This window comes from Salipiger thiooxidans (genome assembly GCF_900102075.1).
GTDB lineage: Bacteria > Pseudomonadota > Alphaproteobacteria > Rhodobacterales > Rhodobacteraceae > Salipiger > Salipiger thiooxidans.
Map to the genome: position 1 here is coordinate 222,300 of NZ_FNAV01000005.1, position 54,349 is coordinate 276,648.

58 protein-coding genes (2 of these 58 only partly in view) are annotated in these 54,349 nt (G+C 68.0%); 31 read left to right on the forward strand and 27 right to left on the reverse strand.

The features are described from left to right. The 3 genes in view from BLQ77_RS09310 to ffh are tightly spaced (each overlapping or abutting the next) and all read right to left on the reverse strand, a layout consistent with a single transcriptional unit that may run on beyond the window. Positions 1-236 carry the beginning of a GNAT family N-acetyltransferase gene (locus tag BLQ77_RS09310; RefSeq protein ID WP_008886948.1) on the reverse strand. Its footprint begins 295 nt before the window's first position, so only the first 236 of its 531 coding nucleotides appear in the window; it begins with the start codon at positions 234-236; its stop codon lies beyond the left edge, outside the window. Then, entirely contained in the window at positions 233-766 is a 534-nt protein-coding gene (locus BLQ77_RS09315) for a GNAT family N-acetyltransferase (protein WP_089958212.1), read from the reverse strand. Before BLQ77_RS09315 ends, BLQ77_RS09310 begins: the two co-directional genes overlap by 4 nt. After that, positions 767-2,290, reverse strand: a complete 1,524-nt coding sequence (gene ffh, locus BLQ77_RS09320) for a signal recognition particle protein (RefSeq protein ID WP_089958214.1) — start codon at positions 2,288-2,290, stop codon at positions 767-769. It lies immediately after the preceding gene. A 467-nt stretch (positions 2,291-2,757) separates the two neighbouring features. Between ffh and BLQ77_RS09325 the strand changes: the two genes are divergently transcribed. The 3 genes from BLQ77_RS09325 to BLQ77_RS09335 all read left to right on the forward strand — a co-directional run bounded on the left by BLQ77_RS09325 (position 2,758) and on the right by BLQ77_RS09335 (position 5,023). Beyond that, positions 2,758-3,000, forward strand: coding sequence for a hypothetical protein (locus tag BLQ77_RS09325; protein ID WP_008887261.1), 243 nt, complete (start codon positions 2,758-2,760; stop codon positions 2,998-3,000). 266 nt (positions 3,001-3,266) lie between these two features. Further along, the gene (locus tag BLQ77_RS09330; protein ID WP_008886790.1) at positions 3,267-4,148 is read left to right on the forward strand and encodes a LysR family transcriptional regulator; all 882 of its coding nucleotides are present in this window, start codon (positions 3,267-3,269) and stop codon (positions 4,146-4,148) included. After that, positions 4,145-5,023, forward strand: a complete 879-nt coding sequence (locus tag BLQ77_RS09335) for a DMT family transporter (protein ID WP_008886676.1) — start codon at positions 4,145-4,147, stop codon at positions 5,021-5,023. Before BLQ77_RS09330 ends, BLQ77_RS09335 begins: the two co-directional genes overlap by 4 nt. 2 nt (positions 5,024-5,025) lie before the next feature. On the opposite strand, the gene BLQ77_RS09340 is transcribed toward BLQ77_RS09335, so the two are convergent. Next, positions 5,026-5,379, reverse strand: coding sequence for an ArsR/SmtB family transcription factor (locus tag BLQ77_RS09340; protein ID WP_089958216.1), 354 nt, complete (start codon positions 5,377-5,379; stop codon positions 5,026-5,028). A 251-nt stretch (positions 5,380-5,630) separates the two neighbouring features. Between BLQ77_RS09340 and BLQ77_RS09345 the strand changes: the two genes are divergently transcribed. The 6 genes from BLQ77_RS09345 (at position 5,631) to BLQ77_RS09370 (ending at position 9,291) form a co-directional block, all read left to right on the forward strand. Further along, entirely contained in the window at positions 5,631-5,978 is a 348-nt protein-coding gene (locus BLQ77_RS09345; RefSeq protein ID WP_008886517.1) for an AtpZ/AtpI family protein, read from the forward strand. Beyond that, positions 5,968-6,750 carry a F0F1 ATP synthase subunit A gene (locus tag BLQ77_RS09350; protein ID WP_089958218.1) on the forward strand — a complete coding sequence of 261 codons (783 nt, stop codon included), beginning with the start codon at positions 5,968-5,970 and terminating at the stop codon, positions 6,748-6,750. Before BLQ77_RS09345 ends, BLQ77_RS09350 begins: the two co-directional genes overlap by 11 nt. 79 nt (positions 6,751-6,829) lie before the next feature. Beyond that, a complete protein-coding gene (locus BLQ77_RS09355) occupies positions 6,830-7,054 on the forward strand; it encodes a F0F1 ATP synthase subunit C (protein WP_007796655.1) in 225 nt (74 codons plus the stop codon). Between the two features lie 86 nt (positions 7,055-7,140). Then, positions 7,141-7,692 carry a F0F1 ATP synthase subunit B' gene (locus BLQ77_RS09360; protein WP_008886753.1) on the forward strand — a complete coding sequence of 184 codons (552 nt, stop codon included), beginning with the start codon at positions 7,141-7,143 and terminating at the stop codon, positions 7,690-7,692. Between the two features lie 4 nt (positions 7,693-7,696). After that, positions 7,697-8,260, forward strand: a complete 564-nt coding sequence (locus BLQ77_RS09365) for a F0F1 ATP synthase subunit B (protein ID WP_008886486.1) — start codon at positions 7,697-7,699, stop codon at positions 8,258-8,260. A gap of 221 nt (positions 8,261-8,481) precedes the next feature. After that, the gene (locus BLQ77_RS09370) at positions 8,482-9,291 is read left to right on the forward strand and encodes a division plane positioning ATPase MipZ (RefSeq protein ID WP_089958221.1); all 810 of its coding nucleotides are present in this window, start codon (positions 8,482-8,484) and stop codon (positions 9,289-9,291) included. A 12-nt stretch (positions 9,292-9,303) separates the two neighbouring features. Here BLQ77_RS09370 and BLQ77_RS09375 read toward each other — a convergent pair whose 3' ends face one another. After that, the gene (locus BLQ77_RS09375; protein WP_089958224.1) at positions 9,304-9,861 is read right to left on the reverse strand and encodes an HdeD family acid-resistance protein; all 558 of its coding nucleotides are present in this window, start codon (positions 9,859-9,861) and stop codon (positions 9,304-9,306) included. A 175-nt stretch (positions 9,862-10,036) separates the two neighbouring features. On the opposite strand from BLQ77_RS09375, the gene BLQ77_RS09380 reads away from it, so the two are divergent. After that, the gene (locus BLQ77_RS09380) at positions 10,037-10,435 is read left to right on the forward strand and encodes a hypothetical protein (protein WP_089958226.1); all 399 of its coding nucleotides are present in this window, start codon (positions 10,037-10,039) and stop codon (positions 10,433-10,435) included. A 3-nt stretch (positions 10,436-10,438) separates the two neighbouring features. Here BLQ77_RS09380 and BLQ77_RS09385 read toward each other — a convergent pair whose 3' ends face one another. Further along, entirely contained in the window at positions 10,439-10,909 is a 471-nt protein-coding gene (locus BLQ77_RS09385; RefSeq protein WP_089958229.1) for a GNAT family N-acetyltransferase, read from the reverse strand. Positions 10,910-11,098: 189 nt separating this feature from the next. On the opposite strand from BLQ77_RS09385, the gene smc reads away from it, so the two are divergent. Then, positions 11,099-14,554, forward strand: coding sequence for a chromosome segregation protein SMC (gene smc, locus BLQ77_RS09390; RefSeq protein ID WP_089958231.1), 3,456 nt, complete (start codon positions 11,099-11,101; stop codon positions 14,552-14,554). Positions 14,555-14,909: 355 nt separating this feature from the next. Here the strand turns inward: smc and BLQ77_RS09395 are convergent, their stop codons facing one another. From BLQ77_RS09395 to BLQ77_RS09425, 7 genes are all read right to left on the reverse strand, one after another. Beyond that, on the reverse strand, positions 14,910-16,199 hold the full coding sequence (locus tag BLQ77_RS09395; protein WP_089958234.1) for an amidohydrolase family protein: 1,290 nt from the start codon (positions 16,197-16,199) through the stop codon (positions 14,910-14,912). Between the two features lies 1 nt (position 16,200). Further along, positions 16,201-17,148, reverse strand: coding sequence for an ABC transporter permease (locus BLQ77_RS09400; protein WP_089958236.1), 948 nt, complete (start codon positions 17,146-17,148; stop codon positions 16,201-16,203). Next, positions 17,145-18,191 carry an ABC transporter permease gene (locus BLQ77_RS09405; protein WP_089958239.1) on the reverse strand — a complete coding sequence of 349 codons (1,047 nt, stop codon included), beginning with the start codon at positions 18,189-18,191 and terminating at the stop codon, positions 17,145-17,147. The genes BLQ77_RS09400 and BLQ77_RS09405 overlap by 4 nt, the downstream gene beginning before the upstream one ends. Positions 18,192-18,307: 116 nt before the next feature. Continuing rightward, on the reverse strand, positions 18,308-19,849 hold the full coding sequence (locus BLQ77_RS09410; protein ID WP_089958241.1) for an ABC transporter ATP-binding protein: 1,542 nt from the start codon (positions 19,847-19,849) through the stop codon (positions 18,308-18,310). Further along, positions 19,849-20,880, reverse strand: a complete 1,032-nt coding sequence (locus tag BLQ77_RS09415; RefSeq protein WP_089958244.1) for a BMP family protein — start codon at positions 20,878-20,880, stop codon at positions 19,849-19,851. The genes BLQ77_RS09410 and BLQ77_RS09415 overlap by 1 nt, the downstream gene beginning before the upstream one ends. A gap of 180 nt (positions 20,881-21,060) precedes the next feature. Next, on the reverse strand, positions 21,061-22,056 hold the full coding sequence (gene deoC, locus BLQ77_RS09420) for a deoxyribose-phosphate aldolase (protein ID WP_089958247.1): 996 nt from the start codon (positions 22,054-22,056) through the stop codon (positions 21,061-21,063). A 64-nt stretch (positions 22,057-22,120) separates the two neighbouring features. Then, positions 22,121-22,813, reverse strand: coding sequence for a hypothetical protein (locus BLQ77_RS09425; protein ID WP_008886924.1), 693 nt, complete (start codon positions 22,811-22,813; stop codon positions 22,121-22,123). Between the two features lie 175 nt (positions 22,814-22,988). Here BLQ77_RS09425 and BLQ77_RS09430 point away from each other — a divergent pair, with 175 nt between their 5' ends. Next, complete coding sequence (locus tag BLQ77_RS09430) at positions 22,989-23,333, forward strand: antibiotic biosynthesis monooxygenase family protein (protein ID WP_089958249.1); 345 nt, start codon at positions 22,989-22,991, stop codon at positions 23,331-23,333. A 176-nt stretch (positions 23,334-23,509) separates the two neighbouring features. On the opposite strand, the gene BLQ77_RS09435 is transcribed toward BLQ77_RS09430, so the two are convergent. From BLQ77_RS09435 to xrtD, 4 genes are all read right to left on the reverse strand, one after another. Further along, positions 23,510-24,694, reverse strand: a complete 1,185-nt coding sequence (locus BLQ77_RS09435) for an amino acid aminotransferase (RefSeq protein ID WP_089958253.1) — start codon at positions 24,692-24,694, stop codon at positions 23,510-23,512. Beyond that, positions 24,694-25,548, reverse strand: a complete 855-nt coding sequence (gene sseA, locus BLQ77_RS09440) for a 3-mercaptopyruvate sulfurtransferase (protein WP_089958256.1) — start codon at positions 25,546-25,548, stop codon at positions 24,694-24,696. Before sseA ends, BLQ77_RS09435 begins: the two co-directional genes overlap by 1 nt. Positions 25,549-25,714: 166 nt before the next feature. After that, the gene (locus tag BLQ77_RS09445) at positions 25,715-28,210 is read right to left on the reverse strand and encodes a tetratricopeptide repeat protein (RefSeq protein WP_089958258.1); all 2,496 of its coding nucleotides are present in this window, start codon (positions 28,208-28,210) and stop codon (positions 25,715-25,717) included. A gap of 232 nt (positions 28,211-28,442) precedes the next feature. Then, a complete protein-coding gene (gene xrtD / locus BLQ77_RS09450; protein WP_040384714.1) occupies positions 28,443-30,050 on the reverse strand; it encodes a VPLPA-CTERM-specific exosortase XrtD in 1,608 nt (535 codons plus the stop codon). A gap of 431 nt (positions 30,051-30,481) precedes the next feature. Here xrtD and BLQ77_RS09455 point away from each other — a divergent pair, with 431 nt between their 5' ends. After that, complete coding sequence (locus BLQ77_RS09455; protein ID WP_242661670.1) at positions 30,482-31,123, forward strand: VPLPA-CTERM sorting domain-containing protein; 642 nt, start codon at positions 30,482-30,484, stop codon at positions 31,121-31,123. 348 nt (positions 31,124-31,471) lie between these two features. On the opposite strand, the gene smpB is transcribed toward BLQ77_RS09455, so the two are convergent. The 4 genes from smpB to uraH form a co-directional block, all read right to left on the reverse strand. After that, complete coding sequence (gene smpB / locus BLQ77_RS09460; protein ID WP_008887117.1) at positions 31,472-31,942, reverse strand: SsrA-binding protein SmpB; 471 nt, start codon at positions 31,940-31,942, stop codon at positions 31,472-31,474. Between the two features lie 68 nt (positions 31,943-32,010). Continuing rightward, positions 32,011-33,360, reverse strand: a complete 1,350-nt coding sequence (locus tag BLQ77_RS09465) for an ATP-binding protein (protein WP_089958261.1) — start codon at positions 33,358-33,360, stop codon at positions 32,011-32,013. Beyond that, positions 33,357-34,025, reverse strand: a complete 669-nt coding sequence (locus BLQ77_RS09470; protein ID WP_008887157.1) for a response regulator — start codon at positions 34,023-34,025, stop codon at positions 33,357-33,359. The genes BLQ77_RS09465 and BLQ77_RS09470 overlap by 4 nt, the downstream gene beginning before the upstream one ends. Positions 34,026-34,123: 98 nt before the next feature. Next, complete coding sequence (gene uraH, locus BLQ77_RS09475) at positions 34,124-34,483, reverse strand: hydroxyisourate hydrolase (RefSeq protein ID WP_089958264.1); 360 nt, start codon at positions 34,481-34,483, stop codon at positions 34,124-34,126. 142 nt (positions 34,484-34,625) lie between these two features. Here uraH and puuE point away from each other — a divergent pair, with 142 nt between their 5' ends. The 3 genes from puuE to BLQ77_RS09490 are packed head-to-tail and all read left to right on the forward strand — an operon-like array spanning position 34,626 to position 37,359. Continuing rightward, positions 34,626-36,038 carry an allantoinase PuuE gene (puuE, locus tag BLQ77_RS09480; RefSeq protein ID WP_089958266.1) on the forward strand — a complete coding sequence of 471 codons (1,413 nt, stop codon included), beginning with the start codon at positions 34,626-34,628 and terminating at the stop codon, positions 36,036-36,038. Continuing rightward, the gene (locus BLQ77_RS09485; RefSeq protein WP_089958269.1) at positions 36,035-36,871 is read left to right on the forward strand and encodes a bifunctional allantoicase/(S)-ureidoglycine aminohydrolase; all 837 of its coding nucleotides are present in this window, start codon (positions 36,035-36,037) and stop codon (positions 36,869-36,871) included. The genes puuE and BLQ77_RS09485 overlap by 4 nt, the downstream gene beginning before the upstream one ends. Beyond that, positions 36,868-37,359 carry an ureidoglycolate lyase gene (locus BLQ77_RS09490; RefSeq protein ID WP_089958271.1) on the forward strand — a complete coding sequence of 164 codons (492 nt, stop codon included), beginning with the start codon at positions 36,868-36,870 and terminating at the stop codon, positions 37,357-37,359. The genes BLQ77_RS09485 and BLQ77_RS09490 overlap by 4 nt, the downstream gene beginning before the upstream one ends. Positions 37,360-37,473: 114 nt before the next feature. Here BLQ77_RS09490 and BLQ77_RS09495 read toward each other — a convergent pair whose 3' ends face one another. Then, positions 37,474-38,031: a hypothetical protein gene (locus BLQ77_RS09495; protein ID WP_089958274.1), complete on the reverse strand. Its 558-nt coding sequence runs from the start codon at positions 38,029-38,031 to the stop codon at positions 37,474-37,476. Here BLQ77_RS09495 and BLQ77_RS29780 point away from each other — a divergent pair. The 4 genes from BLQ77_RS29780 (at position 38,015) to queG (ending at position 41,133) form a co-directional block, all read left to right on the forward strand. Continuing rightward, positions 38,015-38,500: a hypothetical protein gene (locus BLQ77_RS29780; protein WP_311135897.1), complete on the forward strand. Its 486-nt coding sequence runs from the start codon at positions 38,015-38,017 to the stop codon at positions 38,498-38,500. The two genes, BLQ77_RS09495 and BLQ77_RS29780, sit on opposite strands and share 17 nt — an antisense overlap. Beyond that, on the forward strand, positions 38,472-39,176 hold the full coding sequence (locus BLQ77_RS09505) for a winged helix-turn-helix domain-containing protein (protein WP_089958276.1): 705 nt from the start codon (positions 38,472-38,474) through the stop codon (positions 39,174-39,176). Before BLQ77_RS29780 ends, BLQ77_RS09505 begins: the two co-directional genes overlap by 29 nt. Before the next feature lie 157 nt (positions 39,177-39,333). Continuing rightward, a complete protein-coding gene (gene fzlA, locus BLQ77_RS09510; protein WP_008886454.1) occupies positions 39,334-39,999 on the forward strand; it encodes an FtsZ-binding protein FzlA in 666 nt (221 codons plus the stop codon). Positions 40,000-40,083: 84 nt separating this feature from the next. Further along, complete coding sequence (queG, locus tag BLQ77_RS09515) at positions 40,084-41,133, forward strand: tRNA epoxyqueuosine(34) reductase QueG (RefSeq protein WP_089958279.1); 1,050 nt, start codon at positions 40,084-40,086, stop codon at positions 41,131-41,133. Between the two features lie 84 nt (positions 41,134-41,217). Here the strand turns inward: queG and BLQ77_RS09520 are convergent, their stop codons facing one another. Then, on the reverse strand, positions 41,218-41,688 hold the full coding sequence (locus tag BLQ77_RS09520) for a hypothetical protein (protein WP_089958282.1): 471 nt from the start codon (positions 41,686-41,688) through the stop codon (positions 41,218-41,220). Positions 41,689-41,996: 308 nt separating this feature from the next. On the opposite strand from BLQ77_RS09520, the gene msrB reads away from it, so the two are divergent. Both msrB and msrA read left to right on the forward strand, forming a co-directional pair. After that, the gene (msrB, locus tag BLQ77_RS09525; RefSeq protein ID WP_089958284.1) at positions 41,997-42,446 is read left to right on the forward strand and encodes a peptide-methionine (R)-S-oxide reductase MsrB; all 450 of its coding nucleotides are present in this window, start codon (positions 41,997-41,999) and stop codon (positions 42,444-42,446) included. Further along, entirely contained in the window at positions 42,443-42,949 is a 507-nt protein-coding gene (gene msrA, locus BLQ77_RS09530) for a peptide-methionine (S)-S-oxide reductase MsrA (protein ID WP_089958287.1), read from the forward strand. The genes msrB and msrA overlap by 4 nt, the downstream gene beginning before the upstream one ends. A 54-nt stretch (positions 42,950-43,003) precedes the next feature. Here msrA and BLQ77_RS09535 read toward each other — a convergent pair whose 3' ends face one another. Continuing rightward, positions 43,004-43,711: a Crp/Fnr family transcriptional regulator gene (locus tag BLQ77_RS09535; RefSeq protein ID WP_008886504.1), complete on the reverse strand. Its 708-nt coding sequence runs from the start codon at positions 43,709-43,711 to the stop codon at positions 43,004-43,006. Positions 43,712-44,297: 586 nt separating this feature from the next. Here BLQ77_RS09535 and BLQ77_RS09540 point away from each other — a divergent pair. The 8 genes from BLQ77_RS09540 to BLQ77_RS09575 all read left to right on the forward strand — a co-directional run bounded on the left by BLQ77_RS09540 (position 44,298) and on the right by BLQ77_RS09575 (position 51,215). After that, positions 44,298-44,933, forward strand: coding sequence for an MliC family protein (locus tag BLQ77_RS09540; RefSeq protein ID WP_089958289.1), 636 nt, complete (start codon positions 44,298-44,300; stop codon positions 44,931-44,933). 21 nt (positions 44,934-44,954) lie between these two features. Next, entirely contained in the window at positions 44,955-45,461 is a 507-nt protein-coding gene (locus BLQ77_RS09545) for a DUF805 domain-containing protein (RefSeq protein WP_089958292.1), read from the forward strand. After that, positions 45,458-45,925 (forward strand): GFA family protein, encoded by a 468-nt coding sequence (locus BLQ77_RS09550; protein WP_089958295.1) that lies wholly within the window; start codon positions 45,458-45,460, stop codon positions 45,923-45,925. Before BLQ77_RS09545 ends, BLQ77_RS09550 begins: the two co-directional genes overlap by 4 nt. A 67-nt stretch (positions 45,926-45,992) precedes the next feature. Then, a complete protein-coding gene (locus tag BLQ77_RS09555; RefSeq protein ID WP_089958297.1) occupies positions 45,993-48,002 on the forward strand; it encodes an NADPH-dependent 2,4-dienoyl-CoA reductase in 2,010 nt (669 codons plus the stop codon). 415 nt (positions 48,003-48,417) lie between these two features. Continuing rightward, entirely contained in the window at positions 48,418-49,323 is a 906-nt protein-coding gene (locus BLQ77_RS09560) for a LysR family transcriptional regulator (RefSeq protein ID WP_040384710.1), read from the forward strand. 206 nt (positions 49,324-49,529) lie between these two features. Then, a complete protein-coding gene (locus tag BLQ77_RS09565; RefSeq protein WP_008886658.1) occupies positions 49,530-50,297 on the forward strand; it encodes an ion transporter in 768 nt (255 codons plus the stop codon). Between the two features lie 37 nt (positions 50,298-50,334). Continuing rightward, positions 50,335-50,811, forward strand: a complete 477-nt coding sequence (locus tag BLQ77_RS09570) for a cupin domain-containing protein (protein ID WP_089958300.1) — start codon at positions 50,335-50,337, stop codon at positions 50,809-50,811. Between the two features lie 50 nt (positions 50,812-50,861). Further along, positions 50,862-51,215, forward strand: coding sequence for a YigZ family protein (locus tag BLQ77_RS09575; RefSeq protein WP_089958302.1), 354 nt, complete (start codon positions 50,862-50,864; stop codon positions 51,213-51,215). A gap of 19 nt (positions 51,216-51,234) precedes the next feature. On the opposite strand, the gene BLQ77_RS09580 is transcribed toward BLQ77_RS09575, so the two are convergent. Continuing rightward, the gene (locus BLQ77_RS09580) at positions 51,235-51,930 is read right to left on the reverse strand and encodes a TetR/AcrR family transcriptional regulator (protein WP_089958305.1); all 696 of its coding nucleotides are present in this window, start codon (positions 51,928-51,930) and stop codon (positions 51,235-51,237) included. A gap of 159 nt (positions 51,931-52,089) precedes the next feature. Here BLQ77_RS09580 and BLQ77_RS09585 point away from each other — a divergent pair, with 159 nt between their 5' ends. After that, positions 52,090-52,980 carry a LysR family transcriptional regulator gene (locus BLQ77_RS09585; RefSeq protein ID WP_089958306.1) on the forward strand — a complete coding sequence of 297 codons (891 nt, stop codon included), beginning with the start codon at positions 52,090-52,092 and terminating at the stop codon, positions 52,978-52,980. Positions 52,981-53,090: 110 nt separating this feature from the next. Here BLQ77_RS09585 and BLQ77_RS09590 read toward each other — a convergent pair whose 3' ends face one another. Continuing rightward, positions 53,091-54,044 carry an OmpA family protein gene (locus BLQ77_RS09590; RefSeq protein ID WP_242661671.1) on the reverse strand — a complete coding sequence of 318 codons (954 nt, stop codon included), beginning with the start codon at positions 54,042-54,044 and terminating at the stop codon, positions 53,091-53,093. Beyond that, positions 54,016-54,349, reverse strand: the 3' portion of a protein-coding gene (locus BLQ77_RS09595; RefSeq protein WP_089958309.1) for a peroxidase-related enzyme. Its footprint extends 236 nt past the window's final position; the window shows 334 of its 570 coding nt (coding positions 237-570); the start codon falls outside the window, past its right edge — the gene reads right to left on this strand; its stop codon occupies positions 54,016-54,018. Before BLQ77_RS09595 ends, BLQ77_RS09590 begins: the two co-directional genes overlap by 29 nt.

The window sequence follows — 54,349 nt, forward strand, 5'->3', positions numbered from 1 at the left end:
GCGGGCTTGCCGGTGTCCTTCATCTCGATGGTGAAGTAGCCGTAGCCGCGCAGGTGCCAGTGGCCGACGTTCAGCGCGAACCAGCGCCACGCGTCGCCGCGGTGGTCGTAGCCCCCGAACCCGTCGGCGCGCTCGCGGTCGAGCAGGAAGGCGATCATCGCCTCGGCATCCCCGGCGTCGGGTCCGCGGAGGATCAGGCGCTCGGTCTCGAGCTGGGGGGCGTTGGGCACGATCATGCGTAGGCCTCCGGGCTGCCGTCCGCGTCGGGGCGGTGGCGGAAGACCACGGTATCCGCAGGGGTCTCGCCCTCGGGCAGCGCCGCCTCGGGGTCGTGGATCGCGCCGAGCCGCTTCGCCAGCGCGACGGAGCGGTCGTTCCCGGGGGTGATGTAGGACACGAGCGAGCTGAAGCCGTTCTCCCACGCCCAGAGCAGCACCGCCTGCGCGGCCTCGGAGGCGTAGCCCGCGCCCTCGGCATCCTCGAGCAGGGTCCAGCCGAGCTCGGCCTCGGGGAAATGCGGTGGCTGGGTGATCCCGATCTGGCCGAGGAAGGTGCCATCGCGGGTCTCGATGCCCCAGACTCCGTGGCCCATCAGGTCCCACATCGCCACCTCGGACGCCATCCAGCGCCATGCCTCCAGACGCGGCAGCGGCCCGCCCATGTGGCGCGCGCGGTCGGTCCCGAGGAGATCGCAGAGCGCCTCGAGATCGGCCATCACGTGGCCACGCAGGGTCAGCCGCGGGGTATGGAGGACGGGGGCGGGCATTTACTTCTTCTTGCCGAAACCGCTGAGGCCCGGGGGCAGCGCGCCGCCGCCCATGCCGGGCATTCCGCCCATCCCACCCATGCCGCCGGGCAACTTGCGGCCCATCGCCTTGGCGGCGGCCTCGAGCTGCTTGGGGTCCATCTGGCTGGGGTCCATGCCCTCGGGCATTCCGCCCTTGCCGAACATGCCCTTCATGGCCTGTTTCAGCATGCCGCCTTTGCCCATCTTGCCCATCTTCTTCATCATGTCGGACATCTGGCGCTGCATCTTGAGCAGCTTGTTCAGGTCCGAAACGTCCATGCCCGCACCGGCCGCGATACGCTTCTTGCGCGAGGCCTGAAGGATCTGCGGGTTGGCGCGCTCCTTCTTGGTCATGGAGTTGATGAGGGCGATCTGCTGCTTCAGCATCCGGTCGTCGATGCCGGCGCCGTCCATCTGCTTGGCCATCTTGGCGGCCCCGGGCAGCATCGACATCATGCCTTCCATGCCGCCCATCTTGAGCATCTGCTCGAGCTGCATCTTCAGGTCGTTCATGTTGAACTGACCCTTGGTGAAGCGCTTCATCATGCGCTCGGCCTGCTCGGCCTCGAGCGTGGCCTGCGCCTTTTCCACCAGCGCGACGATGTCGCCCATGCCGAGGATACGGCCCGCGACACGGTCCGGCTCGAAGGTCTCGAGCGCGTCCATCTTCTCGCCGAGGCCGACGAACTTGATCGGCTTGCCGGTGACGGCACGCATCGACAGCGCGGCACCGCCGCGGCCGTCGCCGTCCATCCGGGTCAGCACGACACCGGTGATGCCGATGCGGCTGTCGAAGTTCTCGGCCGTGTGCACGGCGTCCTGGCCGGTGAGGCCGTCGACCACCAGCAGTGTCTCGCGCGGGTTGGCGACGTCGCGCACCGCCTCGACCTGCGCCATCAGCTCTTCGTCGATCGACAGGCGGCCGGCGGTGTCGAGCATGTAGACGTCGTAGCCGCCGAGCGCCGCCTGGGTCTTGGCGCGCTTGGCGATGGCCACCGGGTCCTCGCCCTTGACGATGGGCAGGGTGTCGACGCCGATCTGCTTGCCGAGGATCTCGAGCTGCTCCATGGCCGCCGGACGGTTCACGTCGAGCGAGGCCATCAGGACCTTCTTGTGGTCGCGCTCCTTGAGACGGCGGGCGAGCTTGGCGGTGGTGGTTGTCTTGCCGCCGCCCTGCAGGCCGACCATCAGGATGGGCGCGGGCGGGCTGTCGATGCGCAGCGCGCCGGGCTCGCCTTCGCCAGCGAGGACCGCGATCAGCTCGTCATGGACGATCTTCACGACCTGCTGTCCCGGGGTCACCGACTTGGTGACGGCGGCGCCGGTGGCCTTCTTCTCGACCGCCTTGATGAACTGCCGAGCGACCGGCAGCGAGACGTCGGCCTCGAGCAGCGCCACGCGCACCTCGCGGAGGGCGGTGCGGACGTCATCCTCGGAGAGGGCGCCCTGTTTCGTCAGCCGGTCGAAGACGCCGCCAAGGCGCTCGGATAGATTCTCGAACATGGGGCCTCGGGCCTCCCGTCTGTTGTCCTTGTGCCTCCCCGAGATAGGGTCGGCGGCGCGATGATGCCATCGGGGCGAAAAGGCCCAATGCGAAACAGCCCCCGTGGGCGCAACGCGCTGACGGAGGGCGATCCCGGGCATACCCCAAGGGACCGGAGGCATGATGTGCGTCCGGAATTGGCTGCGCAGATACGCCTCGCGGGCCAACGAGTCAAGGCTCGGGGGCTTTTGACGGCATGCGGGAACGAAGTTTTGCTTCCGCGCGTTCCGCTTTCCAGTCGGTGCTTCGTGATGCGAGCGCGGGCGGATTTTCGTTGTGGCGACAGGGATTGAAGTGGCAGTTGCGCAAAAATGGCACAACATGCTACTTTCTGAGCGTAATGCTGCCAGTGCGAGAATTCGTGCTGGCCGATTCGGCGCTCAGCCGGTAAGACGACCCTAGAAACGCCCATTTTTGAAGGTGACGCATGAAACTGAAAACGCTTATGACCTCGGCCGCCATCGTCAGCATGCTGGCCACCTCCGCCGCTTTCGCAGCTGGCCCGACCGAAGTGATCGTCGAGGATGACCCCTACGCGCTGGCCGCTGCTCCGTCGATGAGCCCGGCAGCCATCGCAGCTCTCGCCGGTGGTGCAGCCCTGCTCGCCATCGCAGCTTCGGGCGGCGACTCCTCGAGCTCGAGCACCACGACCTCGACCGCAGCCGAATAATCGGCACAGCGATCAGGCGCCCTCGCGGTGCCGGTCCCAGAGTTTCCGAGATGCGCCCGGCTGGTCTGGGCGCATTTCTTTTTGTCCGGCGTCTTCTTGCCCGGCCGTCATGTCCCGGGGTCATGATGGCCTCAACCGGCCCTGCCGTGCCCCTCCAGCGAGATTGCCGCGCAGCGATATGACGGAAATGTGCCTCTTCCCTTGCATTTGCGAACCTTCCCGCGTCATACCGGGGGCAATGTGAAGTCATGCACGGGTAAGCTCAGATGACGAACTGGGACGAGATCCGCACCGCCTTTCAGGTCGCCCGGCTGGGAACCGTCAGCGGCGCGGCGGAAGTGCTGGGGGTCCACCACGCGACGGTGATCCGCCATATCGACGCGCTCGAGGCCCGGCTCGGGGTGAAGTTGTTCCAGCGCCATGCGCGCGGGTACACCCCCACCGAGGCAGGGCAGGACCTCGCCCGGGTGGCGCAGACCACCGACGACCAGTTCTCGCAGCTTGCCGGTCGCATCAAGGGGCAGGGCGAGGGCGTCTCGGGCGAGCTCATGGTCACCTCTCTGATCAACTTCTCGCCGCTGATGGTGGGGGCGCTGGCCTCGTTCCAGCAGGCCTACCCCGAGATCGTGGTGCGCTACCTGACCGGCGCGCGGCTGTTCCGGCTGGAGTACGGCGAGGCTCATGTGGCCCTGCGCGCGGGCTCGGTCCCGCAGGAGCCCGACAACGTGGTGCAGTCCTTCGCCCGGCAGGCGGTCGCGCTCTATGGCTCCAGGAGCTACATCGAGGCGCGTGGCATGCCCGCGGACGAAGAGGCCCTGCGCGACCATGATTTCGTCGGCCACGACGACCCGGACTCGCGCGCGCCCTACGCCATCTGGATGAAGCGCAACATCCCCTTCGAGCGCGTGGTCTTCCGCACCGAGGACGGTCGCGTCCAGCAGGAGGCGGTGCGCGCGGGCGCGGGTCTTGGCTTCATCGCCGTGCAATTGGCCGCCAAGGATCCCGAGCTGGTGCAGATCCTCGCCCCGCGCGAGGACTGGTCCTCGCCGCTGTGGCTGGTGACCCACGTCGACCTGCACCGCACGCCCAAGGTCCAGGCCTTCCTGCGCCACCTCAAGGCCTACGCCGCCGAGCGGGACAGCGCGTGAGCCCCCAGGCCCGGGGCCACCTCGCGATGCTCGCCTTCTCGGCGCTGGTCGCGGGATCTTTCGCGCTGGGGTCGATGGCCGCCCCGCATATCGCCCCCACCGCGCTCAACGCCGTGCGCTTCGTGCTCGCAGGTGTCATCCTCGCCGTGGTGGCGGGGGCCAGCGGCAAGGTCACGCGGGCGTCGCTGGCGGCGCCGTGGCGCTACCTCGTGCTCAGCGGACTGCTGGTCGCCTATTTCGTCCTGATGTTCGAGGGGCTCAAGACCGGCGCCCCGGTGAGCATGTCGGCGGTGTTCACCCTGACCCCGCTCATGGCCGCGGGCTTCGGCTGGCTGCTGGTGCGGCAGCACATGACGCCGCGCATGGCGCTGGCGCTCGCCATCGGCGGGGCAGGGGCGCTCTGGGTGATCTTCCGTGCCGACCTGCAGGCGCTGATGCGGCTCGAGATCGGGCAGGGCGAGATGATCTACTTCTGGGGCTGCGTCGCCCACGCGATCTACGCGCCCATGGTCCGCAAGCTGAACCGGGGCGAGCCGGCGCTGGTCTTCACGCTCTGGACCAACCTCGCCGGCGCGGTGCTGCTGCTGATCTGGGGCTGGAAGCCGCTCTTGGCGACGGACTGGGCGGCGTTGCCGACGGTGGTCTGGGTGACCATCGTCTATACTGCGGTGGCGGCGACGGCGGCGACCTTCGTGCTGCTGCAATTCGCGGCGCTGCGGCTGCCCTCGGCCAAGGTCATGGCCTACACCTACCTCACGCCGTCCTGGGTGATCCTGTGGCAGATCGTGCTGGGCAAGGGCGTGCCGCCGGCGCTGATCCTTGGCGGCGTGGTGCTGACCGTCGTCGCGCTGGTGCTGCTGCTGAAGGAAGAGTGACCTCAGCCCTCGGCGCCGGTCCCCGTGCCCGGTTCGCCGCCCAGCTCTTCGGCGAGGAAGCGTTCGAAGGCGTCGAGGTTGACCGGCTCGACCAGTCCGAAGCCCACCATCCAGACCGAGGCCTCGCGCAGCGCGTCGGGTTCCAGCTTGCACCACTTCACCCGCCCGCGCTGTTCCTGGCTGATGAGCCCGGCGCGGGTCAGCACGCCGAGGTGCTTCGAGATCGCCGCCAGCGACATCTCGAAGGGCTCGGCCACGTCGGTCACCGCCATGTCGTCCTCGAGCAGCATCGCGAGGATGCGGCGGCGGGTCGGGTCGGCGAGCGCGGCGAAGACGGTGGAGAGCGTGTCTGACATGCCGCCATAAGCGGTGCCGCACCGCCGCCCGTCAAGGTGCCGCCGTCACAAGCTCAACCGCGGAGTTGAATATGCAAATCCGACCCTGTTGGCGCTAACCCGGCGGCGGGGGTCGTGGCGAGCACCAGGCGCCCATGGAAAAACATAACAATTTCAGTGGTATATTCTGGTGAAATCAACCGTTCACCACTTCTTGACTCGGGGCCCCCCGCCGCATAGCAACATCCCGGAACTCCTCAGGGAAGAAGACGGTGAGCGATCCCGATCCGAAGCGGCAACTCGACGCGCTGGAGGCGAAGATCGCGGCGGCCAAGGCTGCCCGGGCAAGCGACCGGACCCACCAGGAGGAGCACTATTCGCAGGCGCAGCTCGCGTGGCGGATGGTGACCGAGATGGTCGCCGGTCTGGGGATCGGCTTCGGCATCGGCTACGGGCTCGACGTGCTGCTGGGCACCGGACCGTGGCTCATGGTGCTGTTCACAGTGCTGGGGATCGTGGCGGGCATCCGGGTGATGATGCGCTCCGCCGCCGAGATCCAGGAGAAACAACTGGCCACCAAGGCCGGAGAGGACGAGAAGAGGGATCGCGATGGCGACTGAAGCGACGCACGGTGCAGAGACGGCGGAACACGGCGCCGAGGCCGGTGGCCTTGTCTTCCACCCGATGGACCAGTTCATCGTCAAGCCGCTGTTCGGCCATGGCGAAGTCGGCATGTTCACCATCACCAACGTCACGCTGTGGATGGCCATCGCCATCCTCGTGATCGTCGGCCTGATGGTCTTCGGCACCCGCCGCCGCGCGGTCATCCCCTCGCGCAGCCAGTCCGTCGCCGAACTCGCCTACGGCTTCATTCACAAGATGGTCGAGGACGTCACCGGCAAGGAAGGCCTCGTGTACTTCCCCTACATCATGACGCTTTTCATGTTCATCGTGGTGGCCAACTTCCTCGGCCTGATCCCGATGAGCTTCACCACGACCTCGCACTTCGCGGTCACCGTGGTGCTGGCGCTCTGCGTGTTCCTCGGCGTGACCATCCTCGGCTTCGTCAAGAACGGCCCGTCCTTCCTGTCGATGTTCTGGGTCAGCTCGGCGCCGCTGGCGCTGCGCCCGGTGCTCGCCATCATCGAGATCATCTCGTACTTCGTCCGTCCGGTCAGCCACTCCATTCGTCTTGCCGGCAACGTCATGGCAGGCCACGCGGTGATCAAGGTCTTCGCAGGTTTCGCCGGTCTCGCAGTCATCTCGCCGCTGTCGGTGGTCGCCATCACCGCGATCTACGGGCTCGAGGTCATGGTGGCCTTCGTGCAGGCCTACGTCTTCACGATCCTCACCTGCGTCTACCTCAAGGACGCGCTGCATCCGCATCACTGATGTCCGGTCCGGGCCCAGGCCCGGCCGTTCCCCGCAGAACACCCCTATCGACCACTTCCAGACGTAAGGAGAAATCACCATGGAAGGTCAACTCGCACACATCGGCGCAGGTCTCGCAGGTCTCGGCACGGGTCTCGCCGCTCTCGGTGTGGGCAACGTCGCTGCCAACTTCCTGGCCGGCGCCCTGCGCAACCCCTCGGCTGCCGCGTCGCAGACCGCAACCCTCTTCATCGGCATCGCATTCGCCGAAGCACTGGGCATCTTCTCCTTCCTCGTCGCCCTGCTGCTGATGTTCGCCGTCTAATCGGCGGAACGAAGATCCTTACGCGCGGGCGGCTCCGTTTCTGACGGGCCGCCCGATGTAGAGACACCGTTCCGACGGAGGACGACATGGCGACAGAACCCATTCAGGAAGACTTTGCCGGCATCTGCGTGGATTCCCATGGCTCCGCCATCGGTATGCCGCAGCTTTGCGCCGACTGGATTCCCAACCAGGTCTTCTGGCTTGTCATCACGCTGGTGGTGATTTTCTTCGTGCTGTCGCGCATCGCTCTGCCGCGGATCGCTTCGGTCCTGGCCGAGCGCCAGGGCACCATCACGAACGACATCGCCGCCGCTGAAGAATTCAAGCGTCAGGCCACCGAGGCCGAGAAGGCCTATGACAAGGCGCTGGCCGACGCCCGCGCCGAAGCGCAAGGCATCGCGCAGAAGACGCGCGAAGAGATCAAGGTGCAGCTGGACGAGGCAATCGCCGAGGCCGATCGCGCGATCGTTGCCAAGGCCGCCGAATCCGAGAAGGCGATCGCGGAAATCCGGGCTTCGGCCCTCGAGAACATCGAGATCGTCGCCAAGGACACCGCCGCAGCCATCGTCGCGACGATGGGCGGCAAGGCCGACCAGGACGCCATCTCGGCGGCTGTCGGCGACCGGATGAAAGGGTGATCGCATGCGCAAGCTGATCCTGACCAGCGCCCTTGGCGCCAGCTTTGCCAGCCCCGCGCTGGCTGCGACCGGCCCCTTCTTCTCGCTGCGCAACACCGACTTCGTCGTGCTGCTCGGCTTCCTGCTCTTCCTGGCGATCCTTGTGTACTTCAAGGTTCCGCCGGTGCTGGGCAAGCTGCTGGACAAGCGTGCCGAAGGCATTCGCGACGAGCTGGACGAAGCCCGTGCTCTGCGGGAGGAAGCCCAGACGCTTCTGGCCTCCTACGAGCGGAAGCAGAAGGAAGTGGCTGCCCAGGCCGAGCTCATCGTGGCGAATGCCCGCAAGGAGGCCGAAGCGGCCGCCGTGCAGGCACAGGCTGATCTGAAAGCATCGATCGCGCGCCGTCTGGCCGCGGCCGAGGACCAGATCGCATCGGCCGAGGCCTCTGCGGTTAAGGAGGTGCGCGACCGCGCAGCCGAGATCGCCGTCGCGGCTGCCCGCACCGTGATCGCGCAGCAGACCAGCGCTGCCGACAGGGACCGCATGATCGACGAGTCGATCGCCGAGGTCGGTGCCAAGCTGCACTGATCCGGGGGGTCCGACCCAGTCAGAAAAGCCCGGCCCCAGCGGCCGGGCTTTTTCGTTTTCCGATCACCGCCGGGGGCCCGGCTGCGTCCCCGGGAACACGCCCCGCACGGATTTCTCGCCGCGACGCATCGGCAAGACTTTGCTTGTTGCCTACCCCCAGATACGGTAGCGCGAGGGCCACCACAGCGGACATGTGGATTTCAGGGACAAGAGGGTAGCGCGTGGCACACATCATCGTGGTCGGAAACGAGAAGGGCGGTGCGGGCAAGTCCACCGTTTCGATGCATGTCGCGACAGCACTGGCGCGCATGGGGCACCGGGTGGGGGCGCTGGACCTCGACCTGCGGCAGAAAACCATGGGGCGCTACTGCGACAACCGCCGCCGCTATCTTGAGGGCGAGGGGCTGGACCTGCCAAGCCCGCGCTACATCGAGCTGCCGCAGATCGACCAGTCGTCGCTCGGAGAGGGCGAGAACGCCTATGACGTGCGGCTCAGCAAGGCGGTGTCCGAGCTCGAAGCCGATTCCGATTTCATCCTGATCGACTGCCCCGGCTCGCACACCCGTCTGAGCCAGGTGGCGCATTCGCTGGCCGACACGCTGATAACCCCGCTCAATGACAGTTTCATCGACTTCGACCTGCTGGCCCGGATCGACAACGACGGCGAGAAGATCCTCGGGCCGTCGGTCTATTCCGAGATGGTCTGGAACGCCCGGCAGCTGCGGGCGCAGGCAGGTCTGAAGCCCATCGACTGGATCGTCCTGCGCAACCGGCTCGGGGCGCAGCAGATGATCAACAAGATGAAGATGGAGAAGGCGCTGGAACGGCTCTCCAAGCGCATCGGCTTCCGCATCGCGCCCGGCTTCTCAGAGAGAGTGATCTTCCGCGAGCTGTTCCCGAGGGGGCTGACGCTGCTCGACCTGAAGGACGTGGGCGTCAAGCAGCTCAACATCTCGAACGTGGCGGCCCGGCAGGAGCTGCGCGACCTGTTGACCACGCTGGCGCTGCCAGAGGTGACCATCCGCTTCTGAGGCGCCGTGCGCCTAGCGCAGCCGCAGCGCCATTGCGGTGGCCCCAATGCCCGAGCTCAGCAGTTCGGCGCCGAGGAAGATCCCGAGCATGCCACCTGCCATCTGCGGGATGGCGAGGATCACGAGGACGCCCAGAACCAGCGAGACCGCGCCCGAGGCGATGATCCAGCCGCGCCCCGGCTGGCCGCGCATCTGCATACCGAGCCACAGGCGCAGCGCACCGAGCGCAAGAAAGAAGCCCGCCACCATCAGCGTGAGCGACATGATCCCGGCCAGCGGGTTGGCGAGCAGGGCTATGCCGAAGGCAAGGATCAGCAGCCCCATCAGCGCCGAGACGGCACGTCCGCGGCTCCGGCCCTCGTCCCGGAAGGCGATCCAGAGCTGCAGCACGCCGCCCAGTGCGAAGATGCCCGCGGCAATGGCGACGGCGGTGAGCGAGGCCTCGAAAGGCTTCAGGAAGGCCACCACGGCGCCCACGATCAGCAACGCGCCGAGGATGAGCAGCCAGCGCCAGTCGGGGGCCGAAAAGCCCCTGCGCATGCGCTCCGTGTTCATGTTGTGGTCGGTCATCTGTCGTCTCCTGCGATTGCCAAGACAACGGCGGGCCGGGCGGTGGGTTCCGTTGTGGTTGTGGGATGCTGTGTTGCGAATATGTCATAGGCAAGTATTTTTCCGCCTCTGTCGCCCAGTGTTGAGTCAGAGAATTTAACCGGTCCTTAACCACGCTGCGGGTAGGCAGGACCCCATGAAACCGCTGTTTCCGTTCGCTTTTGCGCTGCTTCTCGGCTGCAACGCCGCCGGTCCCGGCTTTCGCGGGATCGAGCCCGTCGGGGCCGAGGTCGAAGGCTCGCGCTTCCTAATCCGGGTGCGCGATGACATGGCCGAAGTGACGCGTATCAACCCAGAGTTTCCGGCCCGCTTCGGGCCGATCGCGGCCCGCGCACAGAAGGCCGTGTACCTCGAGACGGGCTGCATCCCCGCCTGGGTAAGCGGAGATCCGGCGATGATGGTGATGGGATTGTCATGCGACGGCCGGGCGGCGCCGAAGCAGCCGGGCGGCAGCGTGCTCTCGTGCGAGATCTACGATGCCTTCGTCACGGAAGGTCTGGGGGGAACGGCGGCGGTGGAATGCCGCGAGGGGTAGGGGTCAGGCTCTGACGGGCTTCTCGACGGGTTTCTCGTAGAACAGACTCGAGGCGCTTTCGGGATAGCTGCCGAACGCGGCGCGTCGTCGATAGCCCTCTCTCTCGTACAGTGAGACCGCGGCGGCGAGTCGGTCGCCGGTCTCGAGCCGCAGCAGCGGGAAGCCTTCCTCGCGCGCGGTGCGCTCGAGCCGGTCGAGCAGGCGGCGAGCCACGCCGATGCCCCGCGCCTCGGGCGCCACGAACATCGACTTCACCTCGCCGTAGCCATCGCGGCGGGCGAGCGCGGCGCAGCCAAGCAGCTCTCCGCACTCCTCGGCGCCGAAGAGCGTGATGCTCTCACAGCAGAGTGCGTCGATGTCGAGGAAGTGGTTCTCCTCCGGTGGGAAGAGCGCATTCATCAGCGCGTGACTCTCTGTCAGCAGCGCAATCGCGCGCGGGTCACGCGGCGATACCGGGTGGATAGCAAGCGACATGGGGCAGCTCCTTGCAAGTCTTCAGATGAAAAGCGTTAACACGACATTGGTCAATACACGGTTTCGTGCCAATTTTCGCAATATCTTGTGGACAGTTGGCAAGGAGCCGCGACATGCAGCGCAAAGCGTTTGACTTGTGGGGCGGCGAACCGGCAAGATCGCTGAAAACAGGAATCAGGGCAGTCCATCTTGCACTTCTCGCGCCTAAGGCTGACGGGCTTCAAGAGCTTTGTCGATCCGACGGATCTCGTCATCGCGGACGGCCTCACCGGGGTCGTCGGCCCCAACGGCTGTGGCAAGTCGAACCTTCTCGAGGCGCTGCGCTGGGTGATGGGTGAGACCCGCGCCAAGGCCATGCGCGGCGCGGGCATGGAGGACGTGATCTTCGCCGGCGCCTCGACCCGGCCTGCCCGCAATTTCGCCGAGGTCTGCCTGACCATCGACAACTCCGACCGGGTGGCGCCCGCCGGGTTCAACGACAGCGACCAGATCGAGATTGTCCGCCGCATCACCCGCGACGTGGGCTCGGCCTACAAGGCCAACAGCAAGGACGTGCGCGCCCGCGACGTGCAGATGCTCTTCGCCGATGCTTCGACCGGCGCCCATTCGCCGGCGCTGGTGCGGCAGGGCCAGATCTCCGAGCTGATCAACGCCAAGCCCAAGAACCGCCGCCGCATTCTGGAAGAAGCCGCCGGCATCTCGGGGCTCTACCAGCGCCGCCACGAGGCCGAGCTGAAGCTCAACAGCACCGAGGCCAACCTGCTGCGCGTCGACGACGTCATCGAGCAACTCGCGACGCAGCTCGCCCAGCTTGAACGGCAGGCCCGGCAGGCGGCCCGTTACCGCGCCATCGGCACCGACCTGCGCCGCTCCGAGGGCATGCTGCTCTACCGGCGCTGGAAGGAGGCCGACGAGGCCCGGCTGGCGGCGGAGCAGGCCTACCGAGAGATGGTGACCCTGGCTTCGCAGGCCGAGGGCGCAGCACGTGCGGCGGCGAAGATCCGCGGCGAACGCGAAGAGGCGCTGCCGCCGCTGCGCGAGGAAGAGGCCATCGCCGCCGCGATCCTGCAGCGCATGTCGGTGCAACGCGACGCGCTCGCCGACCAGGAGAAGGCCGCGGCCGACAGCATCGCCGCGCTGACCCGCCGCATCGAGCAGATGTCGCGCGACATGGAGCGCGAGGCGGGGCTCAACCGTGACGCTGGCGAGACCATCGAGCGGCTCGAGTGGGAAGAGCGCGAGCTCGCCCGCGCCGGCGAAGGCCACGAGGACCGCGTGGCCGAGGCCGCCGAGTCTGCGGGCGACGCTGCGGCGATCCTGCACGAGCGCGAGGCGGACCTGTCGCAGCAGACCGAGGACGTGGCGCGGCTCGCCGCCCGCCACCAGTCCGCCCACCGTTTCCTTGCTGACGCCCGCAAGACGCTGGAACGGCACGAGGGGGCCGCCGGCGGCGCCCGCGAGGCGCTGAGCTCTGCCAGGGAGACGCTGGAAGAGGCCTCCGAGACCGTCTCCGAGGCCCGAGCGCGCGCCGAAGAGGCCGAGGCCATGGCCGAGCGCGCCGAGGCGCTTCTGAACGACGCCGACGAGGCCCGCGCCGAGGCCCAGTCGCGCGAGGCCGAGGCCCGCGCCGGCCGCTCCGAGGCCGAGGGCGAGTTCAACGCGCTGCGCGCCGAGGTGACGGCGCTCTCGCGGCTCTTGGAACGCGACACCGCCGAGGGCGGCCAGATCCTCGACCGGCTGCAGGTCGAGCAGGGCTTCGAGAAGGCGCTCGGAGCGGCGCTCGCCGACGACCTGCGCGCGCCCGAGGTCGAGGCCGACGGCCCCACCGGCTGGACTGTGCTGCCCGAGTACGACGCCACCCAGCCGTTGCCGCAGGGCGTGACCGCGCTCACCCACCACGTCTCGGTTCCCGAGGTGCTGGTGCGCCGCATGGGCCATATCGGCCTTGTGACCGCCGAGGACGGCGCGCGGCTGCAGCCGCTGCTGAAGCCCGGCCAGCGGCTTGTGAGCGTCGAGGGCGACCTCTGGCGCTGGGACGGCTACCGCGCCTGGGCCGAGGATGCGCCCTCCGCCGCGGCGCTGCGGCTCGAACAGCTCAACCGGCTCGAGGCGCTGAAGCAGGAGATGGCCGAGGTCGGTGCGCGGGTCGACGGCATGCGCGCCGCGCACGAGGCGCTGGTGTCGCGGCTCGCCGATCTCACGCAGGCGGACAAGGCGGCGCGCGAGGCGCGGCGCGAGGCCGACCAGCAGCTCAACGACGCCACCCGCGCGATGAACCGCGCCGAGGCCGACCGCAACATGGCCGAGGGCAAGCTCGAAAACCTGTCGATGACGCTGAAGCGCCACGAGGACGAGGCCACCGCCGCCCGCCAGCAGCTGCTCGAGGCCGAGCGCGCCGTGGCCGAGCTGGGCGATCTCGAAAGCGCCCGCGCGCAGGTCGAGGACATCAAGATGACCGTCGAGGCGGCGCGCATGACCATGATGACCCGCCGCTCCGCCCATGACGAGCTGCGCCGCGAGGGCGACGCCCGCAAGGGCCGCGCCCAGCAGGTGACCAAGGATCTCTCCGGCTGGCGCCACCGGCTCGAGACCGCCGAGAAGCGCAGCGCCGAGCTCGACGAGCGCCGGACCGCGGCCGAGGCGGAGCTGCGCGAGGCGTCTTCGGCCCCGGCGGAGCTGGCGGCAAAGCGCGACGAACTGGGGCAGGCCATCGAGCTTGCCGAGGCGCGCAAGGACGCCGCCTCCGAGGCGCTCGACCGGGCCGACACCGCGCTGCGCGAGGCGATCCTCGCCGAACGCGACGCCGAGCGCGCGGCCTCCGAGGCCCGCGAATCCCGCGCCCGCTCCGAGGCCCGCGTCGAGGCCGCCCGCGAGACCGTGGACTACGCCGCGGAGCGCATCGAGGAAGAGCAGGAGACCACACCCGCCAAGCTTCTGGCACGGCTCGACATGTCGACCGACGACATGCCGCCCTCGGAGCAGATCGAGGCCGAGGTGAACCGGCTGAAGCGCCAGCGCGACGCGCTCGGGGCGGTGAACCTGCGGGCCGAGGAAGACGCCCGCGAGGTGCAGGAAGAGCACGACCAGCTGCTCTCCGAGAAGCTGGATCTCGAGGAGGCGATCAAGACGCTGCGCTCGGGCATCGCCTCGCTGAACCGCGAGGGGCGCGAGCGCCTGCTGACCGCCTTCGAGCAGGTGAACAGCAACTTCTCGATGCTCTTCACCCACCTCTTCAACGGCGGCGAGGCCAACCTCGTGATGGTCGAAAGCGACGACCCGCTCGAGGCCGGGCTCGAGATCATGTGCCAGCCGCCGGGCAAGAAGCTCTCGACGCTGTCGCTGCTCTCGGGCGGCGAGCAGACGCTGACGGCGCTGGCGCTGATCTTCGCGGTGTTCCTCGCCAACCCCGCGCCGATCTGCGTCCTCGACGAGGTCGACGCACCGCTCGACGATGCCAACGTCACCCGCTTCTGCGACCTGCTCGACGAGATGTGCCGCCGCACCGAGACCCGATTCCTGATCATCACCCACCACGCGGTGACCATGGCCCGCATGGACCGCCTTTTCGGCGTCACCATGCAGGAACAGGGCGTGTCGCAGCTGGTGTCGGTTGACCTCAAGAAGGCCGAACGCATGGTGGCCTGACCTCCGAGATCCCCAGCCGAGCCCGCAAAGCTCACCGCCCGCGCCACCAGACAGGAATACCTCACCTCGCGGCGCGTGTGACCCGAACCAGCCGCGGCCGAGCGCATGGTGGACCGCCGCCACAGGACCCCCTTCCACATCGGCAAACCTTGAGTAAAGGGCGCTACGCCCTTCCTTCATCTTGCCGGATAAACTCCGGGGGAGTCCGCGTCAGCGGACGGGGGCAGCGCCCCCTCCACCCTCGGGCCTCGCGATACGGCCATACGACATCTCGCCCCAAATCCCCACCACAACGCCCCACACCCGGCAAACAGCCATCGCAAGGCGGGCAGCCCCCTGACCCGGATCCCACCGATTACCCCTCGGAAACTCTGTGTCGCCGCCGCACGCTGGCCGGGCGGCCGGGAAGAGTAAGCCGCGCGTCGTTTCGGGCCTGCTGCGAGACCAGCTTGCCCTTCGAGATCACGCAGAGCCGGTCTGGGCGCAGCCTCAACGCCTCGATGGCGCTGCCGGCGTCGAGCACCACCAGCGAGGCCGCTTTGCCGACCGCCAGCCCGTAGTCGTCGAGGTGCATGATCTTCGCGTTCTCCTCCGTCACCATGGTGAAGCAGCGCTGCATCTCGGCCGGAGACGTCATCTGCGCCACGTGCAGCCCCATGAAGGCCACGTCGAGCATGTCGGCGGTCCCGAGCGCGTACCACGGGTCGCGCACGCAATCCTGTCCCCAGCCCACGGTGATGCCGCAGCTCTGCATCTCCTTGACCCGGGTCAGCCCGCGGCGCTTGGGGTAGGTGTCGTGGCGCCCCTGCAGGGTGATGTTGATGAGCGGGTTGGGGATGGCGGCGATCCCGGCCTCTGCGATCAGCGGCAGCAGCTTCGAGACGTAGTAATTGTCCATCGAATGCATCGAGGTCAGGTGCGAGCCCGCGACGCGTCCCTGCAGGCCGAGGCGGGTGGTCTCGGAGGCCAGCGCCTCGATGTGGCGCGACATCGGGTCGTCGGTCTCGTCGCAATGCAGGTCGACGAGCAGGCCGCGCCCGGCGGCGATCTCGCAGAGCTCGCGGACCGAGGCGGCGCCATCGGCCATGGTGCGCTCGAAATGCGGAATGCCGCCCACCACGTCCACGCCCATGTCGAGCGCCCGGATCGTGTTCGCCCGTGCCGTCGGGTCGCGGTAGAACCCGTCCTGCGGGAAGGCCACGAGCTGCAGGTCGAGGTAGGGCTTCACCACCTCGCGCACGTGCAGCAGCGCCTCGACGCCCTTCAGCGTGTCGTCGCAGGTGTCGACGTGGCTGCGCACCGCGAGAAGGCCCATGCTCACCGCCCAGTCGCAATAGGCCAGTGCGCGGTCGACCATCTCATCGACGGTGGCGACCTGCTTCAGCTCGCCCCAGAGTGCGATCCCCTCGAGCAGGGTGCCGGACGCGTTGATCCGGGGTGTGCCGTAGCTCAGCGTCGCGTCCATGTGGAAATGCGGATCGACGAAGGGCGGCGACACGAGGTCTCCGGTGGCGTCGATCACGGTGCCGGCCTCGGCGCCGCTGAGGTCTCCGAGGGCGGCGATGCGGTCGCCCGCGATGCCGATGTCCTTGACGGTGCCGTCGGGCAGGGTGCCACCGGTGACGAGGATGTCGAAGCTGGCCATGTCAGCGTTCTCCGCGGTTGAAGGGGGTCATGAGCGCGGCGGGGACCTCGGCGCGGCGCGACATGAGCACCAGCGCGAGGATCGAGAGCAGGTAGGGGATCATCAGGAACACCTGGTAGGGCACGATCTGCCCCATGCCGGTCTGCTGCAGCCGCACCTGCAGCGCGTCGAAGCCGGCGAAGAGCAGCGCGCCCAGGAGTGCCTTTCCGGGTTTCCACGCGCCGAAGACCACGAGTGCGATGCAGATCCAGCCGCGGCCGTTCACCATCTCGAAGAAGAAGCTCGAGAAGGCGGACATGGTGAGGAACGCCCCGCCCACAGCCATGAGGCCCGAGCCCACGATGACGGCGCCCATGCGGATGGCGCCCACCGACAGGCCCTGCGCCTCGACCGCGTGCGGGTTCTCGCCTGCTGCGCGCAGGGCGAGCCCGAGCGGCGTGCGGAAGAGCACGAAGGTCACCACCGCGACGCAGGCAAAGGCCGCCCAGGTGAGCGCGGTCTGCGAGAACAGCGCCTGGCCGATCCACGGCAGGTCCGACAGTCCGGGGATGTCGAGCGGCTGGAACGGCGCGATCCGCGGCGGGTTGGTGACCTCGGGCAGGGCGAGCCGGTAGGCGTAGTAGGCCGAGGAGGTGGCGAGCATGGTGATCCCCAGCCCCACCACGTGCTGCGACAGGCCGAAGGGCACGGTGAGCAGCCCGTGCAGCGCGCCGAAGGCCATGCCGGCCAGCATGGCGACGGCGACGCCGGTCCAGAGGCCTCCGCCCGCGTAGACGGTCATCCAGCCGGCGAAGGCGCCGATCACCATGATGCCCTCGATGCCGAGGTTGAGCACGCCGGCGCGCTCGCAGATCAGCTCTCCCATGGTGGCGAAGATCAGCGGCGATGCGATGCGCAGCACCGCGGCCCAGAAGCTGGCGGAGATCAGGATATCGAGGATCTCGGTCATCCGCGTACCAGCCGGAACCGCGTCAGGAGGATGGCGAGCACCATGAAGAGCAGCGCCGCGGCGAGCAGGATGTCGGCGATGTAGGTGGGGACCTCGGCGGCGCGCGACATGCTGTCGGCGCCCACGAAGATGCCCGCCACGAAAAGCGCCGAGACCACCACGCCCAGGGGATGCAGCAGCGCCAGCATGGCGACGACGATGCCGGTGTAACCGAAGCCCGGCGACAGGTCCGAGGTCAGGTTGCCCTTGAGCCCCGCGACCTCGGAAAAGCCTGCGAGCGCCGCGAGCCCGCCCGAGAGAAGGGCCGTTTTCACCAGCACCCGGCCCACCGGGATGCCGGCGAAGCGCGCGGCCTGCGGGTTCTGGCCAACGGCGCGGATCTCGTAGCCGAGGGTGGTGCGGGTCTGGATCAGCCAGACGCCCGCGGCGCAGATCAGCGCCATCGCGAAGCCCCAGTGCAGCCGCAGCCCCTCGACGATGCGCGGCAGGCGGGCGTCGCGAGGCAGGGCGGGGGATTTCGGCCAGCCCATGCCCATCGGGTCTTTGAGCGGGCCCTCGAGCAGCCACGAGATGAAGAGCGCCATGATGAAATTCAGAAGCAGCGTGGTGACCACCTCGTCGACCCCGAGCCGGGTCTTGAGCAGCACCGGGCCGAGCAGCATCAGCGCACCGGCGAGGATGGCGCCGAGCGCCATCAGCGGGATCGCCAGCGGGCCGGGCAGGCCGAGCTGGGTGCCGATCACCACGGTGACGAGGGCTCCGGCGTAGAGCTGCGCCTCGGCGCCGATGTTCCAGAGCTTGGCGCGGAAGGCCACGGCAACGGCGAGGCCGGTGAAGATCAGCGGCGTGGCGCGGTTGAGGGTCTCGAGCATCGCGAACCTGGAGCCCGCGGCCCCCTTCACGATGAGGCCGAAGGTCTGCAGCGGGTTCGCGCCGGCGAGCGCCGCGAGCAGCGCCGCGACGGCGACGGTGGCGGCGATGGCGAGCGCCGGCAGGCCGAGCGTGCGGGCGGGGCCCGGCGCGGGGATCGGTTCAAGACGCATCGGCGGTCGTCCGGGGCCGGAGGGCGCGGAGGGGGCGCTGCCCCCGTCGCCTTGCGGCGACTCCCCCGGGATATTTGACGCCATTGGAAGACCGGGGCGCGGCGCAGGGGGAGAGGTCACGCGGCATGGTCGAACCCCTGTCCCGCCATCCACTGGCCAAGCTCGGCCGGGGTCTTTTCGCCGCGCGCGAACTCGAGCGAGAGGCGGCCGTCGGAGATCACCCGGATCACGTCCGAAAGGGTCAGGATCTCGTCGAGGTCCTCGGAGATCAGCAGCACCGCGGCGCCGCCGTCGCGGGCGGCGATGAGCTGTTTCTGCACGTAGGTCACGGCGCCGATGTCGAGCCCGCGCACCGGCTGGTTGGCGAGGATGATGCGCGGCGCGGCCTCGAGCACGCGGCCCAAGATCAGCTTCTGCATGTTGCCGCCCGAGAGCAGGCGGATGCGGGTTTCGGGGCCGGGGCAGCGCACATCGTACTTGGCGATGATCGCCTCGGCGTCGCGGCGGGCGGCGCGCCAGTCCATCCAGCCGCGGCGCGAGGCGGGCGCATGGGCGTAGCTTTCGAGCACCGCGTTCTCGGTCAGGCTGAAATCGGCGATGGTGCCGGTGCGGTGGCGGTCCTCGGGGATGCGCCCGATGCGGGCGGCGAGGGCCTCGCGCGGGCTCCAGGCCGCGGGCGCCTTTCCGGCGATGCGCAGCTCGCCCGAAACCGGCGTCTCGAGCCCCGAGAGGAGGTCCGCCAGCGCGCCCTGGCCATTGCCGGAGACGCCCGCGAGCCCGAGGATCTGGCCCGCGCGCAGCGACAGGTCGACGTCGCGCAGGCCGGGGCGGCTGCCCTGCGGTGCGGTGCTCACGCCTTCCAGCCGCAGCAGCACGTTGCCGGGGCGCGCCTTGGCGGCGGCAGGGGCGGCGATCTCGGCGCCGACCATCATGGTGGCCAGCGCGTGGCGGGTGGTCGTGGCAGTGGCGGTCTCGCCCACCAGCCTGCCGTGGCGCAGCACGAGCACGCGCGAGGCGATCGCCATGACCTCGTGCAGCTTGTGGCTGATGAAGATCACCGACAGCCCCTGCGCCACCATCTTGCGCAGGGTGAGGAACAGCGCCTCGGCTTCCTGCGGCGTGAGCACGGCAGTGGGCTCGTCGAGGATCAGGATGCGGGCGTCGCGGTAGAGTGCCTTGAGGATCTCGACCCGTTGCCGCTCGCCCACCGAGAGCGTGCCGACCCGGGCGTCGGGCCTCACCGCCAGCCCGAAGTCCCGGGCCAGCGCGCGCACCCGGCGCCGCGCCGCGGGGCGGCCCAGCCGCGGACGCCAGAGCGGCTCGGTGCCGAGCAGGATGTTCTCGAGCACGGTCATGTTGTCGGCGAGGGTGAAATGCTGGTGCACCATGCCGACGCCCGCCGCCAGAGCGGCGCCGGGCTGGCCGGGCGGCAGGGGCTGGCCGAAGACCTCCACGCTGCCCTCGTCGGCGGTGTAGTGGCCGAAGAGGATGTTCATCAGCGTGGTCTTGCCCGCGCCGTTCTCGCCCAGCAGCGCCACTACCTCGCCCCGCGCCAGCGCGAAGCTGATGCCGTCGTTGGCGGTGAGCGCCCCGAACCGCTTGGTGATGCCGGAGAGGCGCAGGACGGTGTCGCCCTGCGCCGGGTCTTGCGTGGCCATCAGGAGGAGGTGGGCTCGCTGTCGTCGATCTCGACCTCGAAGTCGCCCGCCCTGATCGCGGCCTCCTTCTCGGCGACCATGTCGAGCGCGTCCTGCGGGACCTTGCCCTCGAAGGTGCCGAGCGGCGCGAGCGAGCAGCCGCCCTCCTTCATGAAGCTGTAGAGCCCGTAGTTGTCGGCCTCGAAGCTGCCCTCGGCGATCTTCGCCAGCGCCGCCTGCAGCGTCGGCTCGAAGTGCCAGAGCGCCGAGGCCACCACGGTCTCGGGGTAGTCGGCCTGCGTGTCGATGACGTTGCCGATGGCGAGGATGCCCTTCTCCTGCGCGGCGTCCGAAACGCCGAAGCGCTCGGCGTAGAGCAGGTCGGCGCCGTTCTCGATCATCGCGAAGGCGGTTTCCTTGGCCTTGGGCGGATCGAACCACGAGCCGATGAAGCTCACCTGGAAGGTGGCGTCCGGCTTCATCTCCTTCACCCCTGCCATGAAGGCGTGCATGAGGCGGTTGACCTCGGGGATCGGGAATCCGCCGACCATGCCGATGTTGCCGGTCTCGGTCATGGCGCCGGCGATGATGCCCGACAGGTAGGACGCGTCCTGGATGTAGTTGTCGAACACCGCGAGGTTCGGGTAGGCCGGGTCCGGCATGAAGGACGAGCCCATCAGGAAGGCGGTGTCGGGGTAGTCGAGCACCACCTCGCGGGCCTCCTGCTCGACGCCGAAGATCTCGCCGACGATGAGCTTGGCGCCGCTCTCGGCATATTCGCGCATGACGCGCGGATAGTCGGTGTTCGCGGTGTTCTCGGAGAAGGAGTAGGTGATCTGGTCATCCGCCTTGGCGGCCTCGGCGGCGAGGTGGATGCGGCTCACCCACTGCTGTTCCACCGGCACGGTGTAGATCCCCGCGACAGGGATCGGCTCCTGCGCGAAGAGACGCTGCGGCAGGAAGCCGGTGCTCGCGGCGGCGGCGAAGCCGGCGGAGCCGATGAGCATCCTCCGGCGGGTGAGATGGGCGAGAAGCGATCGTCTGTCGGTCATGTGTCCCCCTGTCTGTCGGCGATCAATTTTTGACCAAACGGTAAGGGACGGACCCGGTGTCTCACAAGAGCCAAGGTTGCGGCGGCGGAGAATCCCGCACGGCGCCGCGCGGCGCGGGGCGCGCTGCCCATGAAACAGGCGCCCGCCGGGTCATCGTTTCGGAAAGGCTCGGAAAATCCGTCAGCCGATGGCGTGACGCCAGCTCGCGGAATAGGCGCCGGTGACGTGGTGCTCGAGCTGGCGCTCGATATCGCCGAGCAGGCTCGAGGCGCCGAAGCGGAAGAGATCCGGCCGCAGCCAGCGGTCTCCAAGCTCTTCCTTGACCAGCGCGAGGTAGTTCAGCGAATCCTTCGCCTTCGAGATTCCGCCCGCCGGCTTGTAGCCGACGCGGTGGCCGGTCTCCTCGTGGTACTCGCGGATCGCGCGCATCATCACGAGGCTGACGGGCAGGGTGGCGTTCACCCCTTCCTTGCCGGTCGAGGTCTTGATGAAATCCGCCCCCGCCATCATGCAGACCATCGAGGCGCGTGCCACGTTCTGCAGCGTGCCAAGCTCGCCGGTGGCGAGAATCGCCTTCACATGTGCCTCGCCGCAGGCCTCGCGGAAGGCGCGCATCTCGTCGTAGAGGCCTTCCCAGTCGCCGGTCAGCACCAGCCGGCGCGAGATCACGATGTCGATCTCGCGGGCGCCGGCCTTCACGCTCTCGCCGATCTCGGCAAGGCGCAGCGGGAACGGCGAGAGCCCGGCGGGAAAGCCGGTCGAGACCGCGGCCACCGGGATGCCCGTGCCCTCGAGCGCCGCCACCGAGGGCTCGATCATGTCGTGGTAGACGCAGACCGCGCCCACGGTGAGCCCCTCGAGCCCGAGCGCTTCGAGCAGGTCGGCGCGCACCGGCTGCTTCGCCTTGGCGCAGAGCCGCGCCACCCGCCCGGGGGTGTCGTCGCCCGCCAGCGTCGTGAGGTCGATGCAGGACACCGCCCGGGCCAGCCACGCGGCCTGGTGGTCCTTCTTGACCGAGCGCCGGCCCGGAAGCGTCGCCGCGCGCCGCTCGATGGCCGAACGGTTGGCGGTGGCCCGCATCACCCGGTCCATGTCGAGCGCCATGCCGGGGTTCCGCGGCTCCGTGGTCTGCGGAAGCTGGGTCGCGATGTCGGGTGCCTCGGTGGTTTGGGCCATGTGGTGTCCTCCGTCGCGGCGACCGTCGCACGCTCCTCGCCCGCAGGCAAGGGAGCGGCGCGGCTCAGCGGATGCGGTTCGAGATCCAGCGCAGGATCGGGTTCTTCTGCGGTCGCAGCAGCTCGAGATGCAGGATGCGGGCGCGCGGGGCGTCGGACCAGATCAGCTCCGAGGCTTCGAAGACGCGCTTGTTGAACTGCGGCGGGAAGACGTAGAAGCGAACGTCCGAGCGCCAGAGCACCTCGCGGAACGACGGCTGGTCGATGCCCATGCCCGAGGCCGCGAAGGTCTCGGCCCAGTCGCGGAAGAAGTCCAGCACCGCGGGTACCTTGCGGTAGAGCAGCACGCCGGTGTTGATCTCGGGGAAGGTCTCGGGCAGGTCCAGCGCGATCTTCTTCAGATGCCGCGGCCGGTGCCACAGGATCACCTGGGTGCCGCACATCTCGTACTTGCGCAGCAGATCGAAGAACGAGCCCAGCTCCGCCCGCACCACCGTGTCGTTGTCGAGGAACAGCGTCTCGTCGAAGGGGCTCTCGCCCAGCACGTTCACCTTGGGCCGCTTCAGCCCCTCGGGGATGAAAAAGGCGTGGTCGAAGCCGCTGGTGTCGTCGCCGTCCTTGCACCAGATCGCGGTGCCGAGCCCCGGGTTCCAGCGCTTCACGCTCGCGGCCGAGCGGCGCGCCACGTCCACGTGATCCTTGCCCCAGGCCACGTAGACCACACCGCGCGACATGTCCGTCATCTCGTCAAACTCCATTGCGAGCCCCCGAATACGCGGCACCCGAGGGGGTGTAAATCTCCGGAGCGGAATATCCCGGCCCGAATCCGCCGCTCCACGCGCGGGCCGCGCGCAGCGGCCCGGGCCATCCCCGGAGTCCGGCGCTTGGAAAACCCTGTCCCAGCGGGCAGGATGCGCCGTCAGGAGGACAGCCATGATCGCCATCATCTTCGAAGTCGTTCCCGCCGAAGGCCGCCGCGACGACTACCTCGACATCGCCGCCGCCATGCGTCCAATGGTCGAGGAGGTCGAAGGCTTCCTCTCGGTCGAACGCTTCGAGAGCCTGACCAACCCGGGTAAGCTGCTGTCGATCAGCTTCTTCGAGGACGAGGCGGCGGTGGAGCGCTGGCGCCGCCTGACCGACCACCGCGCGGCGCAGCGGGCCGGGCGCGAGGGCATCTTCGCCGACTACCGGCTCAAGGTCTGCCACGTGCTGCGCGACTACGGCATGACCGAGCGCGCCGGCGCCCCGCAGGACAGCCTCGACACCCACGGCTGATCCTTCATCTTGCCGGATAAACTCCCGCCGGAGGCATCGGTACACAACCCACACGCCTGGCCGCGATCAGACGCGTCACGCCGCCACGGCCGCCGCGACGACGGGCAGAGCCCGGCGGTGCGAAAACCAGAGCGGGGCCGAATGGCCCCGCTCCGCATCACGAAAGGTCGACGGTCTCAGACGCCCGACTTGACGATGGCCTCGGCCAGCAGCGGCACCGTGGTCTTGTTGAGACCCGCGATGTTCAGGCGCGAGTCGCCCACCATGTAGATGCCGTGGTCGCGGCGCAGGGTCTCGACCTGCTCGGGGCTGGCGCCGAGGCGCGAGAACATGCCCCGGTGCTGCGCGATGAAGTCGAAGCGGTCCGAGTTGGTCAGCCGCTTCAGCTCGTCCGCCAGTTGCTGCCGCAGCCCCAGCATCGAGTTCCGCACCTCTTCGAGCTCCGCTGCCCAGTCGGCGCGCAGCTCGGGGGTGGTCAGAACCATGGTCACCAGTCGCGCACCGTGATCCGGCGGGAACGAATAGTTCTGCCGGTTCAGGTAGTTCAGCGTGCCCTGGTTGAGCTTGCTGCGCGAGCGGTCCTTCGACACGGTCATGAGCAGGCCGGTGCGCTCGCGGTAGATGCCGAAGTTCTTCGAGCAGGAGGCCGCGATGATCACCTCGGGCATCTTCTCGGCCACCATGCGCACGCCGATGGCGTCCTCGTCGAGCCCGTCGCCGAAGCCCTGGTAGGCGATGTCGATCATCGGCACCGCTTCCTTGTCGAGCAGCAGCTCGATCACTGCCTTCCACTGCGCCTGCGTCAGGTTGGCGCCGGTCGGATTGTGGCAGCAACCGTGCAGCAGCACCACGTCGCCCGGCATCACCGCAGTGAGATCCGCGATCATGTGCACGAAGTCGACGCCGCGGGTCGCGCTGTCGAAATAGCGGTAGGGGGTGAACTCCATCCCCATGTGCTTGAGGATCGACAGGTGGTTCGGCCAGGTCGGATCCGAGACCCACACCTTGGCCTTGGGGTTCGCCATCTTCACGAGGTCGAAGCCCTGGCGCACCGCGCCGGTGCCGCCTGGGGTCGCCGCCGCCGAGACGCAGTCGCGCGGGACGGAATCGCCCAGCACCAGCGACACCATCGCGTCGGCAAAGCCCGGATCACCGGCCAGCCCGGTGTAGGACTTGGTGGTTTCGGTCTCCCACAGGGTCTTCTCGGCGGCCTTGATGGCGCGCATCACCGGGGTGTTGCCGCTGGCGTCCTTGTAGACGCCGACGCCGAGGTCGATCTTCTGCTCGCGCGGATCCTCGCGGTACATCTGCATGAGCTGGAGGATCTTGTCTGCGGGTTGTTCCTTGAGGGTCTCGAACATCAGTTATCTCCGGTGGCGACGGGCAGGGTGGGGAACTGTCCCCACTCGGTCCAGGATCCGTCATACAGGGAATGGTCGTCCTTGCCGATGCGGGTCAGGGCAAGGTTGATGATGGCAGCGGTCACGCCGGAACCGCAGGAGGTGATCACCGGCTTGCCGAGATCCACACCCGCGGCCTCGAACGTGGCGCGCAGGGCGTCCGGCGACTTCATCGTGCCGTCGGCCTCCTGCAGGGTCTTGTACGGGACGTTCTTCGCTCCCGGGATGTGGCCCGCGCGCAGGCCCGGGCGCGGCTCGGGCGCGTCGCCGCGGAACCGCTCGGCGGCACGGGCGTCGAGGATCTCGGTGTCTTTCAGCTTGGCGGCGGCCGAGACCTGCGTCACGTCCTTCACCATCTGGTTCTGGCGGCGCACGGTCATGTGGCGGTCGCGGATCACTGGCGGCATGTCCTCGGTCTCGCGCCCCTCGGCCTGCCATTTCGGGAAGCCGCCGTCGAGCACCGCGATGTCGTCCTGCCCCATCAGCTTGAAAAGCCACCAGACGCGCGCTGCGGAAAAGATGCCCTGGCTGTCGTAGACCACGATCTGGTGGCCGTCGCCGACCCCGAGCGCCCGCATCCGCGACATGAACTTCTCGACCGGCGGCACCATGTGCGGCAGCTCGGAGCGGTTGTCGCTGACGTCGTCGACGTCGAAGAACCGTGCACCGGGGATATGCGCGGCCTCGTATTCGGCCTTGGCGTCCCGGTCGGAGCCGGGCAGGAACCAACTCGCGTCGAGCACCCGAAGGTCGGGATCCTTGAGATGCTTCGCCAGCCAGTCGGTCGAGACAAGCGTCTTGGGGTCTTCGTGCATCGTGCGGAGTCCTCCCGGGGGCAGTCGGTCGGGTGTTTTCCTAAGCGCTGGGGGGCTTGGGTGCAAGAGGAGGGTGGGGTGCGGGGCGCCGCCGCCCCGCAACTTTGGGCCCGTTGCGCGCCCTGCCTCCCCGGTTTCCTCCCCCGGTCGGGTCGCCGGGCGTGGCTCAGGGCTTCGCTGCGTCCGCCTCGGCGAGCGCCGCGAGGGTGGCGCGCGCCTCGGTGATCTCCGGCAGTTCCGTCCCGCCCGCCAGCGACACCGCGGTGTCGAAGGCCGAGCGGGCGTCCTGTTCGCGCCCGAGCCCGGCGTAGGCCAGAGCGAGATGTGCCTGCACCACCGGCTCGGAGGGCAGCCCCGCGGCGGCCTGCGACAGGTACTCCACCGCGGTCTCGTAGTTGCCCTGCCGGTACTCGATCCAGCCATAGGTGTCCTGGAAGGCCGGGATATTGCTGCCGCGCAGGCGCTTGGCGATGGTCGAGGCGCGCTCGAGGCTTTCCGGCGTGCCGCCATGGGCGGTGAGCAGGCTGGCGAGGTTGTTGGCAACGTAGATGTTGCCGCTGTCCTGCGCGTAGAGCTCTTCGAGCGCCGCGATCGAGGCGTCGAACTGGCCGTCACGCTCGAGCATGTTGGCGCGGAGCCCCATGAGGTTGACCGCGCCGGGCATCCGCTCGATCGCCGCCGCCAGCAGTGTCGCGGCCTCGGCGTGGCGGCCCGAGGCGCTCAGGATCGACGCCAGTTTGCGCACGGCGGTCTCGTTCTCGGGGGCGTCGGCGATCAGGTCGCGGTAGCCGCGTTCGGCAAGTTCCGTCCGGCCCATGAGCGCGTTCAGGTCCGCATCCAGCAGCCGCAGGTCCGGAACGTCGGGCGAGCGCGCCAGCACCTCGTCGAGATAGGCGCGCGCCTCGTCGACCTCGCCGTCGCGGAGGTGGGTCTGCACGATCAGGATCACCGAGCGCACGGCCTCGGGGTCGGCCGCGGAAACCTCGCCGTCCACCTTGGCCTCGAGCATCGCGAGGCTGTCGGCGGTCCGGTTCTGGCCCTGCATGATCGCGGCCTGCAGGGGCAGGGCGGCCTGGCGTGCCTCTTCGGTGTCGATGGCCTGAAGGGCGTCGAGCGCGGCCCGCGCCTCGCGCCACGACTGGTCGCCGAGGTAGAGGTTGGAGAGCAGCAGCAGCGCGTCGAGGTTGCCCGGGTCGCGCCGGCGCAGGTCCTCGAGCATCGCGGTCGCCTTCTCGCTCTGGCCGTCGCCGACCAGATAGCGCGCGTAGCGCAGGGTCTCGGCGGGGGCGGCGTTCGAGGCCTCGTAGGCCATGGCGAGACGGTCGCCCATCAGAAGGGCCTCGCCGTTGCGCTCGTGGGCGCGCGCCATCTCGGTCAGCGCATCGGCGTCCTGCGGGTTCTGCCCGAGCGCGGTGCGCAGGGCGAGGATCGCCTCCTGCGGCTGGTCCGCGTCGATCAGCCAGCGCGCCTGCAGCTTCAGGGCCTCGGCATTGGCGGCGTCGGCCTTCAGCACCCCGTCGACCAGCGTGCGCGCCTCGGCCTCGTCGCCGCTGTGCAGGAGCATCTTCGCAAGCGTCACCCGGTGCTCGCGGGTCTGCGCGCTTTCCTCGGCACCCTCGAGCGCGGCGCGCATCCCTTTGATGCCGTCCTCGGTCTGCCCGGCCTCGAACGCCATCGAGGCGACCATGGCGGCGTAGAAACGCCCGAGCTCGGTGTCCTGGTTGGCGGCCTGCAGGCGCTCCAGCTCGGCGCGCGCGGCCTCGGGGCCTTTGCTGGCCAGCAGGAAGCGGACGACCTTGACGTGACCGTCGCTGTCGCCGGTATCGACACCCGCCTGGGTGCGCAGCAGCGTTTCGGCCTTGGGGTAGTTCCCCTCCATCACGTGCCAGCTGATCAGTGCCTGCCGCAGCTCGCCGTTGTCCGGGTAGAGCCCGACCATGCGCTGCAGCTGCGCGCCGGTGGCCTCGGTCTGGCCGGTCTGGGTGAGGATGCGCAGCTTCAGCAGGTTGAGGTCCTCGGCCTCGGGGTCCACCTCGAGCGCGGCGTCGATGGTCGGCAGCGCGATGGACGGATCCTTGGCAGAGGCCTGGTTGTCGATGACGATGCGCAGCAGGATGTCGCTTTGCGGGGTGCCCTCGGCGCGCTGAGCGTCGGTCAGCTCCTGCGCTTCGGCAGCGACCCGGGCGCGTTCGGCGTCATCGCGCTTCAGCGCGGCGGCGTCGTAGTCCAGCGCCAGCAGGATCGCATGGGTCCGTGCATCGTCGAGCGGCCCGTTCCGGAGCGCCTCACCCTGTCGCCGGGCCTCCTGCCAGTTGCCGGTGCGGATCGACATTTCGGCGAGCGTCACGCGCACGTCCATGGCATCGGGATTGCGTTCGACCAGCGCCATGTAGGAGCCGAAGGCCTCGCGCATGTGGCCCTGATCCCGCATGATGTCGGCATAGGCCCGGAGCGCGTCCTCGTGGTGTTTCTCGTACCGGAATACATTGAGGAACTCGACCAGCGCGCGGTCTTCGTCGTTCTGTTCGAGGAAGGACATGCCGGAGCGGAAATGGATCTCGGCCTTTTCCTCGGCGCTCTTGCAGCCGGTAAGAAGCAGGCCCCCGCATAGCAAAAGGGCGACAATACGACTCGGGCGAACGCGTTCGATGCAAAACGTCATGCTAGCTAATCACTATGTTAGAAAGAGGTAATTGGGCGGCAAATAATCTAATTCGATAATATATCGCGGTCGTCTGAAAATGGGCAGTACCGATTTTGTGCCAGACGGTCACATCCGGGTGTTTGGCGGTCTCATAGGGGCGGTCCGAGGGGCCATATGGCGTGCGCGGTGCCTTGGCCTTCCGGGCAGGGGAAACGGTCCTTCGCGGGGGAGGTGATACTGGCGGGCGGGCTCATTCCGGAACGTAGGTCGGCAGGCGCGGCAGGAGCTGCGCCATGAAGCGCTGCAGCCGTTGGTCGGCATCCGCCTCGGTCTCGTCGCGGGAGATGGGCGTCACGAAGCGGACCAGTGCGCCGTCGGTGCGGCCGGTGGTCAGGCTGTCCCAGACCACGTCCGCCTTGGCGAGGTAGTCGTTGGTGAACCGGGTACCGCGCTGCTCGAACCAGTAGTAGACCAGCTGCCGCGACAGCCCCTTCTCGATGATCGCCCGGTTGAGCGGGAAGGTACCGTAGACGGTGCCGGGAACACTCACCTCGGTGGCGCCGAAGGAGAACATCTCCCAGCCACCCACGGGCAGGCAGACCTCGGGCGAGTGGATGCCCGAGCCCTCGGTCTGCTTGTCGTAGAAGGCCGAGAAGAAGCCCACCTCGTGCCCCGGGTCGCGCGCGTCGGTGAAGACTGCGTTGATGTAATCCGAGGCGTTCAGCACCTGCGCCACGTCCCGGTCCAGCGGCTCGGCATGTCCGCTCCAGTCGCCGACCTGGCGCGGGAACAGGGCGAAGGCCTCGCGCTCGGGCTGCACCCGCTGGGCGGGGGGCGCGAAGACGAAGGCCGCGGTAACGGCGAGGCTCGCGAGGGTCGCGACGGCGATGCCCCGTGCGGGCGGGATCGACAGGATGCGCGCGGCCTGCGCGCCCAGCCCCTCGAAATCGAGGTCGATGGTGTCGCCGAGGCTCAGCGGGTTCGGCGTCAGCCGCTGTAGCAGCACCGCGACGCCGAAGAGAATGGCGACGCAGACCGCGAAGACCACCCAGCCCTCGAAGAAGTGCTGGAATCCCTCGGCCTGCGCGATGCCGTAGCGGTCCACGAGAACGCCGATCACGCCGATGCGGACCGAGTTCATCAGCACCGCAAGCGGCGCGGCCATGAGGAAAATCAGCGCCTTGTGCCAGAACGGGCCGCGGTAGAGGATCGCGACGAGGTAGCTGAAGGACAGGATCGGGAACAGGTAGCGCAGCCCGGAGCAGGCCTCGGCCACCTGCAGCTTGTAGACCCCGAGGTTGATGACGTTGCCCTCGAGATAGACCGGCACGCCCGCCAGCCGGATGAACCAGACGCCGAGCTCGGACGACACCAGCTGCAGGACGATGGTCAGGTGCCAGTAGACGAACTGCGGCAGGGGCAGCATGAAGACCAGGTGCAGGACCGGAAGCTGGTGGGTCCTGCCGCGCTGCCAGCCGAAGCCGGTCAGAACGATGCCGCCGATCCAGATGATCATCGCGTAGGTGACGACGTCGGGGATCCGCACGAGATTGCCGAAGATGCCGAAGGCGAGGCCCAGCAGGATGACCGCGACCCCGGGCCAGCGGGTGGCGGGCTCGGATGGGGCGGGCGTGGGATCGTGGCGCAGCTCCCTGAGGAAGAGGTAGAGCGAGATCAGCGGGATGACCGGCCCGTGGCTGTACTCGGGCGTGATCCACGCGGCGCCGAGCGATTGCAGCCCCAGCCAGAAGATCGGCAGGGCCACGACGACAAGGGCTGCGAACAGGGGAAAGCCAATCGGGTCGTAGGACCGGAAATCGGGACGTGCAAAAAAGCGAGACTCAGCGCTGTCTGACATCAGCGAATCGACTCCGGACATAAGAAATAAACCAATCAGGCGCGATATTGCGGCAGATTGGCGCCGCGTGGCAAGGTCGGACTTGGGAAATCGTGGCAAACCTGCGTTCGGCGCGAAGCACTCGCGGTGCCGACGTGTAAGTTTTTCTGTGGGGCGGGCATCGTTCCGGGTGCCGCCCTGGTCGGCTTGGCATCCGGTGTGCAGTCCCGCAGCGCGTGTCGACTGCTGGTCAGAGCATCAACTGCACCCGATTTGACCGCTTCTTGAGCGGCGGGGAGATGTCTCGGGGAGGGGAAGCCGGCAACATCTGCGGAATCTATGTGATTGCGATGCTCGGACGTTTTTTCATTTTGCCTTTGGAGATTTTCCTTGAAGGGTCTGCTTTAGGATAGCTGACATGAATTTCCTGACCAAAACTCTGAAATCTGGCGATGGCGGGATTGCTCGGCGCAGGGGTGTTGCTTGGTGGATCCCAGCAGGCGAATGCGGTCACGTTCGGCTTCGACACTATCGCAGGGGGAAGCACGGCGGGCGACGCCTATGCTTCGAACTTCACGCTCGATGTGACCGATCTTGGTGCCGGCAAGGCGCTGTTCCAGATCGTGAGCGCGGCTGCTCCGGCAATGAACTATTTCATTCGCACGGTTTTTGTGGACGACTCGTCACCGAGTGATTTCTCGGGCGTCCCGCAAACCAATGATGCCGCCGAGACTGTTGGCACCGTCAACATGATCCGCTCCAAAGGCGGAACGTTGCCGCAGGGGTCCAACGTCGGGTTCACGCTGACCTTCAAGTACAACCGGCTCTGGCCCGGTGACTTCAACGGTATCCAGCAAGCCGAGACCGCGGGTTTCATCTTCGACATCGCCGGGGACTTCGGGTCGCTCATCAGTGCGCTGACCTCGGGCGAACTGCGTTTCGGTCTCCATCTTCAGGGGCTTTCGGGTGGTGCGTCCGACTCCTGCGTCAACTCGGTCACCCCGGTGCCGCTGCCGGCGGCGGGGATTTTGCTCATCGGTGCGCTGGGCGGGCTCGGGTTTGCCCCGCGTCGCAGGAAGCGGATGGCGGCCTGATCGTTCACAGTTGCGCGACAGAAGTCGTGCGTTGAGTTCCGGACACAGCAAGACCCTGACGGGCTGTCACAGAATTGCACAGTCCGTTTTTCATGGCCGGGGGCTGCCGGACTTTTCCAGACCAAGGGGCTGGCGAGCTATGCGCCGCGGCCCGAGATCTGTCGGGTGTCGGGTGTCGGGTGTCGGGTGTCGGGTGTCGACCTCTGGCGCGAGGTTTGCCGGACAACGCGCTACGGCTCGAGGAGGGCTCGGCAACAAGCGCCAGCTCGGTCGGTTGGAATCCGCACCAAGCCGGCCCGAGAATCCGCACCAACCCAAAGCCGCGTCACCCAAACCTTCGAGAAAAACTCAGCCCTGCTTCAGCAGCCGCTGCTTCTGGCGGTTCCAGTCGCGCTTGGCTTCGGTCTCGCGCTTGTCGTGGTTCTTCTTGCCCTTGGCGATGCCGACCTTCAGCTTCACCACGCCCTTGTGGTTGAAGTAGAGCACCAGCGGCACGATGGTCATGCCCTTGCGCTGGGTCTCGTTCCAGAGCCGCGCGAGCTCCTTCTTGGACACAAGCAGCTTGCGGCGGCGGCGCTCCTCGTGGCCGAACATGGCCCGCTCGTAGGGGGCGATGTAGCTGTTCACCAGCCACAACTCGCTGTTTTCCACGGCGGCGTAGCTCTCGGCGATGTTGGAGGTGTTCTCTCGCAGGGACTTCACCTCGGACCCGGACAGCACGATGCCGCACTCGAGGTCGTCCTCGATCGCGTAATCGAAACGTGCCCGCCGGTTCTCGGCGATCACCTTGTAGTTCGGGTCTGTCTTCGGTTGGGCCATTGCGTGCATGTAATATCCCGCGCGCCGCCTGTCCATAAGCTGGCGCATCAGGCCGCGCGCAAGCAGCGCTATTCGGCGGGAAGGATCAGCTCGGCGACCTCGCCGCCGCCCTCGCGCGGGGCTAGGCGGAGCGTGCCGCCCATGCGCTCGACGGCCGACGCGACGATGGAGAGGCCGAGCCCGCTGCCGCCGCCCGCCGCACCGGCGCTGCGGTAGAACCGTTCGAGCACATGCGGCCGGTCGGCCTCGGCGATACCCGGGCCGCGGTCGGCGACGCGGAACCGCGCCTGCCCGTCCTCCTGCGACAGCGCGACCTCGACCGCGCCGCCGGGGTGCGAGGCCTGCACGGCGTTCTCGATGAGATTGCGCAGCGCAGCCTGCAGAAGCGTCGCCGAGGCGGTCGACCAGAGCCCCGGCGCTGCCTCGGTCCGGATGCTCACCCCGCGGGCCGAGGCGAGCTGCGTCAGGTCCGCGGCCACCCGTTCGAGAAGCAGCGCGCCGTCCTGCCGGTCGGCAGGCTCGGCGCTGACGCCATGCTCGACCGCGGTCATCTCGAGCAGCTGCTTCACCATGCGGTCGGTGCGGCGCACGCCCTCTGCCATCTGGTCCAGTGCGTTGTCGCGGGTCGAGTCGTCGGGGGCCATGCGGGCGACCTCGGCCTGGGTCTTGAGACCTGCCAAGGGCGTCTTCAGCTCATGCGCGGCGAAGGCGGTGAAGCTGCGCTCGCGGTCGCGGGCCTGTCCGACCCGCCGCAGCAGCCCGTTCAGCGCCGATATCATCGGATGCAGCTCGCGCGGGGCGCCGTCGGTGCCGATCGGGCTGAGGTCGCTCGCGTCGCGGGCGGAGAGCGCGGCGCCCAGCCGGTCGACCGGTCGCAGCCCGCGCCCGACGGTCCACCAGATGAGCCCGGCCAGAAGCGGCAGCACCAGCAGCATCGGCACCATGAGCCCCACCGTCACGCCGCGCACGAGGTGGTCGCGCATCGCCTGTGCGTCGCCCACCATGACCCGGAAACCGTGCTCGGGATCGACCAGCGTGTAGACCCGCCAGAGCTCGCCATCGACCCGGGTCTCGCTGAACCCCTCGCGGCTGCCCCCGAGCGTGCCGTTCGGCGCGCCCTGCGACTCGCTGATGAGCTCGCCATCGAGTCCCCAGATCTGGCAGGACAGCTGGTGACGCAGCGCGAAGCCGTCCGCGTCCGCGTGCCGCTGCACCATCGCCGAGGCTGCGGCATCCGCCGCCAGCCCGCCTTCGCCGACCAGCGAGGCGACCATCTGCGCCGACTCCTGCAGGCGGCGGTCGAGCACGTGGATCACCTCGCGCCGGGTGGAATGCTGGGTCCAGACCACCGCCGCGAGCCAGATCAGCCCGGTCGCGAGCAGCAGGATCGCCAGCAGCCGCCCGCGGATCGAGGTCATGTCGTGCCTTCCGGTGCCAGCCGGTAGCCTGCGCCGCGCACCGTGCGGATAAAGCCGCTGCCGAGCTTGGCGCGCAGGTGGTGGATATGCACTTCGACGGTGTTGCTCTCGACGTCCTCCTGCCAGCCATAGAGCCGTTCCTCGAGCTGTGGCTTGCCGAGGATCGCGCCGGGGCGCTCCATCAGCGCCTGCAGGATGCCGAACTCGCGGCGGGCAAAGGCGATCTCGCGTCCGTCGCGCAGGCCGGTCATCCGCGCGGTGTCGAGCGTGAGCCCGTTCCAGCTCAGCAGGTTCTCGGAGCGTCCCTGCGCCCGGCGCAGCAGCGCCCGCAGCCGGGCCGAGAGCTCGGGAAGCTCGAAGGGCTTGCCGAGATAGTCGTCTGCCCCGGCATCGAGCCCGGCCACCCGGTCGTCGAGCCCGTCGCGGGCGGTGAGCATGAGCACCGGCAGGCTCGAGCCCTCGGCGCGCAACCGCCGCAGCAGGTCGAGCCCGGAGCCGTCGGGCAGCATGAGATCCAGCACCATCGCCTCGAACCCCTCGCTGAGCAGGGCGTGGCGGGCATCGTCGCAGCAGGACACCGCCTCGGGCGAAAAGCCCGACAGCCGCAGCCCGGCCTGAAGACCGTCGCTGAGCAGGGCATCATCCTCGACGATCAGTACACGCATGGGCCTCGGTCCCGGGGGAAGGTCGGTGGCCTCAGGGATACCCGGCCCCGAAGGTTGCGGACAAGAGGGCGCCGCCGCACGATTGCTTGACCGCGTTGTCAGCTTCCCCGGTAGGTCGAGTATCCGTAGGCCGAGAGCAGCAGCGGCACATGATAATGTGCGTCCGGGTCGGACATGCCGAAACGCAGCGGGATCTGGTCAAGGAAGAGGGGCTCTTCGCCGGCCTGACCGGTGGCCCTCAGGTAGTCGCCTGCGAAGAACACCAGCTCGTAGGTGCCGGGGGCGAATTTCTCCGTGGGCAGGATCGGTCTGTCGGTACGGCCGTCGGCATTGGTCTCGGTCTCGGCGAGCTTGCGGTGCGAATTGTCCGAGACCCTGTAGAGCGCGATCTTCACGCCCTGCGCAGGCACGCCGCGGGCGGTGTCGAGTACATGGGTGGTGAGATACCCTTCGGCCATTCCTCTTGCTCCTTTCTTGGGCAAGGCGGATAAGCGGGGCAGGGCCGCGCTCGCAGGTCCGCCCTTAGCGGTTTTGTCCAGACTAGAGCGCGTTTAACCGACTATGACAACGATCCACGATGACCCAGGGCAGGAGGGGCAGATGCAGCGTTATCCCCGCAACATGATCGGCTACGGCGCGGACCGCCCGGATGCGAAATGGCCCGGTGGCGCGAAGATCGCGGTGCAGTTCGTGCTGAACTACGAAGAGGGCGGCGAGAACAACGTGCTGCATGGGGATCAGGCCTCCGAGGCCTTCCTTTCCGACATCGCGGGCGCGGCGCAATGGCCCGGGCAGCGTCACTGGAACATGGAGTCGATCTACGAATACGGCGCGCGGGCCGGGTTCTGGCGGCTGCACCGGCTGTTCACCGGCGCGGGCATCCCGCTCACCATCTACGGCGTCGCCACGGCGCTGGCCCGCAACCCCGAGCAGGTCGAGGCGATGAAGGACGCGGGCTGGGAGATCGCCAGCCACGGGCTCAAGTGGATCGAGCACAAGGACATGCCCGAAGAGGACGAGCGCGCCGCCATCGCCGAGGCGATCCGCCTGCACACCGAGGTGGTGGGCGAGGCGCCGCGCGGCTGGTACACCGGGCGCTGCTCGTCCAACACCGTGCGGCTGGCCGCCGAGACCGGGCAGTTCGCCTATATCTCCGACACCTACGACGACGATCTGCCCTACTGGATCGAGGTCGACGGCCGCGATCAGCTCATCATTCCCTACACGCTCGAAGCCAACGACATGCGCTTCGCTGTCAGCCCCGGCTGGATCGAGGGCGAGCAGTTCTTCACCTATCTCAAGGACAGCTTCGACACGCTCTATGCCGAGGGCGAGGCCGGCAAGCCCGCGATGTTCTCGATCGGGCTGCACAACCGGCTGATCGGGCGCCCGGGCAAGGTGGCGGGGCTGCAGCGCTTCCTCAACTACATCGCGGGCTTCGACGGCGTCTGGACGCCGCGCCGTCTCGAGATCGCCGAGCACTGGGCCGCGACCCATCCGCCGGTGAAAACCGAGCGCCCCAGCCAGATGGACCGCGAGACCTTCGTGGCGCGCTTCGGCGAGATCGTCGAGCATTCGCCCTGGGTCGCGGACCGGGCCTTCGACCTCGAGCTCGGGCCGGCGCATGACACGCCGGCGGGGCTGGCCAACGCGCTGGCACGGGTGCTGCGCACCGCCAGCGCCGACGAGCGCATGGGCGTGCTCCGCGCGCACCCGGATCTCGCGGGCAAGCTCGCGGCGGCCAGGGCGCTGACCGATGACAGCACCGCCGAACAGGCGAGCGCCGGGCTCGACGCGCTCACCGACGCCGAGCGCAGCCGCTTCACCGAGCTCAACACCGCGTATATGGACAAGCACGGATTTCCATTCATCATTGCCGTGCGCGATCACGACAAGCCCGGCATCCTCGCGGCGTTCGAACGCCGTCTCGGCAACGACACCGACACCGAGTTCGGGGAAGCTTGCCGGCAGGTCGAGCGGATCGCACGACTGCGGCTGGAGACCATGCTTTGAAACACGACACCATCGCGACCTATGCCTTCCCGCCCGGCGGCCTGCCCGGGCAGGACGGCGACCCCGAGGGCACCGCGATCCTCACCGAAGCCTACGCAGTGATCCCTGCGCACGTGATGCGCGACATCGTCACCAGCTTCCTGCCGGGCTGGACCGGGACCCGTGCCTGGATCCTCGCGCGGCCGATGACCGGCTTTGCCGAAACCTTCGCGCAATACGCGGTCGAGCTGGCGCCCGGCGGCGGCAGCGACGACCCCGAGCCCGACCACGCGGCGCAGGCGGTGATCTTCGTCGCCCACGGCGAGGCCCGGCTGGCCCTCGGCGGCGACAGCCATGAGCTGCGCGCGGGCAGCTACGCCTACATCCCCGCAAGCGCGGTCTGGACGATCTGGAACACCGGAGACGCGCCCTGCGGCTTCCACTGGATCCGCAAGCGCTGGACCCCGGCGCCGGGCATCACCCCGCCCGACGCTTTCGTGACCCACGAAAGCGACGTGCCGCGCATGGAGATGCCCGATTGCGACGGCGTCTGGTCGACCCAGCGCTTTGCCGACCCGCTCGACCTGCGCCACGACATGCACGTCAACATCGTCAGCATCGAGAGCGGCGGCCGGATCCCCTTTGCCGAGACCCACGTCATGGAGCACGGGCTCTACGTGCTCTCGGGCCACGGGCGCTATCTTCTGAACAAGGACTGGGTCGAGGTCGGCCCCGGCGATTTCATGTGGCTGCGCGCCTTCTGCCCGCAGGCCTGCATCGCCACCGGGGACGAGACCTTCCGCTACCTGCTCTACAAGGACGTGAACCGCCATCCGGCGCTGAGCCTGAAATGACAGAGATCGTCGCCCAGCCGCTGACCGCCGAGGCCTTCGCGCCCTATGGCGACGTGCTCGAGATTGCGGGCGCGCCGGACAAGATCATCAACCAGGGGCTCTGCGGGCGGTACCACGACCGGGCGGCGCTGGATTTCGGGCCCGGCGGGCGGGCGGGCATCAGCCTGTTCAACGCCGAGCCCCGGAGCCTGCCCTACCGGCTGGAAATGGTCGAGCGTCACCCCGAAGGCAGCCAGGCCTTCGTGCCGATGCACCTCAAGCCGTGGCTGGTGGTGGTGGCCGAGCCGGGCGACGTGCCGGGGCCTGTGCATGCCTTCCTCGCGGCGTCGGGGCAGGGGATCAACTTTCACCGCGGCACATGGCACGGCGTCCTGACGCCGCTGCATGAGCCGGGGCTCTTCGCGGTGGTCGACCGTATCGGCGACACCGCCAACCTCGAGGAACACTGGCTCGAGACGCCGGTGATCATCGGCGGGCCGCGCTTCTGATCTGACGAAGCTGCCGCCGCGGGTGATAACGGACGCGCGCGGAGGAGGCTGGCAAGCCCCCCGCGCGCGCCGCGGGACCGGACGGACGGGACGGGCCGCCCGATCCCTGTCCGGTCAGTCGTGCCAGCGGTTGTTGCCCCAGCCGCGGTTGCCGTTGTTCCAGCCACGGTTGTGGTCGTTCCAGCCACGGTTGTCGTGCCGCACCGGGCCGCGGTCGCCGATCTGGAAACCTTCCCGCTCGAGGCAGCCGGCGTAGTAGACCTTGCGCTTGTCGCCGCCGTCACGGACCCGGGTCTCGCAACGCTTGGGCAGCCGGTCGGTGTTCCAGCCGTTGCGCTGCAGGCAGCCCTTCGACACCACGTAATCCGAGCGGCCGCCGCGGATCTGCAGCACGCAGCTTCGCGGCATCGCGCGCTGTTGGCCGCGGTAGTCCTTGCGGTTGCGGTCCTCATGGATCACCCGCGGCAGGCCACGGTTGTCGGCGTGGTCGTTGCGGATGTCGAAGAAGCCGTCCTCCTGGGTGGAGTTGATGACGCGGTTGAGCGTATAGAGTTTCGCGACGTTGCCGAGCACCTGGCCCAGGTCTGCGTTGTCGGCGCGGCTTGCCTGCGCCGAGAGTGCGGTGACGGCGAGCGAGGCGGCCAGGACGGCGGCGATGAACTTGCGGGACATGGGGTCTCCTTCCGGTCTTGCGGTCTTGAGTCGTATGCCGCCCGAACCGGACGACGCTCTGACCGGACACTCATCCCGACCCGGCAAAACAGGCAATATCGCCCCGCTGCTATCGGATAACAGGCAGGGTTTTGCCGCTCGGCTATTGAATTGCGGCATGTCTTTGCGCAGCGTGGCGGGCATGAAACGGCTCTTTCTTCTCCTCTTCCTCGCCCTCGTCCTGCCCGCCGCGGCGCAGGCCGACTGTTACGTGGAATACAAGGCCAAGCGCGATGCGCCGCTGCGCCTGCACTATGGCATCGCCCTGCTGCCGGGCGGAGACTGCCCCGGCAAGGGACAGGCCGCCGACGCGCTGCGCTCCCGTCTCGCGGGATCCGGCTGGACACTGCTGAACGTGGTGGGTAGCTCCACCAAGGAACCGGGCAAAAAGAAGAAGGCCAATGCCGGCGACTACTACCTCCGCTTCTGACGCGCGCCGGGCCGGGACGCGGCTCGTGAGCTTCGGCATCGCCGCCATTGTCCTGCTGCTGGCACTGGGCGGCGGGCTTCTGATGCTGACCCTGCCCGATGCCAACGCCTTCAACGCGCAGGTCGAGCGGATCTTCATCGAGAACGACGACCTCACCGGGCAGGCCGAGGTCAAGCTGCTCGAGATCCTCGCGCAGTCGGGCACGGCGTTCTCGGACACGCTGGCGAGCTACCGCATGGTGATCTTCGTGCTGCTGGTCTTCGCCACCGCGCTGCTGGTCGCGGCGCTGGTGTTCCTCGTGATGCTGGTGGTGCTGAACCGCCGCATGGCCCAGATCGAGCGCTCGGGGATCCAGGTCAGCTCGCTGATCATCAGCCGCGAGGAGAACACCGTCTATCTCAATACCATGGGCTTCAAGCTGACCGAGGCGATGATCGAGACACTGGCGGTGCTGGCCGAGGCGCGGATGGACAATGAGATGCTCTCGGGGGCGCAGATCGAGGCGGTGATCTCGGGCCGCGATGCCTCGGATTGCGAGGAAGCGGCGGGGGCGACGCGGATCAAGCGTCTGCGCGACGGGCTCGGCAACCAGATGGTGAGCGAGCTCCTGGTCAAGAACATTGCCCGACGCGGCTATGTGCTGGCCATCGACAAGGATGTGATCGAAGTCGTCTGACCCGGCCCCTCCGGGCGGTCAGGGCGGGGGTTCGGGGCCTTGCGGCGGGGCCTCACAGCGGGCGCCTTGGGGCACCGTGCTTGCGGGCGCGGTTGAATCCTGTCCGGAACGGGTGCAAACAGTCTGGGCATTCCCTGACGCTCGGAAAAGTTCGCCCATGGCCAAGCTCTACCACGTGCCGCTCTCGCCGTTTTGCCGAAAGGTCCGTCTCAGCCTTGCCGAGAAGAAGATCGAGTGCGAGCTGATCGAGGAGCGCTACTGGGAGAAGGAGGCGGATTTCCTCCGCCGCAACCCCGCCGCCAAGGTCCCTGTGCTGCGCATCGACGGCAAGACCATGGCCGAGAGCGCCGCGATCTGCGAGTGGATCGAAGAGAAATACCCCGAGCCCGCGCTGATGCCGCGCTCGGCCGATGCCCGCTACGAGGTGCGCCGGCTGGTGGGCTGGTTCGACGACAAGTTCCACAGCGAGGTGACGTCGAAGCTGCTTTACGAGCGGGTGAACAAGAAGATCATGAAGGCGGGCTTCCCGGATTCGAGCAACGTGAAGTCGGGCGCGAAGGCGATCAAGTATCACCTCGACTACATGGCCTGGCTGCTCGACCACCGGCGTTGGCTGGCGGGCGACGTGATGACGCTGGCGGATTTCGCCGCCGCGGCACATCTCTCGGCGCTCGACTACATCTCGGACGTGGACTGGAACCGGCAGGCCTCGGTCAAGGACTGGTACGCCAAGATCAAGTCGCGTCCCGCCTTCCGGTCGATCCTCGCGGACCAGATCCCCGGCTTCCCGCCGCCGCCGCATTATGCCGATCTCGACTTCTGAGGCCGGCGTCGCAGGGGGCTCTGCCCCCGCCGCGCAAGGCGCGACTCCCCCGGAGTTTGCCGGGCAAGATGAAGGGACGGGATCTTGTCCCTGAAGGAGAGGCTGGTCGCGGAGGCGGGCGCCACGGGCTTTGCCGCCTCCCGGGTTTGCCGTCCCGGGGACGTGCCGCAGGCCGCCGGGCGGCTGGCGGCGTTTCTCGACGCGGGACGGCACGGGCAGATGGGCTGGATGGCCGAGCGCACGGCGTGGCGCGGCAATCCGGCGGCGCTCTGGCCCGAGGCACGCTCGGTCATCATGCTGGCAGAGAACTACGGGCCCGAGGGCGATCCGCTGGCAGTGCTGGAGCAGCGCGACCGGGCGGCAATCTCGGTCTATGCGCAGAACCGCGATTACCATGACGTGGTGAAGAAGAAGCTGAAGCGGCTGGGGCGGTGGTTGCTGGCGGCGGCGGAGAAGGAGCTTGGGCTCGCGGCGGAGATCAAGGTCTTCGTCGACACCGCGCCGGTGATGGAGAAGCCGCTCGGGCAGGCGGCGGGGCTCGGCTGGCAGGGCAAGCACACCAATCTCGTGAGCCGGGAGATCGGGTCGTGGTTCTTTCTCGGCGCGATCTTCACCACGCTGGAGCTGGCGCCGGACGGGGCGGAGCGCGACCATTGCGGCTCGTGCCGGGCCTGTCTCGACATCTGCCCGACCGGGGCCTTCCCGGCGCCCTACCAGCTCGATGCGCGGCGCTGCATCTCGTACCTGACGATCGAGCACGGCGGGCCGGTGGACGAGGAGCTGCGGCCGCTGCTGGGCAACCGCATCTACGGCTGCGACGACTGCCTTGCCGTCTGTCCGTGGAACAAGTTCGCACATCGGGCCGGCGAGGCGAAGTACCACGCCCGGCCTGAGCTTCTCGCGCCGGAGCTCTCAGAGCTGGCGGGGCTGGACGACGCGGGTTTCCGGGTGTTGTTCTCGGGCTCGCCGATCAAGCGCATCGGCCGGGACCGGTTCGTGCGCAACGTCTGCTATGCCATCGGCAATTCGGGCGACGCGGCGCTGCGGCCCGCGGCTCAGGCGCTCTGCGACGATCCCGACCCGGCGTTGCGCGATGCGGCGCGCTGGGCGGTGGAGCGGCTGGACGGGGTGTAGCTTTCCACGCGATGTGGCCCGGCCCCCCCCGGGAGTTCAGCAGGGGGCCGGGCCGGAACGCGCCCGGGTACGAGGAGTCCAGGGTCAGGCGCGGTCGTCCAGAAGCACGGTGAGCGAGCGCTTGGCGGTCTGGTAGATGCCGATGACATCGTCGGAGGTGAAGCCGCGGGCCTCGATGGCGCCGATCACCGCGTCGCTGCCGTCGATCTGGGTCTGCAGCATGTCGAGGCGGGTCTGGGCCCGTGACAGCGCGTTGTCGAGCGCCGAGACGTTGTTGCCGCCACCGCCCGACATGTCGAGCTCGCTGAGGGTGCGGGTTTCGATCTCGGCGTCCTCGGGGATACCGGTGAGCGGGATGGCGACGCCCTTGCCGTCGAGGTCGGCGACGAGGTCGGACAACGTCTCTGGCACCTCGGTGATCTCGATCTCGGGTTCGCCCTGCGCGCGCACCTGCGCGGTGAGGTCGGTGTCGCTTGCGCTTTGCGCGAAGGCAGCGCCGTAGACGGACATGGCGACGAGGGTGGCGAGCCCGATGCTGGTCGTGCGGATGGTCATGGCCGATCCTCCTTTGATCCGTTTCTTGATGTTTTTCGATCCGTTGCGGCCGACGCTGCGGTGCGTCGACAGAGATGTAAGGCGCGTGGCGGCGATCGGGATCCCCCTCGTGACGGCGCAACCGATTCCGGCGAAGCCTTGCCAGTTCAGGGGGGCAGGGGTGGGCGGCGCCCCGCCGGTTCCGCGACCGCCGCAGGGGCCGGCGGAATGTCGCCGGACTTCACGGCAGGGTCATAGGGCCGTAACGGGCTTTGCAATGATGCCACGAAGACCCATCTTATGGGCAAACAGGTCATGGAGGATTTGGCATGGCGACCTATGAACGCAATCCGGACGCGATCGCGGCGCTCGACGCGGAGCAGTATCGCGTGACGCAGGAAAATGGCACCGAGCGGCCGGGCAGCGGGCGTTACCTCGACAACAAGGCGGCGGGGATCTACGTCGACATCGTCTCGGGCGAGCCGCTGTTCGCCTCGTCCGACAAGTACGAGTCAGGCTGCGGCTGGCCGAGCTTCGTGAAGCCGATCGAGCCCGCCCACGTGCAGGAGCTGCGCGACACCACCCACGGCATGGTCCGGACCGAGGTGCGCTCGACCCACGGCGATTCGCACCTTGGCCACGTCTTCCCCGACGGTCCGACGGACCGGGGCGGGCTGCGCTACTGCATCAACTCGGCGTCCCTGCGCTTTGTCCCCCGTGACGAGATGGAGGCAGAGGGCTACGGCGCCTATCTCGAGCAAGTGGAGGACCTGACATGAGTGAACGCGCCGTTCTCGCCGGTGGTTGTTTCTGGGGCATGGAAGACCTGATCCGCAGGCTTCCGGGCGTGGAGAAAACCCGCGTCGGATACACCGGCGGTGACGTGGCCAACGCCACTTACCGCAACCACGGCACCCACGCGGAGGGGATCGAGATCCTCTTCGACCCGTCGAAGATCAGCTACCGGCAGATCCTCGAGTTCTTCTTCCAGATCCACGACCCGACCACGCCGAACCGGCAGGGCAACGACGTCGGCATGAGCTACCGCTCGGCGATCTACTATGTGGACGAGGCGCAGAAGGCGGTGGCGCTGGACACCATCGCCGACGTGGACGCCTCGGGGCTCTGGCCGGGCAAGGTGGTGACCGAGGTCGAGCCGGTGGGCGACTTCTGGCAGGCCGAGCCCGAGCATCAGGATTACCTGCTGCGCCACCCCAACGGCTACACCTGCCACTACCCGCGCCCGGGCTGGGTGCTGCCGAAACGCGCGGCGGCCGAATAACTCTGAAATATGCCCCCTGCGGCGCCCCTTCGGCGTCGCGGCGGGTGCGGGCGATCAGCCGGTCCGGCGATCGTTTGCCGGAGCCAGGAGCGCTTCCTCGGCGCAGCGGCGGCAGCCGACGGCCGTGCGGTCGAGCACCCGGATGCGGCCGCGGCTCAGGTCGATGACCCCCGCATCGCGCAGGTCCTTGAGCATCCGGTTCACCTTCTGCCGCGAGCAGGCCAGCAACGTTGCGAGCTGGGTCTGGCTGACCCGGATCTCGGGGTCGTCTGCGGTGCTGAACACGCAGAGATAGTTGTTGAGCCGCGCTTCGACGGTCTGGAACTGCTCCACCGAGCGGTTCTCCAGGTCGCGGATCAGCCGCTCGTGCAGGATCCGCGCGAGGTTGCGCAGCACCGAGGGCTGCTGGGCGTATTCCATGAGAACCGACACCGGGCAGTTCAGCACCGTGGTGTCGGGCATGGTGGTGCAGCTCGCGACGCAGAGAGAGCCGCTGAGCGCCTCGACCTCGCCCACGATCTCGCCCGGGCCTGCCACGTGCACCATGCTTTCGTTGCCGTCGCCATCGAGGTAGGTGATGACCACCCGGCCGCGGGCGATCAGGTAGCAGCCCGTCGTCGGCTCGTGCTGAGTCAGCAGCGGCGTCTCGGAGTTGCAGAAGCGAAGGGTGCAGGCGTCGAGAAATGCGGCGCGGGAGGCGACCGGGAGGCCCTCGAGAAGGCCGATCTCGAGAAGTTCGGGATAGGCGGCACTGATCTTCACGTGACACCTCTCCCGGCCTGGCGTCCGGACGGAAGGTATGTTGCGCTCGTGATCTGCGGGCGGCAGGCCGCGCGAGGCCGACGTGCCGGAGTTGGGACGCTCTGCACCATGTGGGGATCCCCAAGGAACGGTTTGTATGGGCAGGCCGCGTCATCTTCGGCCCGCGTTGAAGCATACTATCGTATTGGGTGTAATGAAACGACATGGCACAAGAAAGGCAAGTGTCGTCACAGTAAAACACCCGGCTGTCAGAGGTCTGACAACCGGGTGGAGCACTCAGCACGACACACTCGTTACCCTAGCTTTCCCCGGTGTTGCGAGCCGTCGTGTCTTGGGGGCTCCCGAGAGCTTACTGACTCGGACTCATACTCCCTCTCGCCGGGGGAAGTGTCGCAGACGCGACTGTTCTGTAAGAATCTCTGCGAATTTGATGATCCAACGCTGCGGCATGCGGCGGATATGCAACGGATTTGGGCACATCCCGCGGGGTTACCCGCCCACCGCGACCCGACAAAGGCGAGCGGGCTTCAGTCTTTACGTGTGAATCTTCGATGCTACACTGACCCGGAGACGAGGGAGGTGGAGCATGGGCAGAGTGTTCGCGGGGCCGGCGGCGGTGATTTCCGCGCTTGCCCTGATGTCCCCGGCGCTGGCGCTTGAGCCGTCCTTCGACTGCACCAGGGCCGAGAGCGACGCCGAGAAGGCCGTCTGTTCTGATGATACGCTGGCTTCCATGGATCTCGAGCTTTCGAGGCTCTTCCAGCGCGCCGCGGAGGGTCCGAACATGGACCCGGAACGTCACCGGATGTTGCAGGCCGAGCAGCGCGGATGGATCAAGGGGCGCGACGCCTGTTGGAAGTCTGACTTAGGTATCCCGTTCTGCACGGCCTCGGAATACGCCTTCCGGATCGCCGAAATTCGGCAGGGTTACGCCGACGCGCGCGCGGAAAACGGCGCATCTCTGGGGCCTTACGCCTATGTCTGCGAGGGAATGGACGTGCCGGTCAGCGCGGTCTTCGTGAACACGCTGGCACCCATGGTTGTGCTGCGCTGGGGCGAAAACGCCATCGTGCTGCCCTCGGTCGAGACCGGCTCGGGCGCGAAGTACGCCTCGGACCTCTGGTATGGCGGCGAGGCGCTGTTCTGGACCAGCCGCGACGAGGCGACGTTCATGCCGCCGGGCCAGCCCGAGACCACGTGCATTCAGGACGACATCGGCTAGGGCAGGAAGCAGGGCAGGGACATGGGATTTCTTCCGGCGATCAAGAGCGGCTTCCGAAACTACGCGACCTTCTCGGGCCGGGCCTCGCGGCCGCAGTTCTGGTGGTGGGTTCTCTTCGTCATGCTGGGCGCGATCCTGTGCACCGCGCTCGATTCCGTCTTCTTCGGGACGAATCCCGAAACCGGCGAGGTGTCGCGGGTGCTCGCGGCGGTCTTCCAGCTGGTGATTCTCCTGCCGACTCTGGCGGTCGGCTTCCGGCGGATGCACGACACCGGACGACCGGGCTGGTACTACCTGCTGCCGATGCTGGTCACGATGGGGCTCATGTTCCTCACGCTCTTCGGGATGATGGCGGCGGTCCGGATGGGCGGCAACGTCCCGCCGGGGGACGCGGGAATGATGCTGGGAGGGATATGGCTGATCGCCATATGGCTGGTACAGATCATGCTATTGGTTCTGATGATCTGGTGGCTGACCCGGCCCTCGGATCCCGCCCCCAACGCCTACGGAGTCCCACCCGCCGCATGACCCGGACCACGCCCACCCCCGCCTCGCCCGCCATCGGAACCTGCCGCTGCGGCGCGCTGCGGATGGAGATCACGGCGCCGCCGCTCGCCACCGCAGCCTGCCATTGCCGCGGCTGCCAGAAGATGAGCGCCAGCGCCTTCTCCCTCACCGCGATGATCCCGGCGCAGGCCTTCAGCGTGGTCTCGGGCGAGCTGATCAAGGGCGGCATCAAGGGGCCGATGTGCGACCACTACTTCTGCCCGGGCTGCCTGACCTGGGTGTTCACTCGGATCCCCGGCATGGACGGTTTCGTCAACGTGCGCTCGGTGATGTTCGACGTCCCCGCCTGGACGGATCCCTTCATCGAGACCATGTGCGCCGAGAAGCTGCCATGGGCCAGCACGCCCGCGCGGCACAGCTACGAGGGCTTTCCCCCGCCCGAGGATCTCGAGCCGCTGATGCGGGAATACGCGGCCTCGCTCTGACGCGACGTTCCGCCTGACAGTCCCGCGGCGGATTGGCAGGGTGCGCGCGATAGGGAGGACCGCCACGATGACCAGCTACCCGCACCTGCTTGCCCCGCTCGATCTCGGCTTCACCACGCTGGCCAACCGCGTGCTGATGGGCTCGATGCACACCAACCTCGAAGAGCGAGGCGACTGGAACCGCGTCGCGACCTTCTACGAGGAGCGGGCGAAGGGCGGTGTCGGGCTGATCGTGACGGGGGGCATCGCCCCGAACGCCGAGGGCGGCGTCTTCCCGGGGGCGGGCGGGCTCTACACGGCCGAGGACATCACCCATCACCGGCTGGTCACCGACCGGGTGCACGGCGCGGGCGGCAAGATCGCCATGCAGATCCTGCACGCGGGCCGGTACGCCTATGGTCCCGACTGCGTCGCGCCCTCGGCCATCAAGTCGCCGATCTCGCCCTTCCCGCCGAAGGAGCTGGACGAGGCCGGGATCGAGAAGCAGATCGCCGACATCGCGACCTCTGCCGCCCGCGCCCGCGAGGCCGGGTATGACGGCGTCGAGGTGATGGGGTCCGAGGGCTATTTCCTGAACCAGTTCCTCGTCACCCACACCAACCGGCGCGAGGACCGCTGGGGCGGCTCCTACGAGAACCGGATGCGGCTGCCGGTCGAGGTCATGAAGCGGGTCCGCGCCGCGGTGGGCGAGGATTTCATCGTGATCTTCCGGCTCTCGATGATCGACCTCGTGCCCAATGGCTCCACCCACGAGGAGGTGGTGCAGCTCGCGCAGGCGATCGAGGCGGCGGGTGCCAGCATCCTCAACACCGGCATCGGCTGGCACGAGGCGCGGGTGCCGACCATCGCGACCTCGGTGCCGCGGGCGGGTTTCGCGTGGGTGACGAAGAAGCTGATGGGCAAGGTTGGCATCCCGGTCATCACCTCGAACCGAATCAACTCGCCCGAGGTGGCCGAGCAGGTGCTGGCCGAGGGCTGCGCCGACATGGTGAGCCTCGCGCGGCCGTTCCTTGCGGATCCGGACTTCGTTGCCAAGGCGGAGCGCGGCCGCGCCGACCTGATCGCGCCCTGCATCGCCTGCAACCAGGCCTGCCTCGACCACACCTTCCAGGGCAAGGTATCGTCCTGCCTCGTGAACCCGCGCGCGGGCTTCGAGACCGATCTCGTCATCGCCCCCGCCGAGGCGCGGAAGCGCGTGGCGGTGGTGGGTGCGGGTCCGGCGGGGCTCTCGACCGCCATCACCGCCGCGCAGCGCGGCCACGAGGTGGTGCTCTTCGAGCAGGCGGGCGAGATCGGCGGCCAGCTCAACATGGCGCGCAAGGTTCCCGGCAAGGAAGAGTTCGACGGACTGGTCGATTGGTTCGGCGCCATGCTGCGCGAGGCCGGCGTCGAGCTGCGGCTGAACACCCGCGCCGATGCCGAGAGACTCGCGGGCTTCGACGCGGTGGTGGTCGCCACCGGCGTGCTGCCGCGCGATCCGCAGATCCCCGGGCAGGATCACCCCTCGGTGCTGAACTATGTCGACGTGCTGCGCGGTGGCGCCGAAGTCGGCAAGCGCGTCGCGGTGGTGGGGGCCGGGGGCATCGGCTTCGACGTCTCCGAGTTCCTCGTCACCGGCGAGAGCCCGACGCTCGACCTGCCGGAATGGATGCGCGAATGGGGCGTGACCGACCCCGCCGAGGCCCGCGCCGGGCTGGCGCCCGAGGGCCCGCAGCCCGAGCCGCCGCTGCGCGAGATCACCCTGCTTCAGCGCAAGGCGGAGAAGCCCGGCAAGCGGCTGGGCAAGACCACCGGCTGGATCCATCGCGCCGCGCTCATGATGAAGGGCGTCAGTATGAAGGCGGGGGTGAGCTACGACCGCATCGACGACGACGGCCTGCACATCACCCGCGACGGAAAGCCCGAACTCATCGCCTGCGACACCGTTGTGCTCTGCTCGGGCCAGGAGAGCCTGCGCGAGCTGGCCGACGTGGTGAAGGGTCCGGAGGTGCTTGTCATCGGCGGCGCCGACGTGGCGGCCGAGCTCGATGCCAAGCGCGCCATCGACCAGGGCGTGCGCCTCGCCGCGACCCTCTGATATCGTTCACGAACCCGTGAACGTCCGTGGGCGTTTTCTCGGAAACAATTGCAGGGGCAAAGGCATTAGTCTGTCGAATGCGTGGGGACGTGCCCCGTGCGGCATGTCCGATACGACGATCCTTGTCCTCCGTGGCCGGCTTTGCGCCCGCGGGGCCGGTTTCCGTGTCACAGCCGTTCCAAGGCCTCCCGGGTCCCGCATTGCTTGGTGACGTCACGAGTAGCTGATCTGTTCGAGTAACAAGTAACGGCCGCGCCTTTCCCCTAAAGGCGCGGCCTTTTTTCGCCATCGCATCCGCAACGCGCGCGAAACAGTCCTGGCCGAAATCCAGATATTGTCCCCGCCTCGTCCAAGTTGTGCCCCAATCGGGCACGATACCTCTCAGTTGACGAACAGGATGAACGAGGAGACGGTGATGGATCGTCTGACCGAAATGGAGGCTTTTGCCACCGTCGTGGATCAGGGCGGCTTCACGGATGCCGCGAAGAAGATGGGGATCTCGAAATCGGCGGTGTCGAAACACGTCTCGTCGCTCGAGGCCCGTCTCGGGGCGCGTCTCCTGAACCGCACCACGCGCCGGGTCTCGCCTACCGAGATCGGGCTGGCCTATTACGATCGCGCCCGCCGGGTGCTGAACGACGCCGGAGAGGCCGACGCGCTGGTGACCTCGATGCAGTCGGCGCCCTCGGGGCTGCTGCGGATCTCGGTCGCGACGGATTTCGGCGTCAATCATCTGAGCCCGGTACTCGGGGAGTTCCTTGCGGCGTTTCCCGACATCACCGTCAACATGGTGCTCAACAACCGCTACGTGGAGCTGATCTCCGAGGGCTTCGACATGGCGGTGCGCATCGGCGAGCTCGAGGACAGCACCCTGCGTGCCCGCAAGCTGACCGACACCACAAAGCGGATGATCGCCTCGCCCGCCTATTTCCAGAAGTTCGGCCGCCCGGCGCGGATCGACGATCTCAACGAGCACAAGCTCCTGCACTACTCGAACCAGTCGAGCGGCAACGTCTGGAAGGTCACCGCACCCTCGGGCGAGAAGCGGCAGGTGCGCACCGCCGGCTGGCTCTCGGTCAACGACGGGCAGTCGCTGCTCAACGCCTGCATCGCGGGGCTCGGCATCGCCTACCTGCCGTCCTACCTCTACGCCGACGCGATGAAGCAGGGGCTGGTCGAGGACGCCATTCCCGATCTTCCGGTCGAGAGCCAGGGCATCTACGCGGTCTACCCGCCGGGCCGCTTCACCCAGCCCAAGGTTCGGGCCTTCATCGATTTTCTCGTCCACGCCTTTGCCGACAAGGGCCCGCAGGACTGGTGACCGCCTGCTCATGTCCTGTCCGGCGCAGGACGGCCTTCACGCCCCGGGCCCGTTCCCGGGGCGCTTCTTTTTCGGGCCGGGGCGGGGGGTCCGGCGCGGGTTGCCGCCGGGTGGGGCGCATGGCGTCACCCTGACGTCGCGCGGGCACTGGAATGTCGCGCAGGCCGCCCCTATGTGCCCGTGGACCCCAAAGGACCAGACCCCCGATGCGCCAGCAGATTTCCAATTTTCTCGACCACGCCGCAACGCGTTACACGATCATGGGGGTGATCCTCTTCAACGCGGTGATCCTCGGGCTCGAGACCTCGGACAAGGCGATGGCCACGGCCGGCGGGTTGATCATCGCGCTCGACGCGATCTGCCTCGCGATCTTCGTGGCCGAACTTGTCGCCAAGCTCTACGCACACGGGCTGCGCTTCTTCCGCTCGGGCTGGAACGTCTTCGACTTCCTCGTGGTGGCCATTGCGCTGGTGCCGGCGGGGGGCGGGCTCGCGGTGCTGCGGGCGCTGCGGGTCCTGCGGCTGCTGCGCGTGGTTTCGGTGGCGCCGACGCTGCGCCGGGTGGTCGAGGGCTTCCTCGCGGCGCTGCCGGGCATGGCCTCGGTGTTCCTGCTGATGGGCATCATCTTCTACATCGCCTCGGTGATCGCCACGAAGCTCTTCGGCAACAGCTTCCCGGAATGGTTCGGCACGCTCGGCACCTCGACCTACACGCTGTTCCAGATCATGACGCTGGAAAGCTGGTCGATGGGCATCGTCCGCCCGGTGATGGAGGTCCACCCCGAGGCGTGGCTGTTCTTCGTGCCCTTCATCCTGATCACCACCTTCGCCGTGGTGAACCTCGTGGTCGGTCTCATCGTGAACTCGATGCAGGAGGCCCACGCCGAGGAATCGAACGCGGCCACCACGGACTACCGCGACGAGGTCATCACCCGGCTGCGTGCCATCGAGGAAAGGCTCGACAAGCTGGGGTGAGCCTCGCATCCTTCCGCCATCCCTACCGGAGGCGGAGATGCCGAAATTCACCCCCGAGACAGCGCTCACGGGCCATGAAGAGGGCGGGCCCTGCGGCCCGGCCGACGACATCCTGTTCAGCGACAGCGGCGGGCTGACCCAGTTCGGCGCCTTCGTCGAGACGCTGCCGCCGGGCTCGTCCTCGGCGCTCAAGCACTGGCATGCCATCGAGGACGAGATGGTCTACATGCTCGAGGGCACGGCCACCGTGCTCGAGGGCGACGACAGCTACCCGCTCAGCCCCGGCGAGGCGGCGACCTTCAAGGCCGGCACCCCGGTCGGGCATTGCCTCGTCAACTGCTCGGACGCGCCGATCCGATATCTCGTGATCGGCACCCGCGCCGCCTCGGACACGGTGACCTACCCCGACCACGACCGCATCCTGCGCCATAATCGTGGTGACTCGGGAGAGGTCGAGAGCCGCAGCTACACCCGCTTCGACGGCACCCCCTCGCTCAGCGCCTACGAGGATTGACCGCCCGGCATTGCATTGCCTGACCGGCGCGACCCCGCTACACCGGCGCAATGCTCACGCTCGACAACATCATCTCGGACCGCGGCTCGAAATACGCCGTCTCGGGCGCACCTTGTGCTTCGGAGGACGAGGCCAAGGCACTGATCCGCGAGCTTTGCCGGAAGAAGAAATTCGCCAAGGCGACCCACAACACGTGGGGGCTGCTCACCGAGGCCGGGCCGATCAAGAACGATGACGGCGAAAGCGGCGCGGGCATGGTGATCCTGCGGATGCTCGAGCGCGAGGAGCTGCGCGACCATCTCGTGGTGGTGACGCGCTGGTACGGCGGCAAGCATCTGGGCGGCGATCGGTTCCGCCACGTGCAGGACGCGGTGCGGCTCTATCTCGACGCGCTGCGCACCTGAACCGGGCGCCTCGCCGCGGTCACGAGGCCTGAGCTGTGCCGTTCCGTCCGGGATATGCCGCCTGAGGTGACACCTCGCGCGCCAGCGACTGCTGCGCGCCGTCGAGCAACACCATGATGCGCCTCAGGATCGCGTCGACGCACTCGTCGGCGCTGGCCCCGGCGTAGAGCGCCGGGCGCAGCCCCATCGTGTAGATCGCGAAGATCGAATCCAGGACGTCGGCCATTTGGGCGTCGTCGATGCCCTGCAACCCCGGATCGTCACGCAGCACCTGTTCGATCGGTGCCAGCGCCCGCCCGAGCTGATCCTTGTTGGCGGCCTCGGTCTCTTCCGGCCATTGCCACGAGTAGCTGCGGATGATCGCCAGTATCTTCGGATCCGCGAGGTCGCTCTCTGCCACGATGGTGATCAGGTGCCGCATCCGCTCGGCCGTGGTGCCGGGCAGGTCAACCGCGGCCTCCATGCGCGCAATGTGCTGTTCGTAGGTCTCGGAGATGAGCTCGTAGAGCAGCCCCGCCTTGGAGTGGAAATAGGCGTTGATCATGGCGTGGGTGACGCCGGCCTCTTTGGCGATCTCGGTCACCGACACGTCGTCGTAGCCGTATTGGGCGAACAATCGGCGCGCGGCCTCGAGCAGCCGTTCCCGCGTCGCGGCACTGCGTTTTTCTTTCAGGGATCTGCGGTCGCGTCGCGGGAAGCTCGGTTTCGGTGTCATGGAGTAACTCTATGTCTGCGAACAACAAAATCAATCGCCAATGTTCTTAATGTTAACATGAACAGGGTTATCAACAAAGTTTTTAACAATGTTGATATATGCAGGCGGATGATTATATGAGTGGCGTTCGAGACGAGAGACCGACCGGAGACACCCGAAATGGACCGATTCAGCGAGATGTTGGCGTTCACGCGCGTGATGGAGCAGCGTGGCTTCACCAGTGCGGCCGAGACTCTGGGCATCTCTCGTGCGTCGGTTTCCAAGCAGGTCGCCGCGCTCGAGCGCCGTCTCGGCGTGTCGCTGCTGCAGCGCACCACGCGTCAGGTCAGCCCGACCGAGGAGGGCACCGTCTACTACCGCCATGCGCTGCAGATCCTCGAAGAGACCGACCGCGCCGACCGCATCGCCCGGGCCGTGAACGCCAACGCCCGCGGCGTCGAAGTGCTCAAGGTCGCGGCCTCGCCCGAGGTCGCGGAACACGTCCTGCTGCGCTATCTCCCCGCTTTCCTACAGTCCGCGCCGGTGACCTCCGTCGCCTTCCTGCCCGAGGACCCGGCGCTGTCGCGCACCGACTGGGGACTCGCGGTGATCGAGGACCCGCTCGAGACCGCCCGCGCCGAGGGCCGCCCGATCGGGCGCAGCACCGATGTGCTGGTGGCGTCGAGCCCGTATCTGGAGTCCGCGGGCACCCCGGACAGCGCCGGGGCGCTCAGCGCGCACCGGCTGCTCAAGGCGCGCGACCGCGACGGCGCGGTCTGGCCGCTGATCGAACAGCACGGAGGCACCTACAGCGTGACCTCTGACAAGCTTCTGCATTTTGCCGACCGGCGCTCGGTTCTGGCCGCCTGTCGCGCCGGTGCCGGCATCGCGCTGCTGCCCGACTACATGGTCGACCGCGACCTGCGCCGCCGCAAGCTGCAGCGGGTGCTGCCGGATGTCACCGGGGCCGTGCGCGCCATGAAGCTCTGCCGCCCGGCGGAGAACCGCGACCTGCGCAACGCGATCCTGTTCGAGGAATTCATGTGTTCGGCGCTTTCACGGCAGCGCTGAGCGCGTGACGGGCACCGCCCCAGGCCGAGGCCGGGGTGCGCGTCCTGGGGGTGTGCCTGCCTCGCGGCTGGCCGCCCCCTCATCAGGTGGTTCCGATAGCTTGCGCCGGCTTACTCGGAAGGCAGCAGGATCGCCTCGATGCGGCGGTTCTCCTCGCGGCCTTCCGGGGTGAGGTTGCTCGCAACCGGGGACAGGTAGCCCGCACCCTGTGCGCCAAGCTGTCCGGCCGGGATACCGCGCGCGCGCAGGTAGCTCTCGGCGGCGGCGGCGCGCTTTCGCGACAGCTCGGTGTTGGCGGCGAGCGAGCCCACCGCGTCGGTATGCCCGACCAGCAGGACCCGGCGCGACGGATCGGCGGTGAGGAAGGCCGCCAGTTCCTCGAGCGAACTCACCGTGGTCTCGCCAAGCGAGGCCGAGCCGGTCTCGAAGGACAGATCCCGCAGGATCACGTGGCCCTCACGCTCCAGCCGCGCCGCGATCTCGCCCCCGGGAATGGCCTCCGGCGTCTGCTGCGGCGCCGGGGCCTCGGAGGGCGTCTCGCCGTCGGGCGCGCCCTCGGCGGCGGTCGAGGGGCTGGTCTGGATCACCTGCACGTAGCCCGCCGCGTTCGAGCGGCTGACCAGAAGCGTGACGTAGCTGTCCCCGGGCCCGCGCGCGGACAGGAAGCGGAAGGCGGTGAGGTCGACATACATCTCGGGCGCCGGGATCACCTCGGTGCCGAAGCGGAAGTCGAAGCCGCCGCAGCGGGCCGAGCTGCATTCGAACAGGATCTCGTAGCCCGACGCCTCGATCTTGTCGCGCAGCGGCTCGAGGATCTGCAACGTCGTGAGGTCGGGGCTGTCCACGCGCCACGACTGCCGCAGGACGCGGCCCTCTGCCCGGATCGCGGGAACGCCGGTCTCTTCGCGCCACGGCCCGCTGGGCACGGCATAGCTGCCGGGATCGGTGACGCGCTCGGCCATCAGGCGCCCGCCGGGCGCCGGCGCGAGGTCGATCGCCCAGCACGGCGCGGCAAGGCAGCCCAGCAGCGCCGCCTCAGCGAGCCTGAGCGTGATACTCTTCATTCGGCCGCATGTCGGTGGCTGATGCCACCCTGTTGGTCATGTTGAAGAACCCCGCCACGTTGGCGATGTCCCAGATGTCGCGCTCGGTAAAGCCCGCGTCGCGCAGCGCCTCGCGGTCGTATTCCGCGATCTCGGCGCTGTTCTTCGTCATCTTCTCGGCAAAGCTCAGCATCGCGCGCTGGCGATAGGGCAGGTCGGCGACGCGCCAGTTCATCACCAGCATCTCGCCAAGCGCCGGATTGCCCGACAGCGCGCGCACGGCGGCGCCATGGGCGGTGAGGCAGTAGAAGCACTTGTTCACCGAC

Excerpts from the sequence above, each read along its gene's own strand:
- BLQ77_RS09540 (WP_089958289.1), top strand. The coding sequence starts at position 44,298 with ATGGGCAGAGTGTTCGCGGGGCCGGCGGCGGTGATTTCCGCGCTTGCC.
- BLQ77_RS09490 (WP_089958271.1), top strand. The coding sequence starts at position 36,868 with ATGACAGAGATCGTCGCCCAGCCGCTGACCGCCGAGGCCTTCGCGCCC.
- BLQ77_RS09325 (WP_008887261.1), top strand. The coding sequence starts at position 2,758 with ATGAAACTGAAAACGCTTATGACCTCGGCCGCCATCGTCAGCATGCTG.
- BLQ77_RS09565 (WP_008886658.1), top strand. The coding sequence starts at position 49,530 with ATGCGCCAGCAGATTTCCAATTTTCTCGACCACGCCGCAACGCGTTAC.
- BLQ77_RS09330 (WP_008886790.1), top strand. The coding sequence starts at position 3,267 with ATGACGAACTGGGACGAGATCCGCACCGCCTTTCAGGTCGCCCGGCTG.
- BLQ77_RS09465 (WP_089958261.1), bottom strand. The coding sequence starts at position 33,360 with ATGACCTCGATCCGCGGGCGGCTGCTGGCGATCCTGCTGCTCGCGACC.
- BLQ77_RS09400 (WP_089958236.1), bottom strand. The coding sequence starts at position 17,148 with ATGACCGAGATCCTCGATATCCTGATCTCCGCCAGCTTCTGGGCCGCG.
- smpB (WP_008887117.1), bottom strand. The coding sequence starts at position 31,942 with ATGGCCCAACCGAAGACAGACCCGAACTACAAGGTGATCGCCGAGAAC.
- BLQ77_RS09350 (WP_089958218.1), top strand. The coding sequence starts at position 5,968 with ATGGCGACTGAAGCGACGCACGGTGCAGAGACGGCGGAACACGGCGCC.
- BLQ77_RS09375 (WP_089958224.1), bottom strand. The coding sequence starts at position 9,861 with ATGACCGACCACAACATGAACACGGAGCGCATGCGCAGGGGCTTTTCG.
- BLQ77_RS09570 (WP_089958300.1), top strand. The coding sequence starts at position 50,335 with ATGCCGAAATTCACCCCCGAGACAGCGCTCACGGGCCATGAAGAGGGC.
- BLQ77_RS09555 (WP_089958297.1), top strand. The coding sequence starts at position 45,993 with ATGACCAGCTACCCGCACCTGCTTGCCCCGCTCGATCTCGGCTTCACC.
- BLQ77_RS09445 (WP_089958258.1), bottom strand. The coding sequence starts at position 28,210 with ATGACGTTTTGCATCGAACGCGTTCGCCCGAGTCGTATTGTCGCCCTT.
- fzlA (WP_008886454.1), top strand. The coding sequence starts at position 39,334 with ATGGCCAAGCTCTACCACGTGCCGCTCTCGCCGTTTTGCCGAAAGGTC.
- BLQ77_RS09430 (WP_089958249.1), top strand. The coding sequence starts at position 22,989 with ATGATCGCCATCATCTTCGAAGTCGTTCCCGCCGAAGGCCGCCGCGAC.
- BLQ77_RS09315 (WP_089958212.1), bottom strand. The coding sequence starts at position 766 with ATGCCCGCCCCCGTCCTCCATACCCCGCGGCTGACCCTGCGTGGCCAC.
- BLQ77_RS09355 (WP_007796655.1), top strand. The coding sequence starts at position 6,830 with ATGGAAGGTCAACTCGCACACATCGGCGCAGGTCTCGCAGGTCTCGGC.
- BLQ77_RS09520 (WP_089958282.1), bottom strand. The coding sequence starts at position 41,688 with ATGACCATCCGCACGACCAGCATCGGGCTCGCCACCCTCGTCGCCATG.
- msrA (WP_089958287.1), top strand. The coding sequence starts at position 42,443 with ATGAGTGAACGCGCCGTTCTCGCCGGTGGTTGTTTCTGGGGCATGGAA.
- xrtD (WP_040384714.1), bottom strand. The coding sequence starts at position 30,050 with ATGTCAGACAGCGCTGAGTCTCGCTTTTTTGCACGTCCCGATTTCCGG.
- deoC (WP_089958247.1), bottom strand. The coding sequence starts at position 22,056 with ATGGCCCAAACCACCGAGGCACCCGACATCGCGACCCAGCTTCCGCAG.
- BLQ77_RS09435 (WP_089958253.1), bottom strand. The coding sequence starts at position 24,694 with ATGTTCGAGACCCTCAAGGAACAACCCGCAGACAAGATCCTCCAGCTC.
- BLQ77_RS09365 (WP_008886486.1), top strand. The coding sequence starts at position 7,697 with ATGCGCAAGCTGATCCTGACCAGCGCCCTTGGCGCCAGCTTTGCCAGC.
- BLQ77_RS09495 (WP_089958274.1), bottom strand. The coding sequence starts at position 38,031 with ATGTCCCGCAAGTTCATCGCCGCCGTCCTGGCCGCCTCGCTCGCCGTC.
- BLQ77_RS09505 (WP_089958276.1), top strand. The coding sequence starts at position 38,472 with ATGCCGGCGACTACTACCTCCGCTTCTGACGCGCGCCGGGCCGGGACG.
- BLQ77_RS09580 (WP_089958305.1), bottom strand. The coding sequence starts at position 51,930 with ATGACACCGAAACCGAGCTTCCCGCGACGCGACCGCAGATCCCTGAAA.
- BLQ77_RS09405 (WP_089958239.1), bottom strand. The coding sequence starts at position 18,191 with ATGCGTCTTGAACCGATCCCCGCGCCGGGCCCCGCCCGCACGCTCGGC.
- BLQ77_RS09590 (WP_242661671.1), bottom strand. The coding sequence starts at position 54,044 with ATGAAGAGTATCACGCTCAGGCTCGCTGAGGCGGCGCTGCTGGGCTGC.
- BLQ77_RS09380 (WP_089958226.1), top strand. The coding sequence starts at position 10,037 with ATGAAACCGCTGTTTCCGTTCGCTTTTGCGCTGCTTCTCGGCTGCAAC.
- BLQ77_RS09585 (WP_089958306.1), top strand. The coding sequence starts at position 52,090 with ATGGACCGATTCAGCGAGATGTTGGCGTTCACGCGCGTGATGGAGCAG.
- BLQ77_RS09545 (WP_089958292.1), top strand. The coding sequence starts at position 44,955 with ATGGGATTTCTTCCGGCGATCAAGAGCGGCTTCCGAAACTACGCGACC.
- BLQ77_RS09385 (WP_089958229.1), bottom strand. The coding sequence starts at position 10,909 with ATGTCGCTTGCTATCCACCCGGTATCGCCGCGTGACCCGCGCGCGATT.
- ffh (WP_089958214.1), bottom strand. The coding sequence starts at position 2,290 with ATGTTCGAGAATCTATCCGAGCGCCTTGGCGGCGTCTTCGACCGGCTG.
- BLQ77_RS09560 (WP_040384710.1), top strand. The coding sequence starts at position 48,418 with ATGGATCGTCTGACCGAAATGGAGGCTTTTGCCACCGTCGTGGATCAG.
- BLQ77_RS09410 (WP_089958241.1), bottom strand. The coding sequence starts at position 19,849 with ATGGCCACGCAAGACCCGGCGCAGGGCGACACCGTCCTGCGCCTCTCC.
- BLQ77_RS09415 (WP_089958244.1), bottom strand. The coding sequence starts at position 20,880 with ATGACCGACAGACGATCGCTTCTCGCCCATCTCACCCGCCGGAGGATG.
- BLQ77_RS09470 (WP_008887157.1), bottom strand. The coding sequence starts at position 34,025 with ATGCGTGTACTGATCGTCGAGGATGATGCCCTGCTCAGCGACGGTCTT.
- BLQ77_RS09360 (WP_008886753.1), top strand. The coding sequence starts at position 7,141 with ATGGCGACAGAACCCATTCAGGAAGACTTTGCCGGCATCTGCGTGGAT.
- sseA (WP_089958256.1), bottom strand. The coding sequence starts at position 25,548 with ATGCACGAAGACCCCAAGACGCTTGTCTCGACCGACTGGCTGGCGAAG.
- msrB (WP_089958284.1), top strand. The coding sequence starts at position 41,997 with ATGGCGACCTATGAACGCAATCCGGACGCGATCGCGGCGCTCGACGCG.
- BLQ77_RS09455 (WP_242661670.1), top strand. The coding sequence starts at position 30,482 with ATGGCGGGATTGCTCGGCGCAGGGGTGTTGCTTGGTGGATCCCAGCAG.
- BLQ77_RS09550 (WP_089958295.1), top strand. The coding sequence starts at position 45,458 with ATGACCCGGACCACGCCCACCCCCGCCTCGCCCGCCATCGGAACCTGC.
- uraH (WP_089958264.1), bottom strand. The coding sequence starts at position 34,483 with ATGGCCGAAGGGTATCTCACCACCCATGTACTCGACACCGCCCGCGGC.
- BLQ77_RS09395 (WP_089958234.1), bottom strand. The coding sequence starts at position 16,199 with ATGGCCAGCTTCGACATCCTCGTCACCGGTGGCACCCTGCCCGACGGC.
- BLQ77_RS09425 (WP_008886924.1), bottom strand. The coding sequence starts at position 22,813 with ATGGAGTTTGACGAGATGACGGACATGTCGCGCGGTGTGGTCTACGTG.
- BLQ77_RS09340 (WP_089958216.1), bottom strand. The coding sequence starts at position 5,379 with ATGTCAGACACGCTCTCCACCGTCTTCGCCGCGCTCGCCGACCCGACC.
- BLQ77_RS29780 (WP_311135897.1), top strand. The coding sequence starts at position 38,015 with ATGAACTTGCGGGACATGGGGTCTCCTTCCGGTCTTGCGGTCTTGAGT.
- puuE (WP_089958266.1), top strand. The coding sequence starts at position 34,626 with ATGCAGCGTTATCCCCGCAACATGATCGGCTACGGCGCGGACCGCCCG.
- BLQ77_RS09575 (WP_089958302.1), top strand. The coding sequence starts at position 50,862 with ATGCTCACGCTCGACAACATCATCTCGGACCGCGGCTCGAAATACGCC.